Origin of the sequence: Vibrio sp. ZF57 (assembly GCF_001691235.1) — a bacterium.
Classification (GTDB): Bacteria; Pseudomonadota; Gammaproteobacteria; order Enterobacterales; family Vibrionaceae; genus Vibrio; species Vibrio crassostreae_C.
In genome coordinates this window covers 1-57,671 of record NZ_MAKD01000093.1, presented here as the reverse complement: position 1 = coordinate 57,671, position 57,671 = coordinate 1, and the positions used below count along the sequence as shown (strand labels likewise).

At 45.3% G+C, this 57,671-nt stretch carries 51 protein-coding genes (1 of these 51 running past the window's edge); 45 read left to right on the top strand and 6 right to left on the bottom strand.

What is annotated here, in order from left to right; all coding sequences use genetic code 11:
* Both secD and secF read left to right on the top strand, forming a co-directional pair.
* Nucleotides 1-1,500: the 3' portion of a protein translocase subunit SecD gene (secD, locus tag A6D97_RS14195; protein ID WP_081326292.1), read on the top strand. Its footprint begins 357 nt before the window's first position; only the last 1,500 of its 1,857 coding nucleotides appear in the window; its start codon lies beyond the left edge, outside the window; it ends in the stop codon at nucleotides 1,498-1,500.
* Between the two features lie 14 nt (nucleotides 1,501-1,514).
* Nucleotides 1,515-2,462, top strand: a complete 948-nt coding sequence (gene secF / locus A6D97_RS14190) for a protein translocase subunit SecF (protein WP_017062837.1) — start codon at nucleotides 1,515-1,517, stop codon at nucleotides 2,460-2,462.
* Between the two features lie 293 nt (nucleotides 2,463-2,755).
* Here secF and suhB read toward each other — a convergent pair whose 3' ends face one another.
* Entirely contained in the window at nucleotides 2,756-3,559 is an 804-nt protein-coding gene (gene suhB, locus A6D97_RS14185; protein ID WP_017062836.1) for an inositol-1-monophosphatase, read from the bottom strand.
* Between the two features lie 181 nt (nucleotides 3,560-3,740).
* Here suhB and trmJ point away from each other — a divergent pair, with 181 nt between their 5' ends.
* The 34 genes from trmJ to ureG all read left to right on the top strand — a co-directional run bounded on the left by trmJ (nucleotide 3,741) and on the right by ureG (nucleotide 36,156).
* Nucleotides 3,741-4,469, top strand: a complete 729-nt coding sequence (gene trmJ, locus A6D97_RS14180; RefSeq protein WP_017062835.1) for a tRNA (cytosine(32)/uridine(32)-2'-O)-methyltransferase TrmJ — start codon at nucleotides 3,741-3,743, stop codon at nucleotides 4,467-4,469.
* A gap of 116 nt (nucleotides 4,470-4,585) precedes the next feature.
* Nucleotides 4,586-5,107: a Fe-S cluster assembly transcriptional regulator IscR gene (gene iscR / locus A6D97_RS14175; RefSeq protein WP_010440512.1), complete on the top strand. Its 522-nt coding sequence runs from the start codon at nucleotides 4,586-4,588 to the stop codon at nucleotides 5,105-5,107.
* Between the two features lie 27 nt (nucleotides 5,108-5,134).
* Nucleotides 5,135-6,349: an IscS subfamily cysteine desulfurase gene (locus tag A6D97_RS14170; RefSeq protein WP_010440514.1), complete on the top strand. Its 1,215-nt coding sequence runs from the start codon at nucleotides 5,135-5,137 to the stop codon at nucleotides 6,347-6,349.
* A gap of 33 nt (nucleotides 6,350-6,382) precedes the next feature.
* Nucleotides 6,383-6,760 (top strand): Fe-S cluster assembly scaffold IscU, encoded by a 378-nt coding sequence (iscU, locus tag A6D97_RS14165; RefSeq protein ID WP_004735094.1) that lies wholly within the window; start codon nucleotides 6,383-6,385, stop codon nucleotides 6,758-6,760.
* Between the two features lie 98 nt (nucleotides 6,761-6,858).
* Nucleotides 6,859-7,182 (top strand): iron-sulfur cluster assembly protein IscA, encoded by a 324-nt coding sequence (gene iscA, locus A6D97_RS14160; protein ID WP_010440519.1) that lies wholly within the window; start codon nucleotides 6,859-6,861, stop codon nucleotides 7,180-7,182.
* A gap of 84 nt (nucleotides 7,183-7,266) precedes the next feature.
* A complete protein-coding gene (gene hscB / locus A6D97_RS14155) occupies nucleotides 7,267-7,782 on the top strand; it encodes a co-chaperone HscB (protein WP_010440522.1) in 516 nt (171 codons plus the stop codon).
* A gap of 22 nt (nucleotides 7,783-7,804) precedes the next feature.
* Nucleotides 7,805-9,655 (top strand): Fe-S protein assembly chaperone HscA, encoded by a 1,851-nt coding sequence (hscA, locus tag A6D97_RS14150; RefSeq protein ID WP_017062518.1) that lies wholly within the window; start codon nucleotides 7,805-7,807, stop codon nucleotides 9,653-9,655.
* 20 nt (nucleotides 9,656-9,675) lie between these two features.
* Entirely contained in the window at nucleotides 9,676-10,014 is a 339-nt protein-coding gene (fdx, locus tag A6D97_RS14145; protein WP_010440525.1) for an ISC system 2Fe-2S type ferredoxin, read from the top strand.
* Between the two features lie 134 nt (nucleotides 10,015-10,148).
* Nucleotides 10,149-10,349, top strand: coding sequence for a Fe-S cluster assembly protein IscX (iscX, locus tag A6D97_RS14140; RefSeq protein ID WP_004740335.1), 201 nt, complete (start codon nucleotides 10,149-10,151; stop codon nucleotides 10,347-10,349).
* A gap of 206 nt (nucleotides 10,350-10,555) precedes the next feature.
* Nucleotides 10,556-11,851 (top strand): aminopeptidase PepB, encoded by a 1,296-nt coding sequence (gene pepB / locus A6D97_RS14135; RefSeq protein WP_065584659.1) that lies wholly within the window; start codon nucleotides 10,556-10,558, stop codon nucleotides 11,849-11,851.
* A 106-nt stretch (nucleotides 11,852-11,957) separates the two neighbouring features.
* Nucleotides 11,958-12,392, top strand: coding sequence for a nucleoside-diphosphate kinase (ndk, locus tag A6D97_RS14130; RefSeq protein WP_016797173.1), 435 nt, complete (start codon nucleotides 11,958-11,960; stop codon nucleotides 12,390-12,392).
* 433 nt (nucleotides 12,393-12,825) lie between these two features.
* Nucleotides 12,826-13,968 (top strand): bifunctional tRNA (adenosine(37)-C2)-methyltransferase TrmG/ribosomal RNA large subunit methyltransferase RlmN, encoded by a 1,143-nt coding sequence (locus A6D97_RS14125; protein ID WP_017065614.1) that lies wholly within the window; start codon nucleotides 12,826-12,828, stop codon nucleotides 13,966-13,968.
* A 440-nt stretch (nucleotides 13,969-14,408) separates the two neighbouring features.
* On the top strand, nucleotides 14,409-15,365 hold the full coding sequence (gene rodZ, locus A6D97_RS14120; protein ID WP_065584658.1) for a cytoskeleton protein RodZ: 957 nt from the start codon (nucleotides 14,409-14,411) through the stop codon (nucleotides 15,363-15,365).
* 7 nt (nucleotides 15,366-15,372) lie between these two features.
* Nucleotides 15,373-16,494: a flavodoxin-dependent (E)-4-hydroxy-3-methylbut-2-enyl-diphosphate synthase gene (gene ispG / locus A6D97_RS14115; protein ID WP_017065612.1), complete on the top strand. Its 1,122-nt coding sequence runs from the start codon at nucleotides 15,373-15,375 to the stop codon at nucleotides 16,492-16,494.
* 70 nt (nucleotides 16,495-16,564) lie between these two features.
* Nucleotides 16,565-17,833, top strand: coding sequence for a histidine--tRNA ligase (gene hisS / locus A6D97_RS14110; RefSeq protein WP_017062514.1), 1,269 nt, complete (start codon nucleotides 16,565-16,567; stop codon nucleotides 17,831-17,833).
* A gap of 79 nt (nucleotides 17,834-17,912) precedes the next feature.
* Entirely contained in the window at nucleotides 17,913-18,527 is a 615-nt protein-coding gene (locus tag A6D97_RS14105; protein ID WP_017062513.1) for a YfgM family protein, read from the top strand.
* A gap of 10 nt (nucleotides 18,528-18,537) precedes the next feature.
* The gene (gene bamB, locus A6D97_RS14100; protein WP_017062512.1) at nucleotides 18,538-19,698 is read left to right on the top strand and encodes an outer membrane protein assembly factor BamB; all 1,161 of its coding nucleotides are present in this window, start codon (nucleotides 18,538-18,540) and stop codon (nucleotides 19,696-19,698) included.
* Nucleotides 19,699-19,856: 158 nt separating this feature from the next.
* Entirely contained in the window at nucleotides 19,857-21,338 is a 1,482-nt protein-coding gene (gene der / locus A6D97_RS14095) for a ribosome biogenesis GTPase Der (protein ID WP_017062511.1), read from the top strand.
* Between the two features lie 131 nt (nucleotides 21,339-21,469).
* Nucleotides 21,470-22,372 (top strand): metal-dependent hydrolase, encoded by a 903-nt coding sequence (locus A6D97_RS14090; protein ID WP_065584657.1) that lies wholly within the window; start codon nucleotides 21,470-21,472, stop codon nucleotides 22,370-22,372.
* Between the two features lie 289 nt (nucleotides 22,373-22,661).
* Nucleotides 22,662-23,666, top strand: a complete 1,005-nt coding sequence (locus A6D97_RS14085; RefSeq protein ID WP_065584656.1) for a sensor domain-containing diguanylate cyclase — start codon at nucleotides 22,662-22,664, stop codon at nucleotides 23,664-23,666.
* Between the two features lie 40 nt (nucleotides 23,667-23,706).
* Nucleotides 23,707-23,934 carry a zinc ribbon domain-containing protein gene (locus A6D97_RS14080; protein WP_010440564.1) on the top strand — a complete coding sequence of 76 codons (228 nt, stop codon included), beginning with the start codon at nucleotides 23,707-23,709 and terminating at the stop codon, nucleotides 23,932-23,934.
* Between the two features lie 295 nt (nucleotides 23,935-24,229).
* The gene (gene urtA, locus A6D97_RS14075; protein WP_065584655.1) at nucleotides 24,230-25,516 is read left to right on the top strand and encodes an urea ABC transporter substrate-binding protein; all 1,287 of its coding nucleotides are present in this window, start codon (nucleotides 24,230-24,232) and stop codon (nucleotides 25,514-25,516) included.
* A gap of 160 nt (nucleotides 25,517-25,676) precedes the next feature.
* Nucleotides 25,677-27,305, top strand: coding sequence for an urea ABC transporter permease subunit UrtB (urtB, locus tag A6D97_RS14070; RefSeq protein WP_065584654.1), 1,629 nt, complete (start codon nucleotides 25,677-25,679; stop codon nucleotides 27,303-27,305).
* A 10-nt stretch (nucleotides 27,306-27,315) separates the two neighbouring features.
* The gene (gene urtC / locus A6D97_RS14065; protein ID WP_050052935.1) at nucleotides 27,316-28,488 is read left to right on the top strand and encodes an urea ABC transporter permease subunit UrtC; all 1,173 of its coding nucleotides are present in this window, start codon (nucleotides 27,316-27,318) and stop codon (nucleotides 28,486-28,488) included.
* Entirely contained in the window at nucleotides 28,485-29,327 is an 843-nt protein-coding gene (urtD, locus tag A6D97_RS14060) for an urea ABC transporter ATP-binding protein UrtD (RefSeq protein WP_065584653.1), read from the top strand. Before urtC ends, urtD begins: the two co-directional genes overlap by 4 nt.
* A 1-nt stretch (nucleotide 29,328) precedes the next feature.
* On the top strand, nucleotides 29,329-30,024 hold the full coding sequence (gene urtE, locus A6D97_RS14055; protein WP_017062505.1) for an urea ABC transporter ATP-binding subunit UrtE: 696 nt from the start codon (nucleotides 29,329-29,331) through the stop codon (nucleotides 30,022-30,024).
* Nucleotides 30,021-30,968 carry an urease accessory protein UreD gene (locus A6D97_RS14050; RefSeq protein ID WP_017062504.1) on the top strand — a complete coding sequence of 316 codons (948 nt, stop codon included), beginning with the start codon at nucleotides 30,021-30,023 and terminating at the stop codon, nucleotides 30,966-30,968. Before urtE ends, A6D97_RS14050 begins: the two co-directional genes overlap by 4 nt.
* 133 nt (nucleotides 30,969-31,101) lie before the next feature.
* The gene (gene ureA / locus A6D97_RS14045; RefSeq protein WP_004735119.1) at nucleotides 31,102-31,404 is read left to right on the top strand and encodes an urease subunit gamma; all 303 of its coding nucleotides are present in this window, start codon (nucleotides 31,102-31,104) and stop codon (nucleotides 31,402-31,404) included.
* 11 nt (nucleotides 31,405-31,415) lie between these two features.
* Nucleotides 31,416-31,751: an urease subunit beta gene (locus A6D97_RS14040; protein WP_065584652.1), complete on the top strand. Its 336-nt coding sequence runs from the start codon at nucleotides 31,416-31,418 to the stop codon at nucleotides 31,749-31,751.
* A gap of 39 nt (nucleotides 31,752-31,790) precedes the next feature.
* Nucleotides 31,791-33,494, top strand: coding sequence for an urease subunit alpha (gene ureC, locus A6D97_RS14035; protein WP_017084416.1), 1,704 nt, complete (start codon nucleotides 31,791-31,793; stop codon nucleotides 33,492-33,494).
* A gap of 130 nt (nucleotides 33,495-33,624) precedes the next feature.
* Nucleotides 33,625-34,077 carry an urease accessory protein UreE gene (gene ureE / locus A6D97_RS14030; protein WP_017062501.1) on the top strand — a complete coding sequence of 151 codons (453 nt, stop codon included), beginning with the start codon at nucleotides 33,625-33,627 and terminating at the stop codon, nucleotides 34,075-34,077.
* A 74-nt stretch (nucleotides 34,078-34,151) separates the two neighbouring features.
* Entirely contained in the window at nucleotides 34,152-34,748 is a 597-nt protein-coding gene (locus A6D97_RS14025; RefSeq protein ID WP_017079882.1) for a HupE/UreJ family protein, read from the top strand.
* 42 nt (nucleotides 34,749-34,790) lie between these two features.
* Nucleotides 34,791-35,471, top strand: a complete 681-nt coding sequence (locus A6D97_RS14020; protein ID WP_065584651.1) for an urease accessory UreF family protein — start codon at nucleotides 34,791-34,793, stop codon at nucleotides 35,469-35,471.
* A 46-nt stretch (nucleotides 35,472-35,517) separates the two neighbouring features.
* A complete protein-coding gene (gene ureG / locus A6D97_RS14015) occupies nucleotides 35,518-36,156 on the top strand; it encodes an urease accessory protein UreG (protein WP_017062498.1) in 639 nt (212 codons plus the stop codon).
* Nucleotides 36,157-36,249: 93 nt separating this feature from the next.
* On the opposite strand, the gene xseA is transcribed toward ureG, so the two are convergent.
* Complete coding sequence (xseA, locus tag A6D97_RS14010) at nucleotides 36,250-37,596, bottom strand: exodeoxyribonuclease VII large subunit (protein WP_065584650.1); 1,347 nt, start codon at nucleotides 37,594-37,596, stop codon at nucleotides 36,250-36,252.
* A gap of 269 nt (nucleotides 37,597-37,865) precedes the next feature.
* Between xseA and guaB the strand changes: the two genes are divergently transcribed.
* The 5 genes from guaB (at nucleotide 37,866) to A6D97_RS13985 (ending at nucleotide 46,031) form a co-directional block, all read left to right on the top strand.
* Nucleotides 37,866-39,329 carry an IMP dehydrogenase gene (gene guaB, locus A6D97_RS14005; RefSeq protein WP_017062496.1) on the top strand — a complete coding sequence of 488 codons (1,464 nt, stop codon included), beginning with the start codon at nucleotides 37,866-37,868 and terminating at the stop codon, nucleotides 39,327-39,329.
* 365 nt (nucleotides 39,330-39,694) lie between these two features.
* Nucleotides 39,695-41,248, top strand: a complete 1,554-nt coding sequence (guaA, locus tag A6D97_RS14000) for a glutamine-hydrolyzing GMP synthase (RefSeq protein WP_017059729.1) — start codon at nucleotides 39,695-39,697, stop codon at nucleotides 41,246-41,248.
* A 324-nt stretch (nucleotides 41,249-41,572) separates the two neighbouring features.
* Nucleotides 41,573-43,285, top strand: a complete 1,713-nt coding sequence (locus A6D97_RS13995) for a chitinase (protein WP_065584649.1) — start codon at nucleotides 41,573-41,575, stop codon at nucleotides 43,283-43,285.
* Between the two features lie 274 nt (nucleotides 43,286-43,559).
* Nucleotides 43,560-45,110 (top strand): Na+/H+ antiporter NhaC family protein, encoded by a 1,551-nt coding sequence (locus A6D97_RS13990; protein WP_065584648.1) that lies wholly within the window; start codon nucleotides 43,560-43,562, stop codon nucleotides 45,108-45,110.
* A 327-nt stretch (nucleotides 45,111-45,437) separates the two neighbouring features.
* On the top strand, nucleotides 45,438-46,031 hold the full coding sequence (locus A6D97_RS13985) for a GPR1/FUN34/YaaH family transporter (protein ID WP_010440610.1): 594 nt from the start codon (nucleotides 45,438-45,440) through the stop codon (nucleotides 46,029-46,031).
* 145 nt (nucleotides 46,032-46,176) lie between these two features.
* Here A6D97_RS13985 and A6D97_RS13980 read toward each other — a convergent pair whose 3' ends face one another.
* From A6D97_RS13980 to A6D97_RS13965, 4 genes are all read right to left on the bottom strand, one after another.
* On the bottom strand, nucleotides 46,177-47,724 hold the full coding sequence (locus A6D97_RS13980; protein ID WP_017062817.1) for an alanine/glycine:cation symporter family protein: 1,548 nt from the start codon (nucleotides 47,722-47,724) through the stop codon (nucleotides 46,177-46,179).
* Between the two features lie 458 nt (nucleotides 47,725-48,182).
* Entirely contained in the window at nucleotides 48,183-49,553 is a 1,371-nt protein-coding gene (locus A6D97_RS13975) for an MBL fold metallo-hydrolase (protein WP_017062816.1), read from the bottom strand.
* Between the two features lie 147 nt (nucleotides 49,554-49,700).
* Nucleotides 49,701-50,468 (bottom strand): 1-acylglycerol-3-phosphate O-acyltransferase, encoded by a 768-nt coding sequence (locus tag A6D97_RS13970; RefSeq protein ID WP_065584647.1) that lies wholly within the window; start codon nucleotides 50,466-50,468, stop codon nucleotides 49,701-49,703.
* 196 nt (nucleotides 50,469-50,664) lie between these two features.
* Nucleotides 50,665-51,603 (bottom strand): hypothetical protein, encoded by a 939-nt coding sequence (locus tag A6D97_RS13965; protein WP_065584646.1) that lies wholly within the window; start codon nucleotides 51,601-51,603, stop codon nucleotides 50,665-50,667.
* A 271-nt stretch (nucleotides 51,604-51,874) separates the two neighbouring features.
* Between A6D97_RS13965 and A6D97_RS13960 the strand changes: the two genes are divergently transcribed.
* From A6D97_RS13960 to A6D97_RS13945, 4 genes are all read left to right on the top strand, one after another.
* The gene (locus A6D97_RS13960; RefSeq protein WP_065584645.1) at nucleotides 51,875-53,587 is read left to right on the top strand and encodes a class I SAM-dependent methyltransferase; all 1,713 of its coding nucleotides are present in this window, start codon (nucleotides 51,875-51,877) and stop codon (nucleotides 53,585-53,587) included.
* A gap of 58 nt (nucleotides 53,588-53,645) precedes the next feature.
* The gene (locus tag A6D97_RS13955; protein WP_017065619.1) at nucleotides 53,646-54,374 is read left to right on the top strand and encodes a DUF429 domain-containing protein; all 729 of its coding nucleotides are present in this window, start codon (nucleotides 53,646-53,648) and stop codon (nucleotides 54,372-54,374) included.
* An 81-nt stretch (nucleotides 54,375-54,455) separates the two neighbouring features.
* Nucleotides 54,456-55,265, top strand: coding sequence for a M15 family metallopeptidase (locus tag A6D97_RS13950; RefSeq protein WP_029235636.1), 810 nt, complete (start codon nucleotides 54,456-54,458; stop codon nucleotides 55,263-55,265).
* A 304-nt stretch (nucleotides 55,266-55,569) separates the two neighbouring features.
* Entirely contained in the window at nucleotides 55,570-57,450 is a 1,881-nt protein-coding gene (locus tag A6D97_RS13945; protein WP_065584661.1) for a RimK/LysX family protein, read from the top strand.
* Nucleotides 57,451-57,671 lie beyond the last annotated feature (221 nt).

The window sequence follows — 57,671 nt, the reverse complement described above, 5'->3', positions numbered from 1 at the left end:
CCAATGAAGCTTGGTCTTGACCTACGTGGTGGTGTTCACTTCTTGATGGAAGTGGATATGGACGCTGCGATGCAAAAGCTGGTTGGCCAACAAGAAGAAGCGTTCCGTAGTGAACTTCGTGAAGAGAAAATCCGTTACCGTGCAATTCGCCCGTCTGGTAAAGATGCGGTTGAAGTGATTCTACGTAACGCCGAGCAACTTGCTGAAGCTAAATCGCTACTGCAATCTAAGCACCAAGACATGACGTTTGTAGATTCTGAATCTAATGGTCGTTTTTCTTTGGTTGCTAGCTTCACAGAGACTCGTCTTCAAGAAATCCGCAACTATGCGGTAGAGCAAAACATTACCATTCTACGTAACCGTGTTAACGAACTTGGTGTTGCTGAACCTTTGGTTCAACGTCAAGGCTCTAGCCGTATCGTAGTGGAATTGCCTGGTGTTCAAGACACGGCTCGCGCTAAAGAAATTCTTGGTGCTACCGCGACGCTTGAGTTCCGTGAAGTGGATAGCAGTGCTGACTTAGCCGCTGCCGCTTCTGGTCGTGCCCCTGCGGGTAGCGAAATCAAGCAAGATCGAGATGGTCGTCCTGTGGTACTTAAGAAGCGCGTTATTCTAGGCGGCTCAAGTATTACTGATGCAAGCTCAAGTGTTGATGAATATGGTCGTCCTCAAGTTAACATCTCGCTAGACAGCGAAGGTGGTAGCAAGATGTCTGCATTCTCTCGTCAGAATATCGGTAAGCTAATGGCAACGGTATTTGCAGAGTACAAAGACAGCGGTCGTAAAACACCGGAAGGTCGAGTTATCTTGAGTAAGCACGAAGAAGTGATTAACCAAGCGACGATTCAATCTGCGCTAGGCCGTAACTTCCGTATTACTGGTATCGATTCAACGGCTGAAGCTCATAACTTGGCACTTCTACTGCGTGCTGGTGCATTGATTGCGCCTATCTCGATTGTAGAAGAACGTACCATTGGTCCATCTATGGGTCAGCAAAACATCGATATGGGTATCATGGCGATGGTTTGGGGTATGGCTGCTGTAATGCTGTTTACGCTGCTCTACTACCGTAGCTTTGGTCTGATTGCGAACGTTGCGCTAATGGCTAACTTGGTTTTGATTATCGGTGTTATGTCGATGATTCCGGGGGCTACCATGACCCTACCAGGTATTGCCGGTATCGTATTAACGGTTGGTATGGCGGTTGATGCGAACGTTCTGATCTTTGAGCGTATACGTGAAGAGCTTCGAGATGGACGCAGTCCACAACAAGCGATTCACCAAGGTTACGCGAACGCATTCAGCACAATCGCCGATGCCAACATCACCACACTACTAACAGCAATCATTCTATTTGCTGTGGGTACGGGTGCTATCAAAGGCTTCGCGGTAACGCTGTCTATCGGTATCTTGACTTCAATGTTTACAGCTATTATCGGAACACGTTGTATCGTGAACCTGATGTATGGCGGCAAACGCGTTAAAAAACTGTCGATCTAAGGCTAGGAATTAATATGTTTCAGATTCTAAAAGCAGACAAAATGATCGACTTTATGCGTTGGTCAAAGGTTGCCTTTGTTTTTTCTATCTTGATGATTGGTACTGCTATCTTCACCCTAACAACGAAATCGTTGAACTGGGGTCTAGATTTTACTGGCGGTACTCTGATTGAAGTTGGTTTTGAACAACCGGCACACCTTCCTGATATTCGTAGTGCACTAGAAGCCGAAGGCTTTGGTGATGCAACGGTACAGAACTTCGGTTCAGCTCGTGATGTGATGGTTCGTTTACGTCCACGTGATGGCGTAGCGGGCGAAACGCTTGGTAACCAAATCCTTTCTGCTATTGAGAATGGTACTGGTGAGCAAGTTGAAATGCGTCGTATCGAGTTCGTTGGTCCTAACGTGGGTGACGAATTAACAGAAGCGGGTGGCCTTGCTATTCTAGTTTCTCTTATCTGTATCTTGATCTACGTATCAGTGCGATTTGAATGGCGTTTGGCTGCGGGTGCAGTATTAGCACTGGCGCACGACGTTATCATCACTCTGGGTGTGTTCTCTCTAATGCAAATTGAGGTCGACCTTACCATCGTAGCAGCCTTGCTAACGGTCGTCGGTTACTCCCTCAACGATACCATTGTTGTATTCGACCGTATCCGTGAGAACTTCCGTAAGATGCGTAAGGGTGAAGCACCTGAAGTACTGAACAGCTCAATCACACAAACATTGAGCCGTACATTGATCACTTCTGGTACCACGTTATTCGTAGTTATCGCACTGTTCGTTCAGGGCGGCGCTATGATTCACGGCTTCGCGACTGCACTTCTACTGGGTATTACGGTTGGTACTTACTCTTCTATCTACGTTGCATCTGCACTGGCTATGAAGTTAGGTATTACGCGTGAACACCTAATGCCACCACAAGTGGACAAAGAAGGTGAAGAGTTTGACGAGATGCCTTAGGCCTTGGCTTAATAAGTTTCGCTAAACCAAAAAAACCGCTAGGCAACTAGCGGTTTTTTTACGTCTGTATTCTAGGGAAGCTCAATACAATTTAGCGTTGAAGTATGTTGAACTTCATTTCACTAAGAGACATCCTGATCGTATCTCGTATCTCGTATCTCGTATCTCGTATCTCGTATCTCGTATCTCGTATCTCGTATCGCAGATACAAAAAAGCCTCGCTATAGCTATATAGCGAGGCTTTGGAATTTTTATGCGCCCTTAAAATAGGGAGCGTTAACGTAAGGTCTGAATTACTTCAGCATACCTTCGTTAGCGTTCTCACGAACGTGCTTAAGAATAGACTTAACACCACGTGCGCTTGAAGCAACAACATTACCAGAAGTCATGTAATCAGTACCGCCAGCAAAGTCAGTCATGATAGCACCAGCTTCACGAGCGATTAGATCGCCAGCTGCTAGATCCCATGGCTTAAGGCCAAGTTCTAGGTAACCATCAACACGGCCAGCTGCTAGGTAACATAGGTCAAGAGCAGGAGAACCTGTACGACGGAAATCAGCACAGTCGATGAATAGACCAGAGATGATCTTCATGAAAGATTCAGAGTGTTGTTTTTGCTTGAATGGGAAACCAGTCGCTAGAACAGTACCTTGAAGGTCTTTTAGTTGAGTAACACGCATACGAGCGTTGTTAAGTTGAGCGCCAGCGCCACGTTGAGCTGTGAATAGCTCGTTTAGCATTGGGTCATAAACACAAGCAACTTCTGTACGACCGTTCATGCGAACAGCGATAGATACAGAGAAGTGAGGGAAACCTTTTACAAAGTTGTTGGTGCCATCCAGTGGGTCAACGATCCATTGTACATCAGAGTCTTTACCTTCAGTCAGGCCTTTCTCTTCAGAAATAATGCTGTGCTCTGGGTAAGATGCTTTGATTGTCTCAATGATCATGTACTCAGCTTCTTGAGCAATGTTAGTAACGTAATCGTTGTTACCTTTTAGAGACGATTCGATCTTATCAGTTGTTTCTAGAGATTTAGCAATATGGTTGCCAGCTTTACGCGCAGCGCGTATCGCAATGTTTAGCATTGGATGCATATGGTTTTTCCCACAAGATGTTAAAGAACAATTTAAAGCGGCGGCGAGTATACCAAAGTTTTACCAAAAGGGAAGTGGTTATTTTTTGAACTCTTGGTTTCACATTACGCGAAGGGTCTGACCATTTTACTTTGCTATGTGTTAATATCTCGCGATTATTTTTAAAGTGGTGTCATATAGCATGTTAGACAATGTAAAAGTCGTTCTGGTTGGTACGTCTCATTCGGGAAATATCGGATCAGCAGCTCGCGCAATGAAAGTGATGGGTTTGAGTCAATTAGTTCTTGTAGACCCTCAATGTGAAGTTGACGAGCAGACCTTAGCACTGGCTGCGGGTGCAGGTGACATCGCAGAAAACGCGACCATCGTTTCTACATTAGACGAAGCCGTAAAAGACTGTGGTTTGGTGGTTGGTTCGAGTGCACGTTCACGTACGCTTGAATGGCCAATGCTTGAGCCTCGTGAGTGTGGACAAAAGTTTGCGATTGAAGGTCAAAAGCACCCAGTCGCATTAGTGTTCGGCCGTGAACGTACTGGCTTGACTAACGATGAGCTTCAGAAGTGCCACTTCCATGTATGTATCCCAGCTAACCCTGAATACAGCTCGCTAAACCTAGCAATGGCAGTGCAGACTCTGAGCTACGAAGTGCGTGTAGCTCACCTTGATATGGTCGCTAGCCAATATCAGCCACAGCAACAAGATGAGTACCCTCGTCACGAAGAACTAGAAATGTTCTATGAGCACCTTGAAAAAGTGATCATTGATACCCAATTTATCTCTAAGGATAAGCCAGGTCAGGTGATGAATAAACTACGTCGTCTGTTCAGTCGAGCTCGTCCAGAGTTGCAAGAGATCAACACTCTACGCGGCATTTTGACTTCAATTGAGAAGAGCAAAAACGACAAATAAAACCCTCACAAACCCTAAGGGTGAATACCTGACTAAAATAGTCAACTAAATACTTGACCAATTTAGTCGGGTATGGGAAGATTCCAACCACATAAACAATGTGGATTCGGTGTGATATGAAACTTACATCTAAAGGAAGATATGCGGTAACAGCTATGCTAGATGTAGCACTGCATTCGCAAAAAAGCCCAGTTCCTCTGGCTGATATTTCAGAGCGACAGGGCATCTCATTATCTTACTTAGAACAGCTATTTTCTAAGTTACGTAAAGCTGGCTTAGTTGCTAGTGTTCGTGGTCCTGGCGGTGGTTACCGTTTAGGTGCTGAAGCGAGCGACATCGCTGTCGGAACTGTAATTGCTGCAGTAGACGAATCAGTTGATGCAACTAAGTGTCACGGTCGAGCAGATTGCCAAGGTGGTAGTCGTTGTTTAACTCACACTCTTTGGCGTGATTTAAGCTCCCGAATCAGCAGCTTCTTAAATGACATTACGCTCGGTGAGCTAATGAAAGATAACGAAGTTTTAGAGATTTCTGATCGTCAAGATATCGATCTTGCGGTTAATAATGGTTTTGCACATAAAAATACGAGCACTACAACGATTAGTGCAGCACCTCACGGTGTTAATGCCCGCTCTTAGCGGTCAGTTTTTACATTGGAGTAGAAAATGAAACTGCCTATTTACTTTGACTATTCAGCTACATGCCCAGTCGATCCACGTGTTGCTGAAAAAATGGTTCAGTGCATGACGATGGACGGTAACTTCGGTAACCCTGCATCTCGTTCACACCGTTACGGCTGGCAGGCAGAAGAATCAGTAGATAATGCTCGTGAGCAAATTGCCGATCTACTAAATGCAGACCCACGTGAGATTGTTTTCACGTCAGGTGCTACAGAGTCAGACAACCTTGCTATCAAAGGTGCAGCGCACTTTTACGAGAAGAAAGGTAAGCACGTAATCACGTGTAAAACAGAACATAAAGCGGTTCTTGATCCATGTCGCCAACTAGAGCGTGAAGGTTTTGAGGTGACTTACCTTGAGCCTGAAGCAAACGGCATCATTGATTTAGACAAGCTACAAGCAGCAATGCGTGAAGATACGGTTCTTGTTTCTATCATGCACGTAAACAACGAGATTGGTGTAATCCAAGATATCTCTGCAATCGGCGAATTATGTCGTTCACGCAAGATCATCTTCCACGTTGATGCGGCTCAGTCTGCGGGTAAAATCCCACTAGATGTAAAAGAGATGAAAGTTGACCTTATCTCTCTTTCTGCACACAAAGCATACGGCCCTAAAGGCATTGGTGCTTTGTACGTTCGTCGTAAGCCACGTATTCGTCTTGAAGCACAGATGCACGGTGGAGGTCACGAACGTGGTTTCCGTTCTGGTACGCTTGCTACTCACCAAATCGTGGGTATGGGTGAAGCTTTTGCTGTCGCTAAACAAGACATGCAGAAAGATTATGACCACGCACTAGCACTTCGCGAGCGTCTATTGAAAGGGGTTCAAGATCTAGAAGCAGTAACGGTAAATGGCGACTTAGATCAACGTGTACCACATAACCTAAACGTGAGCTTTGCTTTCGTTGAAGGTGAATCTCTGCTTATGTCTTTAAAAGACTTAGCGGTATCATCAGGTTCTGCATGTACATCAGCGAGTCTTGAGCCTTCATACGTTTTACGCGCTCTTGGCTTAAACGATGAACTGGCACACAGCTCAGTACGTTTTTCATTCGGCCGTTTCACTACGGAAGAAGAAATCGACTACGCGATTGCACAAATTCGTGTAGCGGTAAACAAATTACGCGACATGTCTCCTCTATGGGATATGTATAAAGAAGGGATTGATTTGAACACTGTTGAGTGGGCTCATCACTAATCTCACGGAAATAGAGGATTCGAGGTAACTATCATGGCATATAGCGAAAAAGTAATTGATCACTACGAAAACCCACGTAACGTAGGTTCGTTTGATAAAGAAGATCCAAGTGTAGGTAGCGGCATGGTTGGCGCACCAGCTTGTGGTGACGTAATGAAACTGCAAATCAAAGTATCTGCAGAAGGTATTATTGAAGACGCAAAATTCAAGACTTACGGTTGCGGTAGCGCAATCGCTTCTAGCTCACTAGTCACTGAGTGGGTTAAAGGTAAAAGTATTGATGAAGCAGCTGCTATTAAAAACTCTGAAATCGCAGAAGAGCTAGAGTTGCCACCAGTGAAAGTTCACTGTTCAATTCTTGCTGAAGATGCAATCAAAGCAGCGGTTGCGGATTACAAAAAGAAGCACTAATCGTTTCTACAACGTAATCACTTCAAAAAAGTAATATTTGGGAGCACCCTTTGTGCTCCCCATGAGTTCTCAATTTATATAAAACACAAGGTTGTAGTATGGCCATCACCATGACAGATACGGCAGCAAGCCGAGTTCAAGCTTTCCTAGATAACCGAGGTAAAGGTATCGGGTTGCGCTTAGCGGTAAAAACTACTGGCTGTTCGGGTATGGCGTATGTACTGGAATTCGTTGACGAGCTCAACGAAGAAGACGAAGTGTTCGAGCATTCAGGTGTTAAGGTCATCATTGATCCAAAGAGCCTAGTTTACCTAGACGGTACTGAGCTTGATTACGTAAAAGAAGGCCTAAACGAAGGTTTTGAATTCAACAACCCTAACGCGAAAGGCGAATGTGGTTGTGGTGAGAGCTTCAATGTATAAACGCCTCAATCGTTGAGCGTTTATAATGAGCGAAGAATAAAATTAGGCTCTAAGTAAAGAGCCTAAACTTAGGACCACCGTTACATGAATCATTTCGAATTATTTGGGCTACCACTTCAGTTTCAACTGGATGGTAGCCTTCTTTCTTCTCAGTTTAGAGATCTGCAACGCCAATTCCATCCTGATAAATTTGCCACGGCTTCTGAGCGAGATCGCTTGCTGGCTGTGCAAAAAGCTGCGCAAATCAATGATGCGTACCAGGTGTTGAAAAATCCAGTCAGCCGCGCTGAATACCTGTTAGTTCAACATGGTGAGGATATTCGTGGTGAGCAGCAGACTATGCAAGATCCTATGTTCCTGATGGAGCAAATGGAATTGCGTGAAGAGCTGGAAGATATCGCCGACAGTTCTGATCCTGAAGATGCTTTGTTTGCATTTGAAGGAAAGGTTAGCAAAATGTATAAACAACAATTAAGCGCTATCCAACAAGAACTCGACAGCGAAGCTTGGTTAGAAGCTGCAGACCGAGTAAGAAAGCTTAAGTTTATTGCAAAATTAAAGAATGAAATCGAGTTAGTTGAAGATCGTTTGATCGGCTAGTTCGTATAACAAGGACACATCCATGGCACTACTTCAGATTGCAGAACCAGGGCAAAGCGCCGCTCCTCACCAGCACAAGCTTGCAGTGGGTATTGATTTAGGTACAACAAACTCATTGGTTGCGTCAGTGCGCAGTGGTGAGGCAAGCACGCTTGTTGATCAACAAGGTCGCAGTATTCTCCCTTCCGTTGTTCACTATCAGTCAGAGTCGTACACCACTGGTGATGAAGCGCGTGTAAATGCACAAACTGATCCTAAAAATACCATTATCTCAGTTAAGCGATTAATCGGTCGTTCACTGTCAGATATTCAACAGCGATACCCATCTCTGCCATATCAGTTTGAAGAAAGTGATAATGGCCTGCCTGTGATTAACACAGCGCAAGGAAATAAGAACCCAATTCAAGTATCTGCAGATATTCTTCGTGCACTCGGTCAACGTGCTGAGTCGACGTTAGGTGGTGAATTGGCTGGTGCCGTGATTACCGTCCCTGCGTACTTTGATGATGCACAACGTGCAGGTACCAAAGACGCAGCGCAACTTGCTGGTCTTCATGTGTTACGTCTTCTTAATGAACCCACTGCAGCTGCGATTGCTTATGGCTTGGATTCAGGTAAAGAAGGGGTAATCGCTGTTTATGACTTAGGCGGTGGTACGTTTGATATCTCTATCCTACGCCTGTCTAAAGGTGTCTTCGAAGTTTTAGCAACCGGTGGTGACTCTGCATTAGGCGGCGATGACTTTGACCATTTAATTGCGGATCATTTCCAAGAGCAAATGGGCTTGTTAGAGCTGACAGCAGAACAGAACCGTATTCTTCTAGACGCAGCAACAGAAGCGAAGATTGGCTTATCTGAAGCTGAAAGCGTTAATGTTGAAGCACTAGGTTGGTCTGGCTCTTTAACTCGTGAAGAGTTCGAAGAGATCATCAAGCCACTAGTTAAGAAAACGCTGCTTTCGTGCCGCCGAGCACTGAAAGATGCGGAAGTTGACGCGGATGAAGTACTAGAAGTCGTGATGGTAGGTGGTTCAACTCGTACCTTACTTGTTCGTGAAATGGTCGGTGGCTTCTTTGGTCGTACTCCATTAACCAGTATTAACCCTGATGAAGTGGTTGCGATTGGCGCATCGATTCAAGCGGATATCTTAGTTGGCAACAAGCCTGACTCTGAGATGCTGCTATTGGATGTTATCCCTCTGTCACTGGGTATCGAAACCATGGGTGGCTTAGTCGAAAAGATCATCCCTCGTAATACCACGATCCCAGTTGCTCGTGCACAAGAGTTTACCACGTTCAAAGACGGTCAAACTGCAATGACAGTACACACCGTGCAAGGCGAGCGTGAGATGGTTGATGACTGTCGTTCACTGGCTCGATTTGCTCTGAAAGGCATCCCGCCGATGACTGCAGGTGCTGCTCATATTCGTGTTACTTACCAAGTGGATGCTGATGGCCTGCTATCGGTTACCGCAATGGAGAAGAGCACTGGCGTTCAAGCTGAAATCCAAGTTAAGCCTTCTTACGGTCTAAGCGACAACGAAGTGGCTAGCATGCTGAAAGATTCGATGACGTTTGCAAAAGAAGACATGCAAGCGCGTGCTCTTGCTGAGCAACGCGTAGAAGCGGATCGCGTTATCGAAGGCCTTATCGCTGCAATGCAAGCCGACGGTGACGAGCTACTTGATGAGCAAGGCAAACAACAACTTGTTCAAGCGATTGAAGCACTGATTGAAGTGCGTAATGGCGACAACGCTGATGCTATTGAACTAGAAATTAAGAATACCGACAAAGCGAGCCAAGACTTTGCTTCTCGTCGTATGGATAAATCAATTCGTGCTGCACTGTCAGGTCAGTCAGTCGATAATATTTAATAGTTAGAGAATAGATAAACATGCCAAAGATTATTGTTTTACCTCACGAAGATCTATGTCCAGAAGGCGCTGTTTTAGAAGCAAAAACTGGTGAGACGGTTCTTGATGTTGCATTGAAGGCCGGTATTGGTATTGAACACGCATGTGAAAAATCGTGTGCATGTACAACATGTCACGTCGTGATTCGTGAAGGCTTCGATTCTTTAGAAGAGAGTGATGATCTAGAAGACGACATGCTAGATAAAGCATGGGGCTTAGAGATGGAATCTCGCTTGGGTTGCCAAGCTAAAGTGGCTGATACGGATCTTGTTGTAGAGATTCCAAAGTACACGTTGAACCTGGCTTCTGAAGACCATTAAGAACCTGTTCTCAGTCATGGCTAATACAGCGATGACTGAGAGAGTTATTGCTTAGACAAACATACTAAGAAAACTGGCCTAGAATATAGATCATAAAGGTGACAGAGCGTCGCTGATAAATATAAGGAAGTGTTATGAGCTTGAAGTGGATTGATTCGCGAGATATCGCAATTGAGCTATGTGATTTGTACCCTGATACTGATCCTAAAACGGTACGTTTTACCGATCTGCATCAATGGGTGCTAGACCTTGAAGAGTTCGACGACGAGCCTAACCACTCGAATGAAAAAATCTTAGAGGCTATTATTTTGTGCTGGATGGATGAGATGGATTAATCCTCTTATCTGATGATTTGGTCGCGGGTTGGCATCAGTCCAATATAAAACGCAGCCAAGTTAACAATTCTTACTAAAAAAAGCGGACCTTATGGTCCGTTTTTTTATCAAAATGACATTTTCCTCCTACATAATGCTAACATCAGTGAGCTAATAAAAAATAATCAGAATCACACTCTCGAAGTGGTTCATGACAAGGAGAAATCATGTCTACACAGATGCCAGTATTTTTAAGTCAAGAAGCTGCCCAGCCTCAGTGGGGAGCAAGAGCTATTTTATCGTTCTCAGAAGCGGGAGCGACAATTCACATTGGTGAAGGCCACGATCTAGGCGCAGTTCAACGTGCGGGTCGTACGCTTGACGGACAAGGTATCGCATTCGTTTCACTTCGTGGTGAAGGTTGGGATCTAGAAAGCGTTTGGGCTTTCTACCAAGGCTACCGTGGACCAAAGAAAAAGAATGCATTGGAATGGGATGCACTTTCAGAAGCCGATCAAACTGAGCTTGAAGCTCGTATTCGCGCAACTGACTGGACGCGTGACATTATCAATAAAACCGCTGAAGAAGTGGCACCTCGTCAACTTGCGACAATGGCTGCAGAATACATCAAGTCAGTGGCACCAGCGGGCACTGTTAAAGCGAAGATTGTTAAAGACAAGGATCTACTAACCGAAGGTTGGGAAGGCATCTACGCGGTCGGCCGTGGCTCTGAGCGTACATCAGCAATGCTGCAACTGGACTTCAACCCAACAGGCGATGAAAACGCACCTGTATTTGCTTGTTTAGTCGGTAAAGGTATTACGTTCGATTCGGGCGGTTACAGTATCAAGCCAGGCCAATTCATGACAGCGATGAAAGCTGACATGGGTGGCGCAGCAACGATTACTGGTGGTTTAGGTCTTGCGATTGAACGCGGTCTTAACAAGCGCATCAAGCTTATTCTATGTTGCGCAGAGAACATGATCTCTGGTCGCGCATTGAAGCTTGGCGATATCATTACCTACAAAAACGGTAAAACAGTTGAGATCATGAACACTGATGCGGAAGGTCGCTTAGTGCTAGCTGATGGCCTGATGTACGCAAGTGCACAAAGCCCTGAGCTGATCATCGACTGTGCAACGCTAACAGGCGCGGCTAAAAACGCATTAGGTAACGACTACCACGCACTATTAAGCTTCGATGATGAGTTGTCTCACCAAGCGCTAACAGCGGCAAACCAAGAGAAAGAAGGCTTATGGCCACTGCCTCTTGCTGATTTCCACCGTGGTATGTTGCCTTCAAACTTTGCTGATCTTTCAAACATCAGCACAGGCGATTACACACCGGGTGCAAGTACAGCAGCGGCATTCCTTTCTTACTTTGTAGATGATTACAAAAAAGGTTGGATTCATATGGATTGCGCGGGTACTTACCGTAAGTCAGCAAGTGACAAGTGGGCGGCAGGCGCAACGGGTATGGGCGTTCGCACACTGGCTCGTCTTCTTATCGACCAAGCAAAATAATAATAAGGGTGAGCGGTATTTTGTGCCGCTCATTCATAAAGCTCAGATCGAAAGATCTCAGTAATTTCAGTATTTAATAACAAAAAAATGAAGTGAAGGAATCCCTATGGCTCTAGAAAGAACGTTCTCAATTGTTAAGCCGGATGCAGTTAAGCGTAACCTTGTTGGTGAAATCTACCACCGTATCGAAAAAGCAGGCCTAGAAATTATTGCTGCTAAAATGGTTCGTCTTACTGAAGAGCAAGCGAGTGGCTTCTACGCTGAACATGAAGGCAAAGAGTTCTTCCCAGCTCTTAAAGAGTTTATGACTTCTGGTCCTATCATGGTTCAAGTGCTTGAAGGCGAAAACGCTATCGCTCGTTACCGTGAACTTATGGGTAAAACAAACCCAGAAGAAGCGGCATGCGGTACTATCCGTGCTGACTACGCAATCAGCATGCGTTACAACTCAGTTCACGGCAGCGACAGCCCTGAGTCTGCAGCTCGCGAAATCGAATTCTTCTTCCCAGAATCTGAAATTTGCCCACGCCCAGCTCAATAATCGGCACAGCAAATGATTCTAAAGGCTTCACTTCGGTGAGGCCTTTTTTGTAAGTGGATTTTACGTTAGAGATAGTTTACCTAGTCGTCATTCCCGATAGTGACTAAGGACCGCAGTCGGGAATCTCTGTTGAAGTTAGAGATTCCTGATATCTCGTCCCTCGATTCTGGAATGACGAGGTTTTAGGAACTGGTGACTATGAATGGAAAGTGACTGAGTAAGTTTTTACGTCATTCCCGATAGCGACGCAGGAGCGTAGTTGGGAATCTTATTCTTATTTCCAGAATTGTAAGTAATGAAAGGTAGCTGTTCAAACTTTAATCACTTAAGTTTGAATGTCTTAGTAAACACAGGGTTTTACAGCCCTTGTTGAACATGCGTAAAGCCTGTACAATTCGCGCCCTTAATTATTGTTCCGTCATTGAGAGGCATCATGACCACAGCTAAAGTCAATCTACTCGATTTTGATCGTAAAGGTCTTCGTAAATTTTTCACAGAAGAACTGAATGAGAAAGCGTTTCGAGCAGAGCAAGTGATGAAGTGGATTTATCACTTCGGTGTCGATGACTTCGAACAAATGAATAACATCAACAAAAAGTTACGTGAGAAACTTCAACGTCGCTGTGAGATTGTTGCACCTGTTGTTTCTGAAGCTCAACACTCTTCAGATGGCACAATTAAATGGGCGATGAGCGTTGGCGACCAAGACGTTGAAACGGTATACATCCCAGATGGTGACCGTGCGACGCTATGTGTATCTTCACAGGTTGGTTGTGCACTTGAATGTAAGTTCTGTTCTACAGCTCAACAAGGCTTCAACCGTAACCTAAAAGTTTCAGAGATTGTTGGCCAAATCTGGCGTGCATCTCGCGAAATCGGCCTAGAAAAAGAAACCGGTCGTCGTCCAATTACTAACGTTGTAATGATGGGTATGGGCGAGCCTCTATTGAACATGAAGAACCTAATGCCATCATTAGAAATCATGCTTGATGATCTAGGTTTCGCACTGTCTAAGCGTCGTGTAACCGTATCAACTTCTGGTGTTGTTTCTGGCCTTGACCAAATGACAGACAACATCGATGTCGCATTGGCTATTTCTCTACATGCGCCAAACGATGCACTACGTAGCCAAATCATGCCGATCAACGACCGTTGGGATATCCAAGACTTCCTAGCATCTGTTCGTCGTTACATTGCATCTTCAAATGCTAACCGCGGTAAAGTAACGGTTGAGTACGTGTTATTGGATCATGTGAATGATGATATGGATCACGCACGTGAACTTGCTGAGCTAATGAAAGAGACGCCTTGTAAGATCAACTTGATTCCATTCAACCCTTACCCGGGGTCGCCTTATAAGAAGCCAAGCAACTCTCGTATTGATCGCTTCCAAAAAACGCTGATGGAATACAACTACACAGTAACCGTTCGTAAGACTCGTGGTGATGATATTGATGCCGCGTGTGGTCAGTTAGTCGGTGATGTGATTGATAGAACCAAGCGTACTAAAATGCTTAAAGTAGCCTCTGAAGCGAACTTGATTGCCGGTGGTGTGATTGAAGTAAAAGCGGTATAAAACGCGATTAGAACCTAAACAAGCCAGAAGTCTTACTTCTGGCTTGTTGCTTTTCTGGGGTACAGTTTTTGATTTTTTGGACTTCTTGCCCACGCTTTCTTACATTTTTCGTCAAATTTTGGACAAAACCATGAGCTGACGGTAAATTTTGTTTAAAGTGTTTTTGCCTTGTAATGGCATTAGCTTATGATTAACTAATCTTAAATTAATTTAAGTGCTCGCTTGCTACTGATCATCAATATGTCTATTTAGGTTGGCTACTTGATAAACTAGCTTCCTGAGAAGGTCATCCATAACAAATGAATGATGTTCGCATTTAAGGGTTGATGATTTAGATAGCAGGAAAAATTCCACATAACGTGGGTTGTTAGATTGAGCTTAAACGACAATAAGAAAACGCTCTCCTCAACCTGCGATAATACTTTAGAAGTTCACTCTCTATGAACACAGAACAAGATACACAAACGCAAGAAACCGTAGCTCCAGCTTTGGAAGCGGGAACGCTGCTTAAGAACAAACGAGAATCTCTTGGTTTAACGCAAAAGCAGATTTCTGATCGCTTGAAACTTCGCGTTACGCTGATCCAACAAATTGAAGAAAACCAATTCGAGTCAGATCAAGTGGCGACGTTTATGCGTGGCTATATTCGTTCATACGCGAAATACGTCAATCTTGACGAAAAAGTCGTATTGAGTGCGCTGCATCATGCCGGTGATGCTCAGCATCAAGAGCAAGAAATGTTGAGCTTTTCTCGTAAGACCAAAACCGAGAAGCACAACAGCCGTATTATGATCCTGACTTGGAGTATTTTTGCGGTCATTGCGGGGATCTCCTCACTTTGGTGGTGGCAGAACCAACAACAAGACACCCTATCTCAATCTTTAGCGAATACTGAAAGCTCAGAAGAGCTAGCGGTAGAAGAATCACTTGCCCCTGAATTCACCTCTTTAGAAGTGATTGAAGCTGAACAAAACGAAGCGGGTGCTTCTGTTGTTGAAGGTACTGAAGGCCTTGCTGCAATAAGCGATGCGGAAGATACTTCAGGTGCTGTTACTCCAGCTGACGAAACTCCTGCACAGCAAGCAACAGAGACTGAACCAACTGCTGAAGTTACTGCTAATGCAGAAGCGGTTGAAGCAAGCACGGCTCCTGAAGCTGTGGCTAACGAGCTAGTCATGCAGTTCTCTGCTGATTGTTGGATCCAAGTGAAAGATGCTTCGGGCAAAACATTATCTACTGGCATTAAAAAAGCAGGCCAGACATTAAATCTTTCTGGAACTGCACCATATAAAGTGATTCTGGGTGCGCCTGAAGGCGTATCGATGACATTTGCAAGTGAACCTGTCGACCTTTCTGGGTATACTTCAGGCAAAGTAGCTAGAATAACCTTACCTTAGAGTTAATATGCAACACGAATCTCCTATTATTCGTCGCAAATCAACCCGTATTTATGTGGGTGATGTGCCGATCGGTGATGGTGCACCAATTGCTGTGCAATCCATGACCAACACAAGAACAACAGATGTAGCCGCGACCGTTGCTCAAATTAGAGCTCTGGAAAAAGTTGGCGCTGATATCGTTCGCGTATCTGTACCGACTATGGATGCAGCTGAAGCCTTTAAGCAAATCAAGCAGCAGGTCTCTGTTCCTTTGGTTGCTGATATTCACTTCGACTACCGTATCGCACTTAAAGTGGCGGAATACGGCGTTGACTGTCTGCGTATCAACCCAGGTAACATCGGTAACGAAAGCCGTATCCGCTCAGTTGTTGATTGTGCACGTGATATGAATATTCCGATTCGTATTGGTGTTAACGGCGGTTCTCTTGAGAAAGAGATCCAAGAGAAATACACAGAACCTACAGCAGAAGCGCTTGTTGAATCAGCAATGCGTCATGTAGATATCCTAGACCGTCTGAACTTTGATCAATTCAAAGTCAGCGTGAAGGCTTCTGATGTATTCCTTGCTGTCGGTTCTTACCGTTTGCTGGCTAAGCAGATTGATCAACCTCTCCACCTTGGTATTACCGAAGCGGGTGGTGCGCGTGCAGGCTCTGTGAAGTCAGCGGTAGGTTTAGGTATGCTTCTTTCTGAAGGTATCGGCGATACGCTGCGTATATCGCTAGCGGCTGATCCGGTTGAAGAGATCAAAGTTGGCTTTGATATTCTTAAATCTTTGCGCATTCGTTCGCGTGGCATCAACTTCATTGCGTGTCCGAGCTGTTCTCGTCAAGAGTTCGATGTTATTAACACCGTTAATGCCCTTGAAGAGCGCCTAGAAGACGTGATCACTCCAATGGACGTATCTATCATCGGTTGTGTGGTTAACGGCCCTGGTGAAGCTGAAGTGTCTCACTTAGGTTTAGCTGGTAGTGCACGTAAGAGTGCCTTCTACGAAGATGGTAAGCGTCAGAAAGAGCGCTTCGACAACGATGACCTTGTCGACAAACTTGAAGCTAAGATTCGTGCAAAAGCGTCAGTGCTTGATAAAGCAAATCGCATTGATGTAGAAAACTTAGAAGATTAATACAACGCGATGGGGTGTGATTGTCTATTCGCACTAACACCTGGTCGTGAGAAATTACGGAATAAATACTGTGGCTAAAAATATTCAAGCAATTCGAGGCATGAACGACTGCCTTCCAACTCAATCACCACTGTGGCAGAAAGTAGAAAGCGCAGTTAAAAACGTGGTGAGTGCATACGGTTACAACGAAGTACGTATGCCTATCGTTGAAGAAACAAACCTATTTAGCCGTGCAGTTGGTGAAGAGACAGACGTTGTTTCTAAAGAGATGTACACCTTTGACGACCGCAATGGCGATAGCCTAACGCTGCGTCCAGAAGGCACAGCAGGTTGTGTTCGTTCATGTATTCAAAACAGCCTTATCAACCGTGATGAACAGCGCCTATGGTACATGGGCCCTATGTTCCGTCACGAGCGTCCTCAAAAAGGTCGTTACCGTCAATTCCACCAATGTGGTGTTGAAGTGTTTGGCCTAGACGGTCCAGACGTTGACGCAGAACTTATCATGATGACAGCACGTCTATGGCGTGAGCTAGGCATCGACAAGCACGTTCGCCTAGAGCTGAACTCAATCGGTTCTCAAGAAGATCGCGTTAGCTACCGCACTGCGTTAGTGGCTTTCCTTGAGCAACACATTGATGTGCTTGACGAAGACTGCAAACGTCGCATGCACACTAACCCTCTACGTGTACTTGATACTAAGAACCCTGATGTTCAAGCTATCTTAGGTGACGCACCTCGACTATCTGAATATCTAGGTGAAGAATCGAAGCAACATTTTGCTGGTTTGTGTGAACTTCTTGACGCTGTTGGTATCGAATACCAAGTTAATGAGCGTCTAGTACGTGGCCTAGATTACTACAACCGCACTGTATTTGAGTGGATCACAGACAGCCTTGGTGCTCAAGGTACAGTATGTGGCGGCGGTCGTTACGATGGTCTTGTTGAGCAACTAGGCGGCAAAGCAACCAATGCAGTTGGCTTCGCAATGGGTCTAGAGCGTCTGGTTCTGATGATGGAAACGCTAGAGCTAACAGAAGTTCGTCGTAGCGTTGATGTATACGTAGTTGCTGCTGGCGAAGGTACTATGATCGCGGGCATGCAGTTAGCGAATCAATTACGCGACACCGTTGAAGGCGTGCGTGTAATGAACCACTTCGGTGGTGGTAACTTCAAGAAGCAATTCAAACGTGCTGACAAAGTAGGTGCTGTTGTGGCGCTGGTACTTGGTGAGAACGAAGTTGCTGACAATACAGTTGTGCTAAAAGATCTGGTTGGCGGCGAGCAAGAAACCGTGTCTCAAACGGAAGTTGCAGAGAAAGTTGCTGCGCTAATCTAATTAGCCATTGAGCAAACGCTCATAATGAATACTAACGTCAGCACTATGCTGGCGTTTAAAGAATTAAAGAGGACAGGAAGTGGAACTTTACGATAGCGAAGAGCAACAAGTTGAAGCCATTAAAGATTGGTGGAAAGAGAACGGTAAAGCCGTAATCTTTGGTGCGGTTATTGGTTTAGGTGGTCTATTTGGCTGGCGCTATTACCAAGATTCAGTAGTTGAAGCGCGTGAAGCAGCTTCAGAAAGCTACACCTCTGTAATTTCAGCTCTTGATGTTAAGGGTGTTGATGCTCAATCTGATATTCAAGCTTTCATCGACGCAAACAAAGATGCTGAGTACTCAGTACTTGCTGCTATGCAACTAGCAAAAGTACAAGTACAAGCAGGCGATCTAGCGGCGGCACTTGAACAGCTCGAGTGGGCAAAATCGGCAACTAAGGACGCGGCACTTGCGCCACTACTTACTTACCGTGTTGCACGTATTAAAGCTGAGCAAGGTGAATTTGACGCAGCACTGACTGATCTTGCTGCTATGACAGACGAATCTTGGAAAGGCCGTGTTGCTGAACTGCGTGGTGATATCTCACTTCGTAAAGGCGACACAGACGCAGCATACAGTGCTTACACAGAAGCACAGCAAGCTGTTGACGCTAGCCAAACGCTTCAAATCAAACTTGACGACCTAGCTAAATAAGGCGCTTTGAATGAAGAAGATGTTTCCAAAGGCGGCGTTGTGTGCGATTGCTCTTGGCCTACTAGCTGGCTGTGCGGGTGAAGAAGACACCGTAATCATGGCTCCAGTCCCAACGGTAAACAGCGAGTTCACTCCTAGTCAGGAATGGTCTACGTCGGTTGGTGATGGTGTTGGTCACTACTTTTCAAAACTAACGCCAGAATTGGCTTACGACAAAGTGTTTGTTGCAAGCCGTGAAGGTATGGTTAAAGCGCTTGATCCTGATACAGGTAAAGCGCTGTGGAAAGTCGATCTTGAGAAAGACGTATTGGCTCGTTTATCGGGTGGCTTAACGGCGGCTTACGGTAAAGTTTTTGTTGGTTCTGAAAATGGCGAAGTGATCGCACTGGAAGAATCGACCGGTGAAGAGCTGTGGCGTGTATCAGTAAATGGCGAGGTGCTTGCATCCCCAGCAACTGATAGCAACATGGTCATTGTTCATACCAGTCGCGGTATGTTGATCGCGTTAGATCAAGCAAGCGGCGAACAAAAATGGACCATCAGTACGGAAGTACCAAGCCTAACACTTCGTGGCGATAGCTCGCCTGTTGCGGTTTCTGGTGGTGTATTCTGGGGTACAGCAAATGGTCGTCTAGCTGCGGCTATCGTTGACCGTGGTCAGCTTATTTGGCAACAGCCAGTAGGCACACCAAAAGGTGCAACGGAAATTGATCGTTTGGTTGATGTTGATGCATCTCCAATTGTTCTTGGTGGCACCCTGTATACCGTAGGTATCAATGGTCAGCTGATTGCTATCGACCTTCGTTCTGGTAAGCCAATTTGGAAACGTAACTACTCATCAGCGATTGATTTAGCAAGTGATGGTAGCCGTTTGTTCGTTGTTACCGACAAAGACCATGTGGTTGCGGTTGATGCGCGTAGTGGTACTGAACTGTGGAGCACTCCATTGTTAGAAAACCGCTTACTGACAGCACCTGCTATTATTAATGGTTATGTAGTCGTGGGTGATACTGAAGGTTATCTGCACTGGTTGGATCGTTCATCGGGTGAGTTTGTTGCTCAACAGCTTGTCGATGATAGCGGCTTTGCGGTTGCACCAATTGAACTGCCTGAAGGCTACTTAGTGACGACTCGCAATGGCGATGTAAAGAAACTAACGATTAGCCAATAAAAGCGTGATATAATTCACAGTCGGCTCCTGGTTGGTAACAGCCAGGAGCCGTTTTGTTGTTAAAAATTAATAAACCGTGTGGTTATAGGTAAGAGTTTAAACTTGCGAACAAGTGCTTACCTATAACTACATTTAGAGAAGAAATTGTAGAGGTTGTTATGGTACCTGTTGTTGCTCTAGTAGGGCGTCCGAACGTAGGTAAATCTACGTTATTTAACCGATTGACTCGAACTCGTGATGCATTGGTTGCGGATTTCCCTGGCTTAACGCGTGACCGTAAATACGGTCATGCTCATTTTAGCGAGCATGACTTTATTGTTATTGACACTGGCGGTATCGACGGTACTGAAGAAGGTGTTGAAACTAAAATGGCTGAACAGTCGCTAGCGGCGATTGATGAAGCTGATGTCGTTCTATTTATGGTAGATGGCCGTGCGGGTCTAACACCTTCAGACGTGGCGATTGCTAAGCACCTACGTCAACTAGAAAAGCCTTCAATGCTAGTAGTAAACAAGGTTGATGGTATCGACCCTGATGCTGCAAGTGCTGACTTCTGGCAACTAGGTGTAGAAGACATGTACCAAATCGCTGCGGCGCATGGTCGTGGTGTTACTGCACTTATTGACCTTGCTCTTAACCCATTCGCAGAAGCGCTAAAAGCTGAGAATGGCGAAGTAAGCGACTTAACTGAGTTTGAAGACGAAGAAGAAGAGCAGGTTGAATTTACAGAAGAAGAAGCTGAAGCAGAATTCAAGCGTCTTCAAGATCAACCGATCAAACTAGCGATCATTGGCCGTCCTAACGTAGGTAAATCAACGCTAACGAACCGTATTCTTGGTGAAGAGCGTGTGGTTGTTTACGATATGCCAGGTACGACTCGTGACTCTATCTACATCCCAATGCAGCGTGACGAGCGTGAATACGTTCTAATCGATACTGCGGGTGTTCGTCGTCGTAAAAACATCAACGAAACGGTAGAGAAGTTCTCAGTGGTTAAAACACTGAAAGCGATTGAAGATGCTAACGTTGTATTGCTGCTTATCGATGCTCGCGAAAACATCTCTGATCAAGATCTAAGCTTGCTAGGCTTTGCGTTGAACGCTGGTCGTTCAATTGTTATTGCCGTAAACAAGTGGGATGGCCTAGATAACGACGTTAAAGAACGCGTTAAGAAAGAGCTAGACCGTCGCTTAGGCTTCGTTGATTTCGCACGTATTCACTTTATCTCTGCACTTCACGGTACAGGTGTTGGTCACTTGTTTGAGTCTGTACAAGAAGCTTACAAATCAGCGACTACTCGTGTTGGTACTTCTGTGCTAACTCGTATCATGAAGATGGCGACTGATGATCACCAACCGCCTATGGTTCGTGGCCGTCGTGTGAAACTGAAATACGCGCACGCTGGTGGCTACAACCCACCGATTATCGTTATCCACGGCAACCAAGTTCGTAACTTGCCAGATTCATACAAACGATTCTTGATGAACTACTACCGTCGTTCACTAGAAATCATGGGTACACCTATTCGCATTCAATTCCAGAACAGCGAGAACCCATTTGAAGCTAAGACTAACAAGCTGACAATTTCTCAAGAACGTAAACGTAAACGTATGATGAGCATGGTTAAAGGTCGTAAGTAAACCTTTCCAATAGATTTGATACCCGAGCCTGTCTCGGGTATTTTTTTAAGCAAAATTCACGTTAAGCCATAACAATACGTTTTTATCATCATGGCTCAACGAATCAGACTAGATTCCAGAAGAAGAACGATATGACTACTAGCGATTTGACTACACCTGTGTCAGCAATCACACCAACCATCACTCAATTTTGTCATCAGGCTTGGCAGCTCAATGCTAAAGCGCAGTACGTTGAAAGCGATGACAGCAAAACTTACCTGATCACCGACGTGACACCCTTCCACCCAGTGAGTCACATTTGGCCAGATCACCCTGCAGACCAAGGCTTTGTGAGTGTTGGTGACGTGCTATATCCAGTTGAAGACTGCCTTGTTGGTGCTATAGAACAATCTACTGGCAAGCTTCATATCGCAGCAGATATCCCTGTTAAGCGTGATACGGAAGGGTGGGCGTTTGTTGTTGTCCACCAGCTACCTACATCTGCTTCTATGATTAAGGTTAACGACGAAGTCGTGTTGTCGGTTGATAAAGAGTACCAAGCCAGTTTGAGCCGTGGTCACAGTGCTGGCCACATCGCTTTCCTAGCCTTGAATAAAGTATTGGCTGAGAGCTACTGGCGTAAAGATGCGGACAGAAAAGATCCGCTTGGCAGTTACGACTTCAATAGTTATGCACAAGTGACGAGCTTTGTGACTCCAGAGCTGTGTACCGATAAGTATCGCTTAGGCAAAACCCTGAAGAAGCGCGGTTTGAACGTTGCAGACATGCTAGCAAATCTTGATGACATCGAAGCTGATATCAACCAAATGCTTGCGGGCTGGCTTGCAGAGCCGACGCCAGTTGCGATGAGACTAGAAGGCGAGGCGTTAACAGACTCTCGTTACTGGGAGTGGCAGTTGGATGCCGACACTTTAGTGTCTATTCCGTGTGGTGGTACTCACATTGAGAACACCTCAGAACTTGGTGCGCTGTCCGTTAAGCTGACCCAGCTAGATGGCCAAAACATTGAAATGCTGACGTATGTAATTCGATGATTTAGACTACAGATCGAAATGGCTTGTGCTGTTTATTTTATTTTTACATGTCACTTTTGATATAAATGACTATTTGAAATTGAAATGCAGCATATGTAACTTATGCTTTCGGTGTGTGGTGATATAAATATTCTTTTTGGGGTAGATCGCTGATCAAAATAGATAAAGCGAAAGATCAACCTATGATCTTCGATTGTGTGTCGTACTAATTTAGTGTGTTATTATTAACCAATAACAAGCTTGCATAAGAACAAGCTGTACCCGATTACATAATTGAAAGCCTTAGTGAATGGAACAACAATTTTTATTAGAAGGTCATCGAGCCGTCAATAGTTTGCTGCGGAAGCTTGCGCTTGGGATGGATCGCAAAGATTTAAATCACAAGATTATTCAGCTTACCGAGCAGCTTTTTGGGCAGCGCATGGCTTCAATTCTACTGCTCAACTCAGAGTCTAAAACGTTACACCTTGAATATGCCCCAAACCTGCCTGATTTTTACAATCAACAGATTGAAGGGGTAGGAATTGGTGCGGGGATAGGCTCTTGTGGCGAGGCAGCTGCGCTTAAGAAAGCTGTTATGGTCTCTGATATTAATACTCACTCAAATTGGGCGCCTTTCTTAACCTTGACCAATCAAGCCAACTTACACGCTTGTTGGTCGGTGCCCATCATCTCTTCGCATGGCCACGTGCTAGGTACATTTGCGATTTACAGCCGATGCATTTCAGAACCTCATGAATTTGAACTCGAGATCTTGGAGCTGCTTGCTTCTTTGTATTCAGTAGCGCTAGAGAAATACGAGCTAGAGAATCAACTCAACTTTTTTGCCAGTCATGATTCGCTGACGCATTGCTTGAACCGCCGAGCATTGTTAAGTGAAGCTAAGAAGGTTTTAGTTAAACGATGTTTTGCGGACAAAGTGATGGCCTGCCTGTTTGTTGATGTTGATAAATTCAAGTCAATCAACGATACGTATGGCCATAGCTTTGGCGATGATGTTCTGTTAGCCGTTGCAAAAGTTCTCGATGAAGCGACTACGGCATGTGCCAAGGTAGGTCGTTACGGCGGTGACGAGTTTGTAGTGTTTTCTTGCTTTGATACCGAACAAAAAGTGTCAGACTTTTATCACAGCTTAGAAAAAGCGTTGGATAAAGCTCTCTATATTAATGGCGTTCAGTTTTCAGTCAGTGTTGGGATTGCTTGTGAAAAGTCGCCTAAAGGGCTCGATCAGTTGATTGCGTCAGCTGACAAAAGCATGTATCAAATCAAGCAAGCCAAGGCGAAGAAAGAGTAGATTGCTTATTAGTACTGAAAGTAAAAAGTTAGGATTTCCTATGAGTGAAAATATCTGCCCTAAATGCCAGTCAGAACTTAGCTGGGATGGTAAATACCACTGTGAAAGCTGCCAAGATCACTTTACAAAAGTGGGCTTTTGTCCTGAGTGCAGCAGCCAATTAGAGAAGCTTCAAGCTTGTGGGGCTGCGAGCTATTTCTGCAATGGTGATTGTAACGAGCTTAAATCTAAGTCGAGAGTGAAATTCGAGTTTCAACAAGCCGAATAGTCTTACCTCTCAATGGCAAGACGATAATCTGAGGTGTTTTTTGTAGGTCTAGTATGAAAATATTGGGCCTTTTTTGTATTTAGCGAATATGCGTGTGTCATCTTGGTTCAATCTTATCGTCACTGCACCAGCATGAAACATAGTAACCTTGTCGCTATGCACTGCATTGGTGTTAACTTAGTTAAAGTACTATTAAATACAAAGGCTTAAAACTTTGTTGGTTATGTTTTAAGTTTGGCACTCTTCTTGTAACTCTGTAATTGAATAACAAAAATACAATTATGGAGTAACAATCATGAACAAGGTGTTCAATTTATCGCTAGCTGCACTGTGTACAACACTTTCATTTTCTTCTGCAACAGTGCTTGCGGCTGACGATACCATTAAAGTCGGCGTTCTACATTCATTGTCAGGCACTATGGCGATCAGTGAAACAACGCTAAAAGATACCGTTCTTATGCTCATCGACGAGCAAAACAAAAAAGGTGGCTTACTTGGTAAGAAGCTTGAGCCTGTAGTTGTTGACCCTGCGTCAAACTGGCCGTTGTTTGCTGAGAAAGCACGTGAGCTTATCGAGAAAGAAAAAGTGGATGTGGTATTTGGTGGTTGGACATCGGTATCACGTAAATCCATGCTGCCAGTTTTTGAAGAGCTAAACAGCATCCTTTTCTACCCAGTACAGTATGAAGGCGAAGAGTCCTCTAAAAACGTTTTCTACACCGGTGCTGCGCCAAACCAACAAGCGATTCCTGCCGTTGATTACTTAATGGATGAACTTGAAGTGGAACGTTGGGTGCTTGCAGGTACCGATTACGTTTATCCACGTACCACCAATAAGATCTTAGAGGCCTACCTAAAAAGTAAAGGTGTCGCAGAAGAAGACATCATGATCAACTACACACCGTTTGGTCATTCTGATTGGCAATCTATTGTTTCAGATATCAAGAAGTTTGGTGAAGCTGGTAAGAAAACCGCCGTTGTATCTACTGTGAATGGCGATGCAAACGTACCTTTCTATAAAGAGCTTGGTGCTCAAGGTGTTTCATCTGAAGACATTCCAGTGATTGCATTCTCGGTTGGCGAAGAAGAGCTATCGGGCATGGATACTGAACCTCTAGTGGGTCACTTAGCGGCATGGAACTATTTCATGAGCGTCGATACCGAAGTCAATGAAGAGTTCGTTGAAACATGGCAGTCATTCATTAAGAGTGACAAACGTGTAACGAATGACCCGATGGAAGCACACTATATTGGTTTCAATATGTGGGCTCAAGCTGTGACTAATGCGGGCACAACCGATCCTGAATCTGTGCAAGATGCCTTGATTGGCGTGTCTGTACCTAACCTTTCTGGCGGCTACTCTACCATGCTGCCAAACCACCACATTACTAAACCAGTCCTGATCGGTGAAATCCAAGACGATGGTCAATTCGATATCGTTTGGGAAACCACAGGCCTTGTTGCAGGTGATGCTTGGTCTAACTACTTACCTGAATCAGCAAAACTATTCTCTAGTTGGTCTAAGCCATTCTCATGTGGTGCGTTCAACGTTGAAACGAAGAAGTGTTCTGGCGGTAACTAGATCGTCAATTCAGGAATATTGAGCCTTCCGGTTTGGGAAGAACGCGTCTGTTTAACGGGCGAAGCGAACGGAAGGCTCATCGTTTCAGGTAACAACCACTATCCACACATCCTCCAAGTAAAAATAACAATATCTAACTTGGTTGGTTAAGGAAGCAGGGATGAAAAACGTATTAAACGTATTTAAAGCGCTGTTGCTCATGGCAGTCAGTGCTCAGTTGGCTTTTGCTGGAATAACGGATGAAGCTAGCTTTACCAAGGCGCTAGTTGGTAAAAAAACATCGGATAAAGAGCTAGCCATCGATTGGATCATTGAGACACAAACGGAAGACGTGTCGAAGGCTATTTTATATGGATGGTTAAACGGCAATCTCTATTACTTCAATGATAAAAAAAACGAACATTATAAACAGCTCTATCTCATTCAAAACACCAAAACAGCCACTTCAGCTCAGTCTGTATGGGATGAATCAACTCTCAATATCGACAATGCTAAGCTGTTTAAAAAGGTGCGCGTAAACAACAAACTTCGCGGGATCTTACGGGGTGAAATTGCCTCTATTGGATTAAATAGCAGTAACCCAGATGTGCGTTATCAAGCGGTTCTCGATCTACTGGGAACTAAGGATGCCACTATCATCGATCGTTTATCCGAACTTAGAGAAAATGAGACCGATGGTAAAGTCGCTGAACTAATGGATTTGTCATTAGCTATTTTTACCTCGCTTGATAACAGTGCAACAACTGAAGCTCGAGTAACATCGATTGAACGAGTGGGCGACTTTAAGCATTCAGTCGTTCTAAAAACACTGAACCAACTACTTAACGGTGAGCAAGAACCAAGCATTTTGGCTGCAACAGAGCGTGCGATGGACGATTATCAACAAAGCCAAGCTCTGTACTCAGGTGTTGAAACCGTATTCTTTGGCTTGAGTTTAGGTTCGGTATTGGTACTAGCGGGTATTGGCTTAGCGATCACCTTTGGTGTGATGGGCGTTATCAACATGGCTCATGGTGAGCTGATCATGATTGGCGCTTACACCACCTATGTATTGCAACTTCTGATGCCGAATCATATTGGTTTAGCGCTAATACTTTCTATTCCTGCAGCATTCATCGTTTCGGGCTTAGTGGGTATTGCGATTGAGCGAAGCGTGATTCGTCACCTTTATGGGCGTCCATTAGAGACCTTGCTCGCCACCTTTGGTATCAGCTTAATCTTGCAGCAAGCCGTTCGCTCTATTTTCTCTCCGCTGAACCGATCAGTGAGTACACCTGAATGGATGTCTGGTGCGCTTCAATTGAATCCTATGCTATCGCTGACTTATAACCGTCTTTACATCATCTTGTTCTGTGGCTTGGTGTTTATGGGGTTATTGATGGTTCTGAAAAAGACACCGTTAGGCCTTCAGGTTCGTGCCGTTTCTCAAAACCGTGGTATGGCTCGTGCGATGGGGATTCGATCGGAACGTGTTGATGCGATGACCTTCGGTTTAGGCTCTGGCGTCGCAGGTGTTGCGGGTGTAGCGCTTTCTCAACTGACTAACGTTGGCCCAAATATGGGGCAGGCGTACATCATTGATTCTTTCATGGTGGTGGTGTTTGGCGGGGTTGGCAACTTATGGGGCACACTAGTCGCAGGGCTCAGCCTTGGCTTATTTAATAAGATTTTAGAACCATGGGCTGGTGCGGTTCTCGCCAAGATCCTAGTACTGGTTTTCATCATTCTGTTTATTCAAAAACGTCCACGCGGACTATTCCCGCAACGTGGCCGTGCGGCTGAAGGTTAAGGACAACATCATGCAGTCTAAATCATTTGTACTTTCGGCGATGCGTGGTGACAAAGGTGGTCAACTGACCATCCTTGCCATTCTTGCGGCCGTCATTCTTATTCCGCTGGCTAACACCATGTTGCCAAGTGGACACCCGCTTCATGTTGAGACTTTTACAATCTCATTAATGGGCAAATACCTGAGTTACGCAATGTTGGCGTTGGCGCTCGATCTTGTGTGGGGCTACCTCGGAATCTTGAGTCTAGGCCATGGCGCTTTCTTTGCGCTTGGTGGCTATGCGATGGGCATGTACTTAATGCGCCAGATTGGTGACCGTGGGGTATATGGTGACCCAATCCTACCTGACTTCATGGTGTTTCTTGATTGGTCGGCGTTGCCATGGTTCTGGCAGGGCTTTGATCAGTTCTGGTTCGCCTGCCTAATGGTGGTGTTGGTACCGGGCGCATTGGCTTATTTGTTCGGTTATCTGGCTTTCCGTTCTCGAGTGTCAGGGGTGTATCTTTCTATCATGACTCAAGCGTTAACTTACGCATTGATGCTGGCGTTTTTCCGCAACGAAATGGGCTTTGGTGGTAACAATGGATTGACGGACTTTAAAGACATCATCGGTCTGAGCTTGCAAAGTGATGCAGTCAAGATAGGTCTGTTTGTTGCGACTGGTATTGCGCTAATCCTCAGCTACATCGCGTGTCGCATGGTGGTGACCAGTCGATTAGGGCGAGTGGCTTTAGCGATTCGTGATACTGAATCTCGCACTCGATTCATGGGTTACGACGTCGATGGTATCAAGCTGTGGGTCTTCGTTCTGTCTGCGGTTATCGCGGGTATTGCTGGTGCTTTATATGTCCCTCAAGTGGGTATTATCAATCCGGGAGAATTTGCTCCTCTTAACTCGATTGAGATTGTGGTTTGGGTAGCCTTAGGCGGTCGTGCCACTCTGTTTGGTGCCATTGTCGGTGCATTGATCATCAACTACGCCAAGAGTTGGTTTACGGTTGAGTTCCCGGAGGTGTGGCTGTTTGCTCTGGGTGGACTATTCGTACTCTCAACCATGTACTTCCCACAAGGTGTGATTGGCTTTGTCAGTGAAAAGTGGCAGCAGCTGCGCAAGGCATCAAATGGGAAAAACCAAGATAAAGATAAGGATGATCAGCACAAGGCCAAGGAGGTGATCGCATGACCACATTTAATAGCGTAAAGGAATCGGTTCAGGCGTTCACTCGTCGAGACGAAGTCTTTGATTACCTCAAGCCCGATATTCATCCCGCCATCGATACCCGTCATAACGTGCTGCTGTATGTAGAAGGGGTGAATAAGAACTTCGATGGCTTCCAAGCGATTAACGACCTCAACCTTTACATCAAAGAGGGCGAACTGCGCTGCATCATCGGCCCTAATGGTGCAGGTAAAACAACCATGATGGACATCATTACCGGGAAAACTAAGCCAGATACTGGCGAAGTGTGGTTAGGTTCGAACATCAATCTACTCAAGATGAACGAAGCTGAAATTGCTAACGCAGGCGTTGGGCGTAAGTTCCAAAAGCCGACCGTGATTGAATGTTTAACTGTGTGGCAGAACCTTGAATTAGCCATGGCAGGTGATCGCTCGGTGTGGGCAACTTTCACTGCCGTGATGTCTGGCGAGCAGAAAGACAAACTCACCTCGGTACTAGAGCTTATTCACCTTAAAGACGAAGCGGCGAATTTGGCAGGTAACCTGTCTCACGGTCAGAAACAGTGGTTAGAGATAGGCATGTTATTGATGCAAAACCCTAGGCTATTGCTGGTGGATGAACCCGTGGCAGGTATGACTCACCAAGAAATGGATCGCACCTCTGAGTTACTTAACTCACTGGCAGGTAAGCACTCGGTTGTGGTCGTTGAACACGATATGGATTTCGTTCGTTCTATCGCCAGCCATGTCACCGTGCTTCATCAAGGTCATGTGTTGGCTGAAGGCACTATGGATCAAGTGCAGGCTCACCCTGAAGTTAAACAAGTTTATCTCGGAGAATAGGATGCTAGAGGTTAAATCAGTTAATCAATATTACGGTGAGAGCCACACGCTGTGGGATTTGGATATGCAGATCCCAGAAGGTAAATGCACGGTGCTAATGGGGCGAAATGGTGTCGGTAAAACCACCTTACTGCAATGCATTATGGGGTTGGTGAAGGTTGAAAGCGGTGACATCTCCTTATCGGGTGAGTCACTTTTGAAAACCGATGCCGAGGACCGTCCACGCCAAGGGATCGGCTATGTACCGCAAGGTCGCCAGATCTTCCCAATGCTCACTGTTCAAGAAAATCTAGAGGTCGGTTTACCGATTCGTAAAAAGGGTGACCGCAAGATCCCTGAATTCATCTTCGATATTTTCCCAGTGTTAAAAGAGATGCTACATCGTCGCGGTGGTGATTTATCGGGTGGCCAGCAGCAACAGCTAGCGATTGGGCGTGCGCTGGTGGTTAATCCAAAGCTATTGATCTTGGATGAGCCGACGGAGGGTATTCAACCCAATATTGTGCAAGAGATTGGCGACATCATTCGCATGCTCAACGAGAAAATGGGGCTCACGGTTCTGTTGGTTGAACAGAAGCTGCCGTTTGCAAGAAAGGTCGGTGACCGTTTTTGCATTATCGACCGTGGACGCCAAGTGGCAGAAGGTGAAATGACAGGGCTCGATGAGTCCTTGATAAAGGAGTACCTAACCGTATGAATTCTCTCTTTTCTCCGAATGAAGTAAGCAAGGCTTCTTTAGTAGAAGCTTTATCTTTGAATGAGACCATCGAACAAGATATTCGTGATGGTTGGCAAGCGAGTTTAAACCTCACCTTTGTCGATCGAGGTGATAAAACCGTATTAAAGAATCGTCAGCAGTCTGGTCCGCTTGCGGTGCAACGCCCCCTGTATCCTGATGGGGAAACGTGTCACACCTACTTACTCCATCCCCCCGGCGGAGTGGTAGGTGGTGACACTCTCAATATTAACGTGAATCTTGAGCACGGTGCTCACGCGTTGATTACCACACCCGGTGCGACCAAGTTTTATCGCTCAAACAACAAGTACGCCAAGCAGAAGCAGACCCTACGAGTGAAGAAAGATGCACGCTTGGAATGGATGCCGCAAGAGAACATCTTTTTCCCCAATGCACACGTTCGTTTAGATACTGAAATTCGCCTAGAAAAGGGTGCACAGTTTTGGGGTTGGGAGATGCACTGTTTTGGACGCCCTGCACAGAATGAGGGATTCGAGCATGGTCATCTCGTTGGGAAAACAGAAATCTATCTTGATAATCAAAGGCTTCTGACTGAAGGCTTTAATTTTCATGGTGGCGATAAGTTAATGATAAATATGGGGTTACTTGATTATTCAATGATGGGAACCTTTTATATCACCTCAAATGAGAAGCAAGATCTAGAGTTGGTACAGAGCTTGCTCATATCTATTACACAGCAAGCTTCACAGCAATCAGTTACATCAAAAACGTCGAGTGAACCCACATTAATATTGGGTGCTACTCAGATAGAAGGATTGATTGTGGTGCGAGCCTTGGGTAATTGGAGTGAAGATATCCTCCAAGCCTTTGGTCAGATTTGGCAAGCAACTCGCTCTCATTTATGTGGTACGACTCCTGATTTACCAAGGATTTGGGCGACTTAGCGATTAGCCCTTTTTGTACCTAGGGTGACTTCCGACCCTAGGTACATTTTTTCAAGCTTGCTGTGATTGAATCCCACTTACTGCTCATGCGTTTTTGAGCAATAAGAAAACAACACTAACAGCGGGCAGCTAAATGGAATTAACACCAAGAGAAAAAGATAAGCTACTTATCTTCTGCGCAGGAATGCTGGCACAGCAGCGTAAACAGAAAGGCTTAAAACTCAACTACCCAGAATCTATTGCTCTGATCAGCAGTGCCATTCTTGAAGGTGCCCGTGAGGGGAAAACCGTTTCGGAATTGATGGATTTTGGACGCACACTTCTTACTGTCGATGACGTTATGGAGGGGATCCCTTCCATGATCCCTGATGTACAAGTCGAAGCCACTTTTCCTGATGGCACCAAGCTGGTGACCGTTCATGAACCTATCGTGTAGGGAGAAGTAATATGGCTGGTTCCACAAAACAATACTCAGGATTCGTTCCCGGAAAAGTAGAAACCTCACCGGGTGACATCACTCTCAATGAAGGCCGAGACACAACGTCCGTTAAGGTGCAAAACATTGGCGATCGTCCTGTCCAAATTGGCTCTCATTACCACTTCTATGAAGCAAACCCTTCGCTGATCTTTAACCGAGAGGTCACTAAAGGCTTTCGACTCAATATTCCTGCGGGTACTGCAACCCGCTTTGAGCCGGGTCAGTCGCGTAGCGTCGAGTTAGTGCGTTACGCCGGTAAGTTAGAGATCTATGGCTTCCAAGGAAAGGTGATGGGCAAGCTCTAAGCGCTCCCACGGAATAATGAAAATAACAAAGGATTGAACATGGCGACGATATCCAGACAGGCTTATGCCGAAATGTTTGGGCCAACAGTCGGTGACCGAGTGCGTCTTGCTGACACTGATTTATGGCTAGAAGTTGAAAAAGATTACACAGTATACGGCGACGAAGTGAAATTCGGCGGCGGCAAAGTTATCCGTGATGGACAAGGGCAAAGCCAACGTCCAAGTGCCGAAACTCCAGATTTGGTGATCACTAACGCGATTGTGTTGGATTACTGGGGCATCGTAAAAGCCGATGTCGCAGTCAAAGATGGTCGAGTTCAGGCATTGGGCAAAGCGGGCAACCCAGATGTTCAACCGGGCGTTGATATTGTGATTGGCCCGGGCACGGAAATTTTAGCAGGCGAAGGTTCAATCTTGACTGCTGGTGGTATTGATTCACACATTCATTTTATTTGCCCACAACAGATTGAAGAAGCACTGGCGTCAGGTGTGACAACCATGATCGGCGGTGGCACTGGACCAAACACAGGTACTAACGCGACCACATGCACACCGGGGCCTTGGAACATGCACCGCATGCTAGAGTCACTCGATCAATTCCCGATGAACTTTGGTTTGTTAGGCAAAGGCAATGCCAGTCAGCCAGAAGCACTACGTGAGCAAGTAGCGGCAGGCGCGGTGGGTTTGAAGTTACACGAAGACTGGGGAACCACTCCCGCTTCAATCGATACCTGTTTGAGTGTGGCTGACGAGATGGACGTACAAGTTGCGATTCATACCGACACTCTGAATGAATCTGGTTTTGTTGAATCGACACTTGGCGCAATCGGCGACCGCGTGATTCATACCTATCACACCGAAGGTGCGGGCGGTGGTCATGCTCCCGATATTATTCGTGCTGCAGGTGAGCCGAACGTTTTGCCTTCCTCAACCAATCCAACACGCCCTTACACCATCAATACCGTCGATGAGCACTTAGACATGTTGATGGTCTGTCATCACTTGTCACCATCGATTGCTGAAGATGTCGCGTTCGCAGAGTCACGTATCCGCCGTGAAACCATTGCCGCAGAAGACATTCTTCATGACTTAGGTGCCTTTTCGATGATCGCTTCGGACTCACAAGCAATGGGACGTGTAGGCGAGGTGATCACTCGAACTTGGCAAACTGCGCACAAGATGAAAGTTCAGCGCGGCAGCCTAAAAGAAGATTCCGACTACAGCGATAACTTCCGCCTAAGACGCTATGTCGCTAAATACACCATCAACCCAGCGATCACTCATGGTATGTCTCATGAAATCGGTTCTATCGAAGCAGGGAAATTAGCAGACTTAGTGTTGTGGAAGCCCGCTTTCTTTGGTGTGAAACCTAGTGTGATTTTGAAAGGCGGCATGATCGCCATGGCGCCGATGGGTGACCCAAATGCTTCAATCCCAACACCTCAGCCAGTCCATTACCGTTCAATGTTTGGTAGCTACGGCAAGGCATGTCAAAACACATCAATGTTGTTTGTTTCTAAGGAAGCCAAGGCGCAGAACATTGATAAGCAATTGGGTTTGCAGAGCTTGATTGGTGTTGTGAGCAACTGCCGAAATATCAGCAAAGCCGACATGAAGCTCAACGATTGGATGCCAAAAATTGAGGTCGACTCTCAGACGTATCAAGTACGCGCCGATGGTGAATTGCTAACTTGTGAGCCTGCTGAAGAACTACCAATGGCACAACGGTATTTTCTATTTTAAGAGCTCGGCTGAAGGCTTTTATTTTAGCGCTGAGCTGAAGGCTCTTGTTCTAGCTCTTAGCTAAGGGCTTTTAGGCTGAAGGCTCCTAATTTAAACGTTATAAATCTCACAAGGAGATTGAGGTAATAGCATGATTGAACTGACTCAACTGAATACTCAAATACAAAATGCACCGGACGGCTACTTAAGCCTGCCGATCGATAGCCGCATTAAGAGCCGTCTTAAGGTGATGCTCGATGACGGGCGCAATGCCGGACTGTTTCTACCACGAGGTCATATCTTGCGTGGTGGCGAACAACTCTCAAGTAAATGCGGTTTAGTCGTAGAAGTGAAAGCGGCACCAGAAACCGTTTCGACTGTTTACTGTGAAGACTTGCTCCTGTTAACGCGAGTGGCGTATCACCTTGGTAACCGTCATGTTCCGCTGCAAGTGGAAGCGGGTTGGGTTCGTTATCAACACGACCATGTTTTAGATGAAATGGTTGAAGGCTTAGGCGCGAAAGTGACCACTGAGAAACAACCGTTTGAACCAGAAGGCGGTGCTTATGGCGGTCGCTCTGGTGGACATCATCACCATCATTAATCGAGTCATTGATGACTCACTAAACGATTTATATAACAACAAATATTAATAACTATAAACGCAAGGAACTCGCGATGAACTTTAAAACAGCTGCAGGCTTATGCACTTTCACAATAGCTTCTCTAACAACATCAACGATGGCTTTCGCTCACCCAGGACATGGGGCGCATTCAGTTCATGAGTCTCACTCGTTTATGTCTGGCTTAACTCACCCTGTGACTGGCATGGATCATCTGATCATGCTGATCGCTTTCGGTTTATTAATTGGCGCACTGTCATTTTCCACCAAGACAAAAGCAGCTCTGATTGGCGGTGGATTGGTGTCTTTAGTGGTAGGGCTTATCGCAGGCCAAGCCCTAGGTTTCTCTGTGATTGTTGAGCCTGCCATTATCGCTTCTCTGTTTGTCGTCAGCTTATGTTTATGGCATGTATTCTCACCATCAACCAAGCGTGTAAACAGCGTATTAGTTGCTTCGATTGCTATGTTGTTTTTCCATGGTTACGCACACGGCGTTGAAGCCGCGAGCAACCTGACTCAGTTCGCAACAGGCATGAGTATCAGTGCTTTGGCTCTGATGGTTATCGGTACTTTTGTTGGTCGCGCGGTTTACTCTAAATGGTTGTCAGTCGGCGTGGCTTCAGCAAGCGCACTATTGCTGTTAGGCGCGTAGGCTCTCGAACTTATTTGATTCTGGAAGACTGAGGGCACGATTATGACCACAACAGAAAATGTAGCCGTCTATCGTCTGTTTCAATTGATCAGTCCATCGTTGCCGATTGGTGGGTTCACTTATTCGCAAGGCTTAGAGTTAGCGGTTGAAGCGGGGTGGGTGACCGATCGCAACAGCATGGAACAGTGGCTTAATACCATCGTCAGTTCCAGTGTCGCAACTTTGGAATTACCTATCTTAGAGCGTCTTTATCACGCGCTAGAAAAGGGTGAAATCGATGAGATTGAGCATTGGTGTAACTACTTATACTCAAGCCGTGAAACCAGTGAATTGCGAGCGGAAGAAAAGCAGCGTGGGCATGCATTGAACACCTTGTTGAAGCGCTTGGATATCGATATTTCGCTGGTGGATTCTGTTGATAGTCATCCAAACCAATTGTTGGGCATGTGTATGGCGGCTCAGCATTGGGGTATTGATTTAGAGAGCCTCAAGCAGGGTTATTTATGGAGTTGGCTTGAAAACATCGTTACCGCAGGGGTCAAGTTAGTGCCTTTAGGTCAAACCGATGGTCAGTTGGCATTGATTAATATCACCAACACCTTTCCTGAGGTGATCGAAAAGGCCCGCACGATAGAAGATTGGATGATAGGCAGCTTTTCGCCTTCGATGGCATTAGCGAGTTCATTGCACGAAACACAATACACACGACTATTTCGTTCGTAGCGGTTAGCGCGAACGATGTAGCAAAAAGAATATAAGGAAGTAGACAATGGAAAGTTATAAGCAACCACTTCGAATTGGTATTGGCGGCCCGGTAGGGTCTGGTAAAACAGCGCTATTAGAAGTGCTTTGTAAAGCGATTCGCGACAAGCTCAATATCGCAGTGGTAACCAACGACATCTACACTCAAGAAGATGCCAAGATACTTACGCGAGCAGAGGCTCTAGAACCAGATCGTATTATTGGTGTTGAAACGGGTGGCTGTCCGCACACGGCGATCCGTGAAGATGCGTCGATGAACTTAGCTGCGGTAGAAGAGCTTGCCAAGCTGCATAAGAACCTCGATGTGGTATTCGTCGAAAGTGGCGGTGATAACTTGAGTGCGACGTTCAGCCCTGAATTAGCCGATCTTACCATCTACGTGATTGATGTAGCGGAAGGGGAGAAGATCCCACGTAAAGGCGGACCGGGTATTACGCGTTCTGATCTGCTGGTTATCAATAAGATCGATTTAGCACCATATGTGGGTGCGTCACTTGAGGTGATGGAGCAAGACACACAACGCATGCGTCCAACCAAGCCATACGTGTTCACCAACCTCAAAGAGAGCCAAGGGCTAGACTTCATCATCAACTTTATTGTGACTGAAGGGATGCTAACCATGAAGGAGCCTTCTACTACTGAGTAGGGTTGGAATAGGTTAGTTTTTTGAAAGCGTTAGATACTAAAAAGCCCTGTCGATTATCGATAGGGCTTTCTGGTTTGAAACGTTAGGTCGAACTTAAAGCTCGCTCTTAGTCACTCTTGTGGTCACTTGCGACTCAATCACACCGTCTTCAACTTGAGTGGTGATCACTTCACCGACTTCGACATCGTTAATCGATGATACCGTCTTGCTCGATTCTGAATGAGTAATGCTGTAGCCACGCTTTAGGGTTGCCAGTGGACTAACGGTCTCTAACTTCTCTGCAGCCATAGCGAGCTGGTGGCGAGTGGTTAGTAATGTCTTGTCCATTGCATCCAATAGCTTTTGCTCTGAACGTTGCAGATGCAGTTTCTGTTCGCCAAGGCGTTTCACTGGCGAGTTCAATTGAAGCTGGTGCTGTTTACGTTCAACACGCTGTGCATGCTGTTTTAGGTATTGAGTCATACCACGACGCAAACGCATATCTAGGTCATCAAGCTGCTGACTCTGCTTTTGAAGTTGGTAGCTAGGGTGTTGCTTCTCTAAGCGGTATTTCAACGTTTGAGTTGATTGCGCCTGTTTGATTAACACATGACGAATCGCACTGACTAAGCGAGCACGTTTAGACGCGAAAGCTTGTTCTTTATGACTGTTATCACGGCTAACCAATTCTGCGGCAGCTGATGGCGTTGGGGCACGCATATCGGCAACGAAATCAGCGATAGTGACATCCACTTCGTGGCCAACGGCGCTGATAATCGGGATTTGGCTTGCTGCGATTGTGCGAGCTACGATCTCGTTATTGAAGCACCATAGGTCTTCCAGTGAGCCGCCACCACGGCCGACGATTAACACATCACATTCATTGCGTTCGTTAGCGCGTCCAATCGCTTGGGCAATCTGAATCGCCGCCTCTTCGCCTTGAACCATGGTCGGGTAAACCACAACCGGTAGCGAAGGATCGCGCCTTTTTAGTACATCAAGAATATCAAACAGCGCTGCACCGGTTTTAGATGTGATAACGCCAACACGTTTTGGGTGTTCAGGAAGAGCTTGCTTACTCGATTGAGCAAACAGGCCTTCTGCGGCAAGGTTCATCTTCAGTTTTTCAAACTCTTGCTGAAGCTTACCGTCACCCTCTGGCTGCATGCTTTCGATGATCAGTTGATAATCACCACGTGGCTCATAAAGAGACAGGCGAGCTTTGACTAGAACTTGATTACCATTCTGGGGCTTAAAGGTGACACGGCGGTTATTGCCACGAAACATGGCGCACTTAACTTGAGCGCGAGAGTCTTTAAGCGTGAGGTACCAGTGACCAGATACAGGTGCAGAGAAGTTTGAGATTTCACCAACGAGCCAGACTATTCCCATTTCGTTTTCTAATAGGAGACGAACCTCTGAGTTGAGGCGAGAAACAGTAAAGATGTTTGGATTAGTCATAGAAGCACTATCTTTCCTTGAAGGAAGGTCTTTCTTGGAATCTCACAGGGCGTGAGTATGGAAGATAGCGGTAATATAATACATAGCAAGGGGGTAAATGCAAATTAAAAGTACAAAAATGTGTAGCCAAGCGATTTCGTTGGCCGTATAATCCGTCCGCAATATCTAATCCAAATGCAGTTTGATTTTCCTTAATTGGCTGCCCTCATTAGGCGAAACGATGAGATTGGATTGTTTCTTTTTACTCCTATTATTGTGAGATATTGCAAATGCTAAGAATTGCCAAAGAAGCGCTGACATTCGACGACGTACTGCTAGTGCCAGCACACTCCACCGTTCTCCCTAATACAGCTGATCTTCGCACTCAGCTGACGAAGAATATTTCCCTAAACATCCCAATGATATCTGCATCTATGGATACTGTGACAGAAGCTCGCCTAGCGATTGCACTGGCACAAGAAGGCGGAATAGGCTTCATTCATAAGAATATGTCAATCGAACAGCAAGCTGAAATGGTTCGCCAGGTTAAAATTTACGAAGCTGGTGTGGTTTCTCACCCAGTAACAGTAAGCCCTGACGCGACAATCGCTGATGTTGTAGCCCTTACCCAAAAACACGGCTTTGCCGGTTTCCCTGTTGTTACTGAAACAAACGAACTTGTTGGTATTATTACTGGCCGTGACGTTCGCTTTGTTACTGACCTTTCTAAGAAAGTTGATGTAGTAATGACACCTAAAGCTCGCCTTGCTTCTGTTAAAGAAGGTGCAACTCGTGAAGAAGTTCAAGAGAAAATGCACGAAGCGCGTGTTGAAAAAGTTCTTGTTGTAAATGATGACTTCCAACTTACTGGAATGATCACTGCAAAAGATTTCCACAAAGCAGAACGTAAACCAAACGCTTGTAAAGATGAGCGCGGCAGCCTACGTGTAGGTGCAGCTGTTGGTGCTGGCGCTGGTAACGAAGAGCGCGTTGCTGCTCTAGTTGAAGCTGGCGTAGACGTTCTACTTATCGACTCTTCACACGGTCACTCTGAAGGCGTACTTAACCGTATCCGCGAAACTCGCGCTGCATACCCTGATCTACAAATCATCGGTGGTAACGTAGCAACTGGCGCTGGCGCTCGTGCTCTTATCGAAGCGGGTGTTAGTGCGGTTAAAGTAGGTATCGGCCCGGGTTCAATCTGTACGACTCGTATCGTTACTGGTGTTGGTGTTCCTCAAGTAACAGCAATCGCAGACGCAGCTGAAGTAGCTAACGAATACGGTATTCCAGTAATCGCAGATGGCGGTATCCGCTTCTCTGGCGATATCTGTAAAGCTATCGTTGCTGGCGCATCTTGTGTGATGGTTGGTTCAATGTTCGCGGGTACTGAAGAAGCACCGGGTGAAGTTATTCTTTACAACGGTCGTTCTTACAAGTCTTACCGTGGTATGGGTTCTCTTGGCGCTATGTCTCAAGGTTCTTCTGACCGTTACTTCCAATCTGACAACGCTGCAGACAAGCTTGTTCCAGAAGGTATTGAAGGTCGTATCGCATACAAAGGTCGTCTAAAAGAGATCGTTCACCAACAGATGGGCGGTCTACGCTCAAGCATGGGCCTAACGGGTTCTGCAACTGTTGAAGACATGCGTACTAAAGCTGAGTTTGTTCGTATCTCTGGTGCGGGCATGAAAGAATCTCACGTACACGATGTTCAAATCACGAAAGAAGCACCTAACTACCGTTTAGGTTAATAATACGTCCAAACGTTTGAATAATGTGCTGATTTAGTCGGCACATTAATATACCAATCGTAGTAAATAACTGGTCATCCTAGCTTGTTAAAAACCTCGATAACTTCGTTAGAATTTTTGATTGTAGAATAACTACTTATCAGAAAATCCTGCCTCGTTCTCAGGCTTTTTTCCTACGCTATTCCTGAACACTTACTTACTGTGATTGGTATTATATCTACCGCCTGTTTTGTTAAAAGTCCGATTGTCTCAAAATACGTGGTTAAAGATATCTAACGAAAACGTTTGCTTTATTTCTTGAAGAGTTAATCAGAGGTGAGTAAACTCACCTCCGTTTTATCACATAGCCAATAAGACTGCTTACAATGACTAAAAATATTCATGACCAACGTATTCTAATTCTAGACTTCGGTTCTCAATACACACAGCTAGTAGCTCGTCGTATTCGTGAGATCGGTGTTTACTGTGAACTTTGGAGCTGGGACGTAGAAGAAGCGGATATTCGTGAATTCAATCCAGACGGCATCATCCTATCTGGTGGTCCTGAAAGTGTAACGGAGGAGAACTCTCCACGTGCACCTCAGTACGTATTTGATTCAGGTGTTCCTGTATTCGGTATCTGCTACGGCATGCAAACTATGGCTGAGCAACTTGGCGGTAAAGTAGCAACGTCTACTGAGCGCGAGTTCGGCTACGCAGCGGTACAAGTGACTGGCGAATCTGCACTTTTCGCTGACCTTGAGTCTACTCAAGATGTTTGGATGAGCCACGGCGACAAAGTAGTTGAGATTCCAGCTGATTTCACAAAGATCGCTGAAACAGACACTTGCCCATACGCTGCAATGGCAAACGAAGAGAAGAAGTACTTCGGTGTTCAATTCCACCCAGAAGTAACACACACTAAAAACGGCCTGAAAATGCTTGAGAACTTCGTTCTTAACGTATGTGGTTGTGAAGGTCTGTGGACTTCAGCTTCAATCATTGAAGATGCAGTTGCACGTATTAAAGAACAAGTAGGTGACGACGAAGTTATCCTTGGTCTTTCTGGTGGTGTTGATTCATCTGTAGTTGCGATGCTTGCTCACCGCGCTATCGGCGACAAACTAACATGTGTATTTGTTGATAACGGCCTTCTTCGTCTAAACGAAGCTGAGCAAGTTATGGATATGTTTGGTGACCAGTTCGGCCTAAACATCATCAAAGTCGATGCAGAAGATCGTTTCCTTAAAGCTCTGGAAGGCGAAGCTGAACCAGAAGCTAAGCGTAAAATCATCGGTCACGTATTCGTAGATATCTTCGATGAAGAGTCTAAGAAACTATCTAATGCTAAATGGCTTGCTCAGGGTACTATCTACCCAGACGTAATCGAGTCTGCAGCATCTAAGACAGGTAAAGCACACGTAATCAAATCTCACCACAACGTTGGTGGCCTTCCTGATGATATGGAAATGGGTCTTGTTGAACCTCTACGTGAGCTGTTTAAAGATGAAGTACGTAAGATCGGCCTTGAGCTTGGTCTTCCATACAACATGCTTTACCGCCACCCATTCCCGGGTCCTGGTCTAGGTGTTCGTGTTCTTGGCGAAATCAAGAAAGAGTACTGTGATCTACTGCGTCGCGCAGATGCTATTTTCATTGAAGAGCTTCACGCTGCTGACCTTTACCACAAAGTATCTCAAGCATTCACGGTATTCCTACCAGTACGTTCAGTTGGCGTAATGGGCGATGGCCGTAAGTACGATTGGGTTGTATCTCTACGTGCCGTAGAAACTATCGACTTCATGACTGCTCACTGGGCACACCTACCATACGACTTCCTAGGTAAGGTTTCTAACCGTATTATCAACGAAGTTAACGGCATTTCACGTGTTGTTTACGATATTTCTGGTAAGCCACCAGCAACTATCGAGTGGGAATAATCTCTTAGAGATTTAACCAGCTTTGATTAAGATCTTAAGCCTCGAACTCAGTTCGGGGCTTTTTTCTTTTCGATTGATTATATTGATTCATTACATTAAAGGCTTATGAGCAATACCTCGAAATCAAATGAACAATAACTAGAAACCAAATGAGTTGGAAACTAGATATCAGCTCAAGAAACCATGAGACGCTTTGTTGTGTTGAGCCATATATCAAAAAGATCACTCGCACTTTTTATAAATTCACACAGCTACAGCTAGGCCATTCCACATGTGAAGCATACTCTTTGATGGACTTATTAAGGACAGATAAGAGAATCCATCATGTTAAAAATCAAATATTTGGCGACAGTACTGGGCTGCACATTAGCAGCGCAAAGTCATGCGTCTTTGAACATTCAACCTGATCCGCAAAACCCGAATGGTTACCTTGTTGAAAAGTCGGCTCTACAAGCTGCTGAACAAGCGAAAACATCCGATCCTATGTATGCGATCTGGTCACAGGCCCTTCAAACTCGCCCGAATACAATCGTTGAAGCGATTGAACCCGGTTCCCCCTCGAATCCTGAAAACATAAAGCGTGTAGAGCGCGTGTTCCCTCAATCTGAATGGGACTTCCTCACTCAGATGGCAGCGCCAGAATACACCTACACTCGCTTCTTACGTGCGATCGGTAAATTCCCAGCGTTCTGTGGAGAGTACACCGATGGCCGTGATTCTGATGCTATCTGTAAAAAATCCATCATCACGGCCTTTGCTCACTTTTCACAAGAGACGGGTGGGCATATCGCGATAGACAACACCTCTGATAATCCATTAGCTCTAGAAGAGTGGCAGCAAGCGCTGGTGCATGTTCGCGAAATGGGTTGGTCTGAAGGCCAAGAAGGTTACACCACAGGTTGTGGTCAGAACGATTGGCAGAATGCCCGTTGGCCATGTGCTGCGGGACAGGGCTACTTCGGACGTGGTGCTAAACAGCTTTCTTACCATTTTAATTATGGCGCGTTCTCTGAAGTGATGTTTGATGGTGACGCGACGGTGCTTCTCAACAATCCGGGCTTAGTGGCGGACTCTTGGTTGAACTTAGCTTCTGCTATTTGGTTTTTCCTTACCCCTCAAGCACCTAAACCAGCTATGCTGCATGTCATCGACCGCACTTGGACGCCATCTCAACGCGAATTGGATGCGGGTATTGGTTATGGCTTTGGTACCACAATCAACGTGATCAATGGTGGTATTGAATGTGGCGAGCAGAACAAAGACAAAGGCCAACCCGTTAACCGTATTCGTTATTGGGAAGGGTTAGCAGCGCACTATGAAATTCCGGTAGAAGCGGATGAAGCCAATACTTGTTGGCAGCAAACGCCTTACGGAAGCTTAAACCTCAACGGAGCAACGGATGTGTTGTACACCAACTGGGATGGTAACTGGAAATACTACGCAGACCGCCCAGAAGGTTACTCGTTTGAGTGTGAGCTTGTTGGTTTCCAAACGGCTTATTCTGCGTTGGTGGCTGGCGATTACGAGAAGTGTGTGACCAATTTTTATGGGTCACATGCGAGTTGGCCTGAAGTGAAAGTGGTCGATAAGCTGGATCCGGTAGATCCAGGAACCAATCCCGGTGGTAATGGTTGGAGTGCGAGCAAGGTTTACAACGCGGGTGACCAAGTGACTCATAATGGCGCAACCTACGAAGCGAAATGGTGGACACAAGGGGATGACCCTGCCAATGGTGGCCCTTGGAAACTAGTAGCGGGCGAGCCAACACCACCAGTTGTGACAGATCCAACGCCTGTTGATCCTGCCCCTGTCGATCCAGAACCAGTAGACCCTGCACCCGTTGAACCACCTGTGACAGAACCGCCAGTGGTTGTCGATCCATCTGAATTTATTACGTGGCAAGCCGGTGTTAGCCAAGTGAGTAATGGCGATAAAGTGACGCATAACGGTAAGTGCTTCGTGGCTAAAAACGGCCCAGGTGTTTGGGAAAGCCCAGTTCAATCGAATTGGTTCTGGGATGAAATCAGCTGTAATTGATAGTCTGAATACTGAAGAGGTGGCCTAAGTTACGAGCTCAGTAGTACGACCATAGCGATATAAATAATCAAAAGCCGAAAGTGTCTACTTTCGGCTTTTTTCCGTTTCGAACTTGGCTATTTAAGCAGGGTGATTGGTCTATTTGGCTATGTTGAAGCGCATTTAAAGACTAATTATCCAGTTAGAGGATAAAGTTCTGTACAAATGATGCTTGTGAATTTATATTCAAATTTAATTTATATTTATTCTCTTATTTTAGGGTTAAGGTGTACCTATGGAACAGACAGATATCACGTCACTCATCCCCATTGTGATTACTTTGGTGTTGTCATTGGCGACAAGGAATGTGGTGATAGGCCTTTTTGCTGGTGTGCTGAGTGGTGTTGCAATGCTGACTGGCATGTTTAGCGAACTTAACCCGCTTGATACGTTTGGTACCATGGTGAAAGGTTACCTAGTCCCTCAACTTACCGACAGCTATAACGCTGGTGTGATCATGCTGTTGGTATTCATCGGTGGCTTTGTCGCATTGATGGAAAAGTCCGGTGGTGGCGTCGCGTTTGCAAAGCGAGTGACTCAGTGGGTAAGCAATAAATGCCAAGCTCAATTGTCAGCATGGTTGGGTGGAATCGTTATATTTTTCTCAGACTTAGGCACCCCTTTAATTGTTGGCCCTGTTTTTCGTCCCCTTTTCGATAAACTGAAACTTTCTAGACAGAAGCTAGCATTCATCATTGATTCAACCTCGTCGCCCGTTGCTATTCTTATCCCTTTCATTGGATGGGGTGTTTACATCATGAGCCTTATTCAGAAAGAGTTCACGGCGTTGAATGTCAACATGTCCGATTGGGATGCCTTCATCGGTGCGATTCCTTTTCAGTTCTACGCATTTCTTGCGATTTTCATCGTTCCGCTTGTGTCCGTTAAAGGTTTAGACTTTGGGCCAATGGCAAAAGCCGAGCGTGATTGCCAGGCGGGAATTAACTCTGGCGTGAATAACGAATCACTAAATCCGTTCTCGCATAAAAATGCAAAGGCATCTTTTGTCTGGGCACCATTGTTAGTGATGCTGGTGGTGTTGTGTGCCATGTTGGTTCCACAAGGCTTCCCGTTCCAAAAGGTCGCAGGTTCATCATTTAGAGCGGCGTTATCATCGGCTTATTTCTTTGCGGCGATTACATTAATTTCGTTAATGGCTTACTACGGTGTAAGAAAGTTGTCTGATGGTGTTTCTGTGTACTTAAAAGGCATGGGAAACATGATGCCAGTCGCGATCATCTTGGTATTGGCTTGGGCATTAAGCACCGTTGGTAAAGAGTTGGGTGCGGCAGCTTATATTGCTGAGCAAGCACAGAGCGGCTTTCCATATTGGTTAGTACCTGCGGTCGCGTTTTTATTATCGGCTATCATTTCATTCGCAACGGGATCGTCGTGGGGAACCTTCGCGATAATGATGCCATTGGTTATTCCAACCGCGATTGCGATAGATGCTCCGCTTCTCGTCGCAATTGGCGCTGTGTTGTCTGGTGGCTTGTTTGGTGACCATTGCTCACCGATTTCTGAAACCACGATTCTTTCTTCAACCGGGGCTGGGTGTGATCAGTTTGAACACTTTAAGACGCAGCTTCCTTACGCATTGATGAACGGCTCTATTGCTCTGATTAGTTTTGTAGTCGCAGGCTTTACGGGAAGTGCATTGGTTGTGTTAGGCGCTCTTGTTGCTCAGTTGATTGTCGTGACGTTGTTAGCCAAGCGCGATGCGAGTAAAAACGCTTCTTCAGACGTTCAATCTCAAGTGTCTGAGTCTAAAGCTCAACAAGCATAATTTAAGATAACAGGTGAGTGAGTAGATACGGGATGCGAGTAAACGAGTAACGAAAAGCTCGCTCTCTTGTTCTTCATTTCACTTACTCGCATCTAAGCAAACTTCCGTCATTCCCTACAGTGAGGAACGAACGTGATAGGGAACCTGTTTATTGATAGTTTCGGTGAATTGAATAGATTCATTATGAAACCTATTTTCCATAAGATCATTTACACAATCTTAGTTTTCGATAACTGGATTACCTAGTTGTACGGTTTATAGATTAAAATTTTCTGATAATTTTTATCGCTTTTTTTTAATCAACCACTTTAATAAGGTAAATTCGCAATGTCGACCAAACTAGCTAACCCAGCGCCACTAGGCTTAATGGGTTTCGGTATGACCACTATTCTTCTTAATATCCACAACGCAGGTTTCTTTCCAATCGATTCAATGATTCTTGCTATGGGTATTTTTTACGGTGGTTTGAGCCAAGTTATCGTGGGCACAATGTGTTTCAAACGTGGTGACACGTTCGGTACAACTGCGTTTACTTCTTACGGCCTATTCTGGTTGTCTTTGGTTGGTTTAATCGTGATGCCTTACATGGGCCTACCTGCAAGCCCTGCAGCATTCATGGGTTGGTACCTACTACTATGGGGCATCTTCACAGGCTTCATGTTCATCGGCTCTCTATGCTACCCAGTGGCGAAGCAAGTAGTATTCGGTTCACTAACTATCTTGTTCTTCCTACTTGCAGCTCGTGATTTCACTGGCAGCGAACTAATCGGTACTATCGCTGGTTTTGAAGGTATCTTCTGTGGCGCTTCAGCTATCTACTTTGCAATGGCACAAGTAATCAACAACGAATACGGCCGCACAGTACTGCCTATCGGTGAGAAGAAAGCGCCTCAAATGGCAACACAAGAAATCGCTGCTTAATACTCTAACTCGGGAACAGTTAGTTTGTTATAAGCCATTTATTGGTTATGAATAAAACAAAAGGGGTTAGCCGAAATAGCTAACCCCTTTTTTATGCGTTATTAATAGCACTATTTGTTAAAGCGATCTATTTGCTAAGGAAAGCTTAAGCTGAAGGTTGCTCTACAGGTTTAGTGTCTGCAGTTTCAGCTTCAGGAGATTTTCCTGTTTTACGCTTGTACTTCTCTTCCCAGTAGGTAGCACCTTTAATGCCTAGTTTTACAGGGTTGAACGTGTACTCAGTGACGCCTTGTTTCTGCTGTTCTTCGTAGTCAGCTAGAGCTTTAAGCGCAGGCTTAGACATGAAGAAGATGATCAGAATACCAACGATGTTTAACCATGCCATCAAGCCAACACCAACATCACCCATTGCCCATGCAAGGTTCGCTGTTTTAACTGTGCCATAGAAAACGGCAGTGATAAGAACAAGCTTAAGTACGAACATCATGCCAGGGATCTTGATGGTACGACGTAGGTAAGCAATATTCGTTTCTGCGATGTAGTAGTAAGCAAGAATCGTTGTAAATGCGAAGAAGAACAGAGCAAATGCGATGAATGGCTTACCAATGCCTGGTAGTGCACTTTCAATAGCAAGCTGTGTAAATACAGGACCATTCGCACCGATGTTTGCTGCTAGGTTCTGAACAAGGAACACACCCTCAGCGCCGCCGTGAACGTTGTAAGCACCAGTGATGATGATCATGAACGCTGTAGCAGAACATACTAGAAGAGTATCGATGTAGATAGAGAAAGCTTGTACCAAACCTTGCTGAGCTGGGTGATCAACACTTGCAGCCGCAGCCGCGTGAGGACCTGTACCTTGACCCGCTTCGTTTGAGTAAACACCACGCTTAACACCCCAACCAATTGCAGCACCGAAGCCTGCCATAGGTGTGAATGCATCGCCAACAATCATTGCGAAAACCGTTGGCACTTGGCCGATGTTTAGCAGAATGATAACGAACGCGATGATGATGTAAGCCAGTGCCATGAATGGAACAACGATTTGTGTGAAGTTCGCAATACGTTTAACACCACCAAAGATGATGAACGCTAGGATAATAGCAACTACAGTACCAGTGAAAATTTTAGCGAAACTGAATGTACCGATAGCTGTTTCAATCATGTCACCTGAGCCAAATGCAGCTTCTACAGCATTACCAATACTGTTTGACTGAACACCTGGAAGCAAAATACCACATGCAAAAATAGTTGCGATTGCGAAGATCCATGCGTACCACTTCTGACCCATTGCTTTTTCAATGTAGTAAGCCGGACCACCACGGAACTGGCCTTCGTCTTCTTCTTTGTAGATTTGCGCTAGCGTAGATTCTGCATAAGCAGTCGCGGCGCCAAAGAAGGCTACAACCCACATCCAGAATACTGCACCTGGGCCACCGAAACCGATAGCGGCAGCAACACCAGCAATGTTACCTGTACCTACACGGCCAGATAGCGAAACGGCTAGAGCTTGGAAAGACGAGATGCCTTTTGATGAGCTTTTACCCGATAGTAGCAAGCGCCACATTTCAAAGAAGTGACGGATTTGAACAAATCGAGTCATGACGGAGTAGAACAAACCTGCACCTAAACATAGGTAGATAAGCACTGGACTCCAGATAATTCCATTCAAAAAATCAACGAATGACTGCATGAGTATTTTCCCTGTTAGTTTTACTTATGATTGTTTTTCGAACAACACAATACTTCACTTGTAACCTGAGTGTTAAATTATTTAACTACGCATTGGGATTACTGTGACATAAAGCATGTTACAGGGGCTAATTGTTAACGCTTAGTGCTATTTAGGAAATCGTTTCATTTAAACGCAAGTGCAACTAGTTGCTTTGTTTTGTATTTTTCAAAGTGAATAAATAGTGATTAATACAAACAAGTAAGTTCCGCGGTCGGTAACTAAGACAGGGTGGTGTTAAAATAGACGAATCGACCATTTAGCATGAACGGCTGCTATAGTGAGTTTGTTACGGAAAAGTTAGAATATATCACTTGCTCAGAATAGGTAGGCAGTTTTAGAGCGCTATCATTTTTTGAGGGGATAAAATGATAGTTTTTATCTTTACGGTAGGAAAAGTGCCTAATTAGACACTTGTTTCAAACGACCTTGAATCCTTGTTTTAGCAGCTCTTGAGCGAATTCAGACTGAGTGTTTGGTTCGCCATGAATCAAATGCACCTCTTTCGGTGGCGTCGCGATGCCTTCTATAAATTGGTAGAGGTCCCCTTTATCAGCATGGGCAGAATAGCCAGACATGCCATGAATTTGAGCATTAACCTCAACGTCTTTGTTATCAATATAAACCTGCATTTCCCCTTGTTGCAGCTCTCGTCCGAGCGTTCCGTGCGCTTGATAGCCAGCTAAAATTACATCGGTTCGTTTATCGGGAAGCAAGGCGGATAAGTAGTTCATTATCCTGCCACCCTGACACATCCCAGAAGCTGCGACCACAATCGCAGGTTCACCTGTCGACTTGAGGCGATTCACGATTTTCTTGTGCATTCTATGTCCATCAACGGTAATGCACTGCTCAAAAGCGAGTGGGTGGCGTTTCAGTTCAAGACGCTGCTTTGCTTCTTGTCCCCACAACTCTTTAAAACGTCGGTATGAACGCGTCACTTTTTGAGCCATCGGAGAATCGAGAATAATAGGAATATCGCTACTGAGTTGATGCTCAAAGATCAGGTGTTCGATATCAAAAAGCAATTCCTGCGTTCTGCCGATACTAAATGCCGGAATTAGAATAACGCCACCGTCGAGCAGTGAACGATCAATGATTGCTTTGAGACGCTCAGCTCGCGTAGCGATATCATCATGTGTACTGGTGCCATAAGTGGATTCGATAAACAGATAGTCGGCTTGTCGTGGTGGCTTAGGATCGGGCAGTAGTGGTGTGTTACTTGGGCCTAAATCGCCAGAGAAGACTACCACCTCTTGGTTGGGTAACTTAATCTCGATATAGGCAGAACCTAAGATGTGCCCCGCAGGTTGAAAGCGAGCATACAGAGTATTTGGCCTATCATGATCCTTTCCGTTGTTTTGCTGTTTAGACGTGATTGGAAACCATTCCCCGTAAGGCTTGGGAGCAATTAACGAATGAATCTTTTTGAGTATCAGCTTCGACTGTTTATTGCTGAGTCCTTGCAGCTTTAAGCCATCCTCAATCATTAAAGGGGCAAGTTCAGCGGTGGCTTGCGTGCAATAAATCGGTTGGTTAAACCCACTGGCGAGTAACCAAGGTAATCGGCCAATATGATCAATGTGAGTATGGGTCAGCAGCAGAGCGTTGAGGTGGGATGTTTCAAATTCAATATCAAGAGGGCGAGTGTCCGCACCTTGAAGCTTTTTACCTTGAAGATCTAAACCTTGAAAAAGGCCACAATCGATGAGCACCGCTTGGCCTGAATCTCTTAGCTCGTGACAAGATCCTGTGACAGTATGTTTGCCACCATGGTGAATCACTTCCATCGTTTGCTCCCATTGCTCTATAAAGCCGTTAACGCCTGTTTTTATTTTGCGGATAAGCGCCAGCAAGTAAAACAAGAACAATGAGAGTTGCGATCGTTGAGTGTCTTTTTAAGTAACTGAGCGATGACTCAGTGGTTTCGTTGCGAGTTAGTTCGTAGAAGAACGATCTGAATCCAACTCTGTTTTTTGCTGCGCCTCTAAACGAGCCACTTCGGCATCAAGCTCTGCTATTTTCTCTGCCATGAGTGCGTGACAGCGATTGGCCAACTCTCTCGCATCGCTAAGCTTGTATCCGGATACATCGATAGGTTCCAACATCTCGGTGATCACAATGCCATTATTGGCACGATTAAAGTCGATCTTATTGTGCGTGGTGCTAGTACACATCGGGGTGATAGGCACACCAGCTTCAATTGCCATTCGGAAAGCGCCTGTTTTGAATGGCAGTAGTCCACGCCCTTTACTACGGGTTCCTTCCGGGTAAACCCAAACAGACAGATCTCTCTGATGAATCGCTTCCGCCACTTGCTTGATGGTATCGCGTGCTTTGGATTTGTCTTCGCGGTTAATCATGATGTTACCGGTGATCCAATACAGCAGGCCAAAGAAAGGCACGTACAACAAATCGCGTTTGCCCAATGAAACAGTGCGTGGTCTTAGCATTCCTGGATCGGTCACAAAATCCAATATGCTTTGGTGGTTAGAGATGTAGACGCTGTTTTCTGGTGTCGGGGCATTGTCTAGGCCGCGTTGCACCAGTTTTACACCGATGATCTTTTGGAGTTGGTTGAACCAACGACAGAAAACGTACACATGCTTGGGGTTCTTGGGGCTAAACAAGCAGTAAACAAAAGCACATAGAGTGGTGAAAATAATAAACACCGTAGCCAAAATAATACGAAGAACAGCAAGCACAATTCACTCCTTACTCACCGCAGATGGCAGTGATTAAATAGTTTTAGATGCTTGAAGTTTTCACTCTATTTAACCGAATTGCAACAATTAACTGTTATAGGGTTCTGTTTTTAGATCTTTATATAAAACAAGGACTAACAATGGGTGTTTGACACGATTATCGAGCTTACACGTGTTCACCAGTAGCGAGGCATGTTCACCAATACTGTTTATTTGGATCCAACTCTTCTACCCATTCAGGATCTTGACGCGACTCTAAATAGAGTTGTAGGCCGTTATAGGACATGAAAGCTGCAGGGCCGCCGAGGTGCTCGAAATAGTCAAAATACTCATCTTCGAGAGCACAAAGGTGGGCTAAATCTTTAACCTTGTTAGCCAGCGCCCACTGAATGGCAAATACAGGCGCTATTGAGCCTGAAATATTCACCTCTTCGACGTTTGGGTTAAACATTGAATTAGCTTGCTCAAGCAGTATCTCTTCTTGTTCAGACTCTTGTTGTAGTACCTCTTCGACGATCTCCGAGCGCTTGGTATTAGAGACATTCTTGTTCAGCTTGGTGATTCGCAGTGCGTAGCTAAATCGGTCTGATGAAACGATGTCGACAAGCTGCGACAACAGCTCTTTGTCTACGCCTGCTGCCTTGGTGAAATAGTCGATACATGAATTGATTGAGGCATAACGAGTACCGTCAAACTCAAAGCCACTGGTTTCGTCGTATACCTCAAGTGGGATGTCATCAACCGACAAAGGCCAGCCTTTATAATCGACGCGTTGTTTGGCGATTTGATACATCTTCCAAGCGCTGCGCCCAAACCCACCGAGCGTCGAACCCGAGAAATCAGAATCAATAAGCTCTTGCTCCGTCCAGTTCTCACCGATGCCAAGGTGCTTAGCGTACTTGTCTATCAGAGTGTGTTTTATCTGATCGCGCACTGACCAAATTGAGGTTAGATTCTTTGAATAGTTAATTCTCGCACACTCATTACAAGCCGGCAGTGCTATCGGTGAATGGCCAATCTTGGCAACTGCCTGCGCTGTCTTAGGAAATTCAACAAGGTTACTGGAAGGCTCACCACAAAACCAACAGGTGTGGCGCAGATTGAATGGGGTATCTATGTGCGAGTATGTGTTCATTAGTTTTCTATCGGTTTGGTGCTTGAGGCGAGTTAATCATCTTCAAACAATTATCTCTGTTCGCACGTCAGCTTGCACCTTGTTTGTTTTTGTTTTTCTGACGAGATCAATTCGAGGTGTGACTCGCCTGATGAACTCATTAGGTGGATATTGATATAAAACAGTCACTAACGATAAATGCTGATTGGTGTGGCTGAACTTGCATGAGCTGCTAGCAATCGCCTAAGCTCCCCATTACTATTGAGATAGACTCCTTACTCCAATAGCGCATATGTCCTCATCGATTCCTTTTTACGATAAAAATGCTCACACACTTTGCCAGCAGTACAACTCAGTGACGTTCGAGACGGTGCATAAAAGCTGGCAAGCTTATTGGCCTTTAGAGGGCGATAAAGTATTAGATGTCGGTGCTGGGAGCGGTCGTGATGTGCTATGGATGCACAAAGCCGGAGCTGATGTTATTGCGATAGAACCAAGTGCTTCATTACGCGAACAAGGCTCGAAATATACAGGCCCAAGTGTTACCTGGATTGATGATTCACTTCCCTCGCTTAGCCGCACTGAAAACCTAGGAATGCGTTTTGACTTGATATTGGTCAGTGCGGTTTGGATGCATCTCGCTCCGTCTCATCGAGAGCGCGCATTTAGAAAGTTGTCTAACTTGCTAGCTCCAAATGGCAAGTTGGTGATCACTCTGCGTCATGGGGAGTTTCAAGACAGTCGACAAGGCTATGAAGTCTCGGTTGAAGAGCTCGAGCGTTTATCAAAAAACAGCGCCTTGTTGGTTCGTCATGTTGATGATAGCCAAGATACATTGAACCGCAGTGAGGTGTGGTGGCAAACCGTGGTGATGACACTACCAGACGATGGCTCCGGTGACTTGAACAAGGTGCGCCACATTATTGTGAATGACAACAAGTCGGCCACATACAAGTTGGCTTTGTTGAGAACTCTACTGAGAATTGCTGATGCGCATTCAGGCGCTGTGATTGATCGAACTGATGGGAAAATTTCTCTACCAGTGGGCTTGGTTGCTCTGTATTGGGTTAGGCAGTTTAAGCGACTGATTGATATCGACATAGAAGGCGCTGGGATTCAGCAAAATAGCAACACAACGAAGGGACTTGGGTTTGTAAAAGAGGATGGTTGGAATAAACTCAAACACTTAAGTGCTGATGATCTAGCGATAGGCGCTATGTTTCTCGGCGATGAAGCCAAGGCTCTACAAAAGCTATTTTCACAAACGATCAGTACCATTAAATCAGGACCTGTGACTTTCATTTATCAAGGCTCGAAAGACAACCGACTATTCGATATATACCCACCTCACAAACGACGGAAGAGCCGAGAATCACTGGTCATTGATAGTGAGTTCTTAGAAAGTTTTGGTTATTTTACTCTCGATGAAAGCCTGTGGGAGTGCTTTAGAATCTACCACTCGTGGATTGAACCGCTGGTGGTGAATCAATGGGTCATGGAGATGCAGCGTTTCGAGTTGAACCGACAACGAAGCATTTCACTACAGACTTATCACGACTGCTTGGTATGGATCGATCAAAACCATGATACTCGCGATGTGCGTAAACGTGTCGAGCAACTTAGATCTGATCGTGCCGACATTGTCAGCGTGTGGAGTGGAAAATCATTAAAAAATGAGTATCACGTTGATCACTGTTTGCCTTTCGCTTACTGGCCAAACAACGATAAGTGGAACCTCTTTCCTACTACAAGCAAAGAGAACTTAAGTAAAAGTGATAAAGTTCCTACGGCTGAAAAGCTGCGCTCGTCTAAGTCGAGGATTCTAGAGTGGTGGCAACTCGCTTGGAACGATTCGGCTCATTTTGAACAACAATTCTTTTCAGAAGCCGCGCTTTCGTTACCTAACATCCCTGCGCAGTGTCGAGACTTTGAAGAGGTGTTCGATGCAATGGGCTTGCAGGTACGTGGTGTAAAAAGCAGACTGCTGATTAGTGAGTGGCACTGATCATTAAGTGGGCTAGTTATCCCAAATAACCCTCAACAAACTAATCATCGAGAACATAATGAAATACATCGGAATTGATGGCTGCAAGTCGGGTTGGATCGCTTGGATTGTCTCTGACAATGAGATACCTGCGTTTAAAGTGGTAAACACCCTCGATGAGCTAGCGAGTGATCTTATCGGTTCAACGGCGCTTATCGATATGCCTATTGGTTTTAGTGATGCACAAACTCCAGATCGCTTGTGTGACAAAGCAGCAAGGCGTTTTCTAACCAGCAAACGTGGTTCTTCGGTGTTTCCGGTTCCGTGTCGTGAGGCGGTTTACCAAACCGATTACATTGCGGCGTGTAATGCCAATGTGGAGCAGCTTGATAAGAAGTTTTCTAAACAGACTTGGGGAATTGTGCCCAAGATTCGCGAGCTTGATGAGCTCATTGAAACTCATCCCAATCTTTCTATCAGGGAATCACATCCTGAAGTGGTGTTTGCAGCATTGAAAGACGAACCGCTGACGTTTTCAAAACGAACGCAAGAAGGCAAAGAGGAACGGCTTTCTATTATTCAGCAGCTATCCCCTCAATGGTGTGACCGCTTGTCGTTGGCCATTTCAAATACCAAACGTAAAGACGCCGCGATAGACGATATTTACGATGCGTTCGTACTTATGTTAGTTGCCTATTACGCTCCGCAATTATCGACCTTACCTGAACTTTCTGATGTTGGTGGAGAAGCTGACAAGGATCAGAACGGACGAGTTAGAGAGATTGTTTACTGGAACAAAACACGCTAACAAAGCGTGCGCTCAACTTGGCTTAATATGCTATTTTCCAACTTCTGCTACTTTTCACTCTTACTATTTTGAGTTTTTGATATGAAACGTTTTATTGTCGGCTGTCTGGCCACTGTGCTCAGTGCAGTGAGTTATGCCCAAGTCGCTCCTATATCTCAATGGCAATGCGACATGATGAAAAAGAACAATGTCTTGAGTAGTGGTGCGCCCGTTGGTTGTGAGCGACTATCCAAAGTGGATTTCGATTTCATTAGTTTCAAAGGGGAAACGCAACAGGGCAATATGATCGTGCTTGATGTTATTGCGCCTGCTGTTGAACAAATCTTTTCAGAGCTCAAACAGCGCAATTTTCCTCTTCATTCCGCTCGCCTAATGCGTGAATTCAGAGGTGATGATAGCGCCTCAATGGATGCGAACAACAGCAGCGCCTTTAACGCTCGTCCTATAACAGGCGGAGGAGGTTGGTCGAAACATGCCTATGGTGTGGCAATCGACATCAACCCAGTTCAAAACCCTTTCTTAGAGTTTGATAGCAACGGAAGAATCACGGTAAAGCCTTCACAATCTGCGACTCGTTATGTGAACCGTACTCGTTTTCGTGCTCGTGATGAAATTGAACGCCGCGGCATGGCTGAAGATGTGGTGGAGCTGTTTGCCCATCACGGATTTATGATCTGGGGAGGGGATTGGAATAGCCCAATCGATACTCAGCATTTTGAGGTTGGATCAAGAAAGTTCGTTAACCAACTGCTCTCTAAACCACAACCTGAAGCCGAGGTGTTATTTGAGCGCTACGTCAAATCTTATCGACAGTGCTATCTCAAAAATAAAGGTGAGGACGCAGAAAAAGCTCGAGCTATCTGTGCAAAGAAAACAGTCGGGACTTTTTAGTGCTATGTTTATCTAGAACCGTTTGTGTTTTAGCAAGTTAAACTCGCTTCAGGTGTGTTTTGAATAGCTAAGGTCAGCGCTCGTCGTTGGCCTTTTTTGTATTCATTTCTTCAATAGAACACCGAGCATTGAAAGGTTATTGGGTATCCATTAGTCAATAATCGATAAGCGAATGCAGCGCAAAGTCATCGGTTTGTCATTTAAAAACTCATAGCGTTAACGTTATGTGAGAACCATTGCTGGTGGGGGAACTCTTCGCGCAAACGCCAGTATTATTAGTGAACTGATCACAACGGACCAACTAATGAAAAAGATACCTTTGGCTCTAACTCTTTTAAGCACTCTACTTTTTTCACAATACACTTTGGCTACTGACACTTCACCTACCACTCAAAATCCCACTTACGAACTCGATGGTAAGTCGGTATTAGGTCGCACTGAGAACGTGTACCTATCTAGCGTTCAAGGGCTAAAAGACGTTCCTTTCATTGGTAAAATTGATACCGGTGCGGAAACCACTTCTATGCATGCTGAAGACATTCATGTGAAGAGCTCTAATCCCGATTACCAAAATCTCAAAGACCAAGAGTTGATGGCGGCGTTAACCGAAGACCTGTTGAACAATTCCGATGTTGATTACGATGATTGGGATGGCAGTACCTTTGCGAAATATGAGGCTGTGGTGTCTTTTAAGGTTCAAAACCCACGCACGGGAGACATGGTATTAATCGAAGCGCCTTTAGAGCGTGTCAGCATGATACGCAGCCGCACCAGCAGCACGCCTTTGCTTCGCCCTACCGTAAAAATGTCGCTCACCATTTCAGACCAAGAGCTAAAAACCGACGTTAACCTGACCGACAGAAGCCACTTCTCTGCGCCCGTGCTGATTGGTAAAACCTTCCTTGCGGATAACGCGCTGGTGTTTGCAGGTTATGACTATTTACAAGAGCAAGAGAACGCGACCGTTGTTGGCCGAAAAGAGGTGGTGTCTATCTCTGGAATGGCGATGAACGCGACCTTCTCATTAAAAAATCGCTACAGCATCCTTCATGCAAAAGACATCGATATAGATAAGAAGAACAGTGAAGTGACGTTTGATATGTTCGACAACGACGGCAAGCAAAAAGAGATGACATTGCCGTTGGTTCGTATGTTAAGCGTGAGCGGTAAGAAGAGACCTTTGGTGTATGTGCCTGTTCAACTCGATGAAAACACGACTAAAGACGTTCTGGTGTACCTACGTGAGCGCTCGAGTAGTGAGTCGCAGTTGAGATTTGGAACCAACACCGCCAGCGAACTCTTCATGATTGACACCAGTGCTGAGAATATTTTATTAGAAGGTTCAGAGAACTTTAGTGATGTGGCTGAGTCTGGTGAGCCTATGATTATCTCGCCGGAAGAGGACATCACCCTAGATGACTTCCCGCTTAAGGCTGTGGCTTCTTTCACTGTCAATACACCTTTGCTGAAGGTCGACAGTTTTGAAATGACAGGTAAAGGCAAAGATGCTTCCGTTGAATTTTATCTTACGGATGTAAATGGTGAGAAGCAGAAGGTGACCAAGCCAATTATTAAGAAGCTTAAAGTCGGGGATGATACTCGCCCTGTTGTAAGTGGTGAGTTTGCGGTGTCTGGAAAAGTGCGTACGCAAGAGTTTGCCATCGATGTGCTTAATACAAATGAGAAAGAAGCGTACTTTATTTTAGGTAAGAAGATGGCAAAAGAAGGCGTTTACGTTAATACGCGTTCTGATTACCTTCTGAAAGCTGAGCCACTGTTTAAAGTAGGGCACATTGAAGTAGTAGAAGTGAACGGCATGAAGTTCCCGGCCAAGCTCGACACTGGCGCGGATGTAAGCTCAATGAACGCAGTCAACATCAAACGATTTAAGAAAGATGGCCAAGACATGGTGAGCTTTACTTATCAAAACAACCAAGGCGATAAGCAAGATTTCACCAAGCCAGTGATTGATGTAATGCGCATTAAAGCCAAGAAAGGCGAGAAGGTAAACATTCGCCCTGTAGTAGAAATGAAGGTTAAGCTCGGAGACCTAGAGAAAGAGGTGAGGGTAAACCTTCAAGACCGTTCTCGCTTCGAATACAGCATGATCCTAGGTAAGAACTTCCTGAAACACGGCGCAGTAGTGAGCAGCGATGAAGATTACTTGTTAGGTGATATGGAGTAACCCCTAAACTTATCTAAGTTCGTATCAGAACAGCTCTAAACAGCCACACATTTCAGTAATGGGATGTGTGGCTTTTTATTGAGTGTCTGGTTTTACTATTGATGTGCTAATGGTAACTCATTGTTAATAATGTGATTTTTCATATTATGGCAAGTAAAATAAAAATAAAAAAAGGTTCATCGCGGCTTTCCGGGGAAAGCCGCTTTTATCTTCAAGAAGAA

Bases quoted from the DNA above. Each gene is read 5' to 3' on its own strand.
- suhB (WP_017062836.1), bottom strand. From the start codon at position 3,559: ATGCATCCAATGCTAAACATTGCGATACGCGCTGCGCGTAAAGCTGGC.
- guaA (WP_017059729.1), top strand. From the start codon at position 39,695: ATGACTAAAAATATTCATGACCAACGTATTCTAATTCTAGACTTCGGT.
- A6D97_RS14025 (WP_017079882.1), top strand. From the start codon at position 34,152: ATGAACTTTAAAACAGCTGCAGGCTTATGCACTTTCACAATAGCTTCT.
- A6D97_RS13990 (WP_065584648.1), top strand. From the start codon at position 43,560: ATGGAACAGACAGATATCACGTCACTCATCCCCATTGTGATTACTTTG.
- pepB (WP_065584659.1), top strand. From the start codon at position 10,556: ATGTCTACACAGATGCCAGTATTTTTAAGTCAAGAAGCTGCCCAGCCT.
- ispG (WP_017065612.1), top strand. From the start codon at position 15,373: ATGCAACACGAATCTCCTATTATTCGTCGCAAATCAACCCGTATTTAT.
- urtA (WP_065584655.1), top strand. From the start codon at position 24,230: ATGAACAAGGTGTTCAATTTATCGCTAGCTGCACTGTGTACAACACTT.
- ndk (WP_016797173.1), top strand. From the start codon at position 11,958: ATGGCTCTAGAAAGAACGTTCTCAATTGTTAAGCCGGATGCAGTTAAG.
- A6D97_RS13975 (WP_017062816.1), bottom strand. From the start codon at position 49,553: ATGGAAGTGATTCACCATGGTGGCAAACATACTGTCACAGGATCTTGT.
- ureC (WP_017084416.1), top strand. From the start codon at position 31,791: ATGGCGACGATATCCAGACAGGCTTATGCCGAAATGTTTGGGCCAACA.
- fdx (WP_010440525.1), top strand. From the start codon at position 9,676: ATGCCAAAGATTATTGTTTTACCTCACGAAGATCTATGTCCAGAAGGC.
- hscB (WP_010440522.1), top strand. From the start codon at position 7,267: ATGAATCATTTCGAATTATTTGGGCTACCACTTCAGTTTCAACTGGAT.
- A6D97_RS13960 (WP_065584645.1), top strand. From the start codon at position 51,875: ATGTCCTCATCGATTCCTTTTTACGATAAAAATGCTCACACACTTTGC.
- hscA (WP_017062518.1), top strand. From the start codon at position 7,805: ATGGCACTACTTCAGATTGCAGAACCAGGGCAAAGCGCCGCTCCTCAC.
- xseA (WP_065584650.1), bottom strand. From the start codon at position 37,596: ATGACTAATCCAAACATCTTTACTGTTTCTCGCCTCAACTCAGAGGTT.
- der (WP_017062511.1), top strand. From the start codon at position 19,857: ATGGTACCTGTTGTTGCTCTAGTAGGGCGTCCGAACGTAGGTAAATCT.
- ureG (WP_017062498.1), top strand. From the start codon at position 35,518: ATGGAAAGTTATAAGCAACCACTTCGAATTGGTATTGGCGGCCCGGTA.
- ureA (WP_004735119.1), top strand. From the start codon at position 31,102: ATGGAATTAACACCAAGAGAAAAAGATAAGCTACTTATCTTCTGCGCA.
- A6D97_RS14090 (WP_065584657.1), top strand. From the start codon at position 21,470: ATGACTACTAGCGATTTGACTACACCTGTGTCAGCAATCACACCAACC.
- A6D97_RS13980 (WP_017062817.1), bottom strand. From the start codon at position 47,724: ATGCAGTCATTCGTTGATTTTTTGAATGGAATTATCTGGAGTCCAGTG.
- A6D97_RS14125 (WP_017065614.1), top strand. From the start codon at position 12,826: ATGACCACAGCTAAAGTCAATCTACTCGATTTTGATCGTAAAGGTCTT.
- iscA (WP_010440519.1), top strand. From the start codon at position 6,859: ATGGCCATCACCATGACAGATACGGCAGCAAGCCGAGTTCAAGCTTTC.
- A6D97_RS14080 (WP_010440564.1), top strand. From the start codon at position 23,707: ATGAGTGAAAATATCTGCCCTAAATGCCAGTCAGAACTTAGCTGGGAT.
- urtC (WP_050052935.1), top strand. From the start codon at position 27,316: ATGCAGTCTAAATCATTTGTACTTTCGGCGATGCGTGGTGACAAAGGT.
- urtE (WP_017062505.1), top strand. From the start codon at position 29,329: ATGCTAGAGGTTAAATCAGTTAATCAATATTACGGTGAGAGCCACACG.
- bamB (WP_017062512.1), top strand. From the start codon at position 18,538: ATGAAGAAGATGTTTCCAAAGGCGGCGTTGTGTGCGATTGCTCTTGGC.
- A6D97_RS13950 (WP_029235636.1), top strand. From the start codon at position 54,456: ATGAAACGTTTTATTGTCGGCTGTCTGGCCACTGTGCTCAGTGCAGTG.
- ureE (WP_017062501.1), top strand. From the start codon at position 33,625: ATGATTGAACTGACTCAACTGAATACTCAAATACAAAATGCACCGGAC.
- iscX (WP_004740335.1), top strand. From the start codon at position 10,149: ATGAGCTTGAAGTGGATTGATTCGCGAGATATCGCAATTGAGCTATGT.
- A6D97_RS14020 (WP_065584651.1), top strand. From the start codon at position 34,791: ATGACCACAACAGAAAATGTAGCCGTCTATCGTCTGTTTCAATTGATC.
- trmJ (WP_017062835.1), top strand. From the start codon at position 3,741: ATGTTAGACAATGTAAAAGTCGTTCTGGTTGGTACGTCTCATTCGGGA.
- A6D97_RS14040 (WP_065584652.1), top strand. From the start codon at position 31,416: ATGGCTGGTTCCACAAAACAATACTCAGGATTCGTTCCCGGAAAAGTA.
- A6D97_RS13945 (WP_065584661.1), top strand. From the start codon at position 55,570: ATGAAAAAGATACCTTTGGCTCTAACTCTTTTAAGCACTCTACTTTTT.
- A6D97_RS13965 (WP_065584646.1), bottom strand. From the start codon at position 51,603: ATGAACACATACTCGCACATAGATACCCCATTCAATCTGCGCCACACC.
- urtD (WP_065584653.1), top strand. From the start codon at position 28,485: ATGACCACATTTAATAGCGTAAAGGAATCGGTTCAGGCGTTCACTCGT.
- secF (WP_017062837.1), top strand. From the start codon at position 1,515: ATGTTTCAGATTCTAAAAGCAGACAAAATGATCGACTTTATGCGTTGG.
- guaB (WP_017062496.1), top strand. From the start codon at position 37,866: ATGCTAAGAATTGCCAAAGAAGCGCTGACATTCGACGACGTACTGCTA.
- A6D97_RS14170 (WP_010440514.1), top strand. From the start codon at position 5,135: ATGAAACTGCCTATTTACTTTGACTATTCAGCTACATGCCCAGTCGAT.
- rodZ (WP_065584658.1), top strand. From the start codon at position 14,409: ATGAACACAGAACAAGATACACAAACGCAAGAAACCGTAGCTCCAGCT.
- A6D97_RS14050 (WP_017062504.1), top strand. From the start codon at position 30,021: ATGAATTCTCTCTTTTCTCCGAATGAAGTAAGCAAGGCTTCTTTAGTA.
- A6D97_RS14085 (WP_065584656.1), top strand. From the start codon at position 22,662: ATGGAACAACAATTTTTATTAGAAGGTCATCGAGCCGTCAATAGTTTG.
- iscU (WP_004735094.1), top strand. From the start codon at position 6,383: ATGGCATATAGCGAAAAAGTAATTGATCACTACGAAAACCCACGTAAC.
- A6D97_RS13955 (WP_017065619.1), top strand. From the start codon at position 53,646: ATGAAATACATCGGAATTGATGGCTGCAAGTCGGGTTGGATCGCTTGG.
- A6D97_RS13985 (WP_010440610.1), top strand. From the start codon at position 45,438: ATGTCGACCAAACTAGCTAACCCAGCGCCACTAGGCTTAATGGGTTTC.
- urtB (WP_065584654.1), top strand. From the start codon at position 25,677: ATGAAAAACGTATTAAACGTATTTAAAGCGCTGTTGCTCATGGCAGTC.
- A6D97_RS13995 (WP_065584649.1), top strand. From the start codon at position 41,573: ATGTTAAAAATCAAATATTTGGCGACAGTACTGGGCTGCACATTAGCA.
- iscR (WP_010440512.1), top strand. From the start codon at position 4,586: ATGAAACTTACATCTAAAGGAAGATATGCGGTAACAGCTATGCTAGAT.